Origin of the sequence: Streptomyces sp. NPDC053474, assembly GCF_044544845.1 — a bacterium.
Taxonomy (GTDB): domain Bacteria; phylum Actinomycetota; class Actinomycetes; order Streptomycetales; family Streptomycetaceae; genus Streptomyces.
The window spans coordinates 246,914-303,481 of sequence record NZ_JBITXV010000008.1 but is presented as its reverse complement, the minus strand read 5'-3'; the positions used below and the strand labels follow the sequence as shown (position 1 = coordinate 303,481).

49 protein-coding genes (1 of these 49 running past the window's edge) are annotated in these 56,568 nt (G+C 73.4%); 21 read left to right on the top strand and 28 right to left on the bottom strand.

All coding sequences use genetic code 11. From position 1 onward, the window contains the following. Positions 1–1,580 carry the 5' portion of a malto-oligosyltrehalose trehalohydrolase gene (treZ, locus tag ACIG3E_RS21060; protein WP_399618465.1) on the bottom strand. The gene continues 175 nt to the left of window position 1, outside the view, so only the first 1,580 of its 1,755 coding nucleotides appear in the window; its start codon is at positions 1,578–1,580; its stop codon lies beyond the left edge, outside the window. Between the two features lie 225 nt (positions 1,581–1,805). On the opposite strand from treZ, the gene ACIG3E_RS21055 reads away from it, so the two are divergent. Both ACIG3E_RS21055 and ACIG3E_RS21050 read left to right on the top strand, forming a co-directional pair. Next, positions 1,806–4,778, top strand: a complete 2,973-nt coding sequence (locus tag ACIG3E_RS21055; RefSeq protein ID WP_399618463.1) for a SpaA isopeptide-forming pilin-related protein — start codon at positions 1,806–1,808, stop codon at positions 4,776–4,778. A 234-nt stretch (positions 4,779–5,012) separates the two neighbouring features. After that, positions 5,013–5,573 carry an FHA domain-containing protein gene (locus tag ACIG3E_RS21050; protein ID WP_399618460.1) on the top strand — a complete coding sequence of 187 codons (561 nt, stop codon included), beginning with the start codon at positions 5,013–5,015 and terminating at the stop codon, positions 5,571–5,573. 42 nt (positions 5,574–5,615) lie between these two features. On the opposite strand, the gene ACIG3E_RS21045 is transcribed toward ACIG3E_RS21050, so the two are convergent. The 3 genes from ACIG3E_RS21045 to glgX form a co-directional block, all read right to left on the bottom strand. Beyond that, entirely contained in the window at positions 5,616–6,866 is a 1,251-nt protein-coding gene (locus ACIG3E_RS21045; RefSeq protein WP_399618458.1) for a M14 family zinc carboxypeptidase, read from the bottom strand. A gap of 179 nt (positions 6,867–7,045) precedes the next feature. Then, positions 7,046–9,460: a malto-oligosyltrehalose synthase gene (gene treY, locus ACIG3E_RS21040; RefSeq protein WP_399618455.1), complete on the bottom strand. Its 2,415-nt coding sequence runs from the start codon at positions 9,458–9,460 to the stop codon at positions 7,046–7,048. A gap of 116 nt (positions 9,461–9,576) precedes the next feature. Then, positions 9,577–11,685 carry a glycogen debranching protein GlgX gene (gene glgX, locus ACIG3E_RS21035; protein WP_399618453.1) on the bottom strand — a complete coding sequence of 703 codons (2,109 nt, stop codon included), beginning with the start codon at positions 11,683–11,685 and terminating at the stop codon, positions 9,577–9,579. A gap of 160 nt (positions 11,686–11,845) precedes the next feature. Between glgX and ACIG3E_RS21030 the strand changes: the two genes are divergently transcribed. The 4 genes from ACIG3E_RS21030 to ACIG3E_RS21015 all read left to right on the top strand — a co-directional run bounded on the left by ACIG3E_RS21030 (position 11,846) and on the right by ACIG3E_RS21015 (position 16,186). Further along, entirely contained in the window at positions 11,846–12,640 is a 795-nt protein-coding gene (locus ACIG3E_RS21030; protein WP_399618450.1) for a Tat pathway signal sequence domain protein, read from the top strand. 56 nt (positions 12,641–12,696) lie between these two features. After that, on the top strand, positions 12,697–14,013 hold the full coding sequence (locus ACIG3E_RS21025) for a copper amine oxidase (protein WP_399618448.1): 1,317 nt from the start codon (positions 12,697–12,699) through the stop codon (positions 14,011–14,013). A gap of 109 nt (positions 14,014–14,122) precedes the next feature. Next, entirely contained in the window at positions 14,123–15,364 is a 1,242-nt protein-coding gene (locus ACIG3E_RS21020) for an SAV2148 family HEPN domain-containing protein (RefSeq protein WP_399618446.1), read from the top strand. A gap of 102 nt (positions 15,365–15,466) precedes the next feature. Then, positions 15,467–16,186 carry a 3'-5' exonuclease gene (locus ACIG3E_RS21015; RefSeq protein ID WP_399618443.1) on the top strand — a complete coding sequence of 240 codons (720 nt, stop codon included), beginning with the start codon at positions 15,467–15,469 and terminating at the stop codon, positions 16,184–16,186. Between the two features lie 147 nt (positions 16,187–16,333). On the opposite strand, the gene ACIG3E_RS21010 is transcribed toward ACIG3E_RS21015, so the two are convergent. Next, complete coding sequence (locus ACIG3E_RS21010; RefSeq protein ID WP_399618440.1) at positions 16,334–17,200, bottom strand: phosphotransferase enzyme family protein; 867 nt, start codon at positions 17,198–17,200, stop codon at positions 16,334–16,336. A 202-nt stretch (positions 17,201–17,402) separates the two neighbouring features. Between ACIG3E_RS21010 and ACIG3E_RS21005 the strand changes: the two genes are divergently transcribed. From ACIG3E_RS21005 to ACIG3E_RS20995, 3 genes are read left to right on the top strand one after another with little or no spacing between them, the layout of a single operon-like run. Then, positions 17,403–18,335 (top strand): carbohydrate ABC transporter permease, encoded by a 933-nt coding sequence (locus ACIG3E_RS21005; RefSeq protein WP_399618437.1) that lies wholly within the window; start codon positions 17,403–17,405, stop codon positions 18,333–18,335. After that, on the top strand, positions 18,332–19,171 hold the full coding sequence (locus tag ACIG3E_RS21000) for a carbohydrate ABC transporter permease (protein WP_399618434.1): 840 nt from the start codon (positions 18,332–18,334) through the stop codon (positions 19,169–19,171). The genes ACIG3E_RS21005 and ACIG3E_RS21000 overlap by 4 nt, the downstream gene beginning before the upstream one ends. Further along, on the top strand, positions 19,171–20,457 hold the full coding sequence (locus tag ACIG3E_RS20995; protein WP_399618431.1) for an ABC transporter substrate-binding protein: 1,287 nt from the start codon (positions 19,171–19,173) through the stop codon (positions 20,455–20,457). The genes ACIG3E_RS21000 and ACIG3E_RS20995 overlap by 1 nt, the downstream gene beginning before the upstream one ends. 38 nt (positions 20,458–20,495) lie before the next feature. Here the strand turns inward: ACIG3E_RS20995 and ACIG3E_RS20990 are convergent, their stop codons facing one another. Further along, a complete protein-coding gene (locus ACIG3E_RS20990; RefSeq protein WP_399618429.1) occupies positions 20,496–21,545 on the bottom strand; it encodes a hypothetical protein in 1,050 nt (349 codons plus the stop codon). A 181-nt stretch (positions 21,546–21,726) separates the two neighbouring features. Here ACIG3E_RS20990 and ACIG3E_RS20985 point away from each other — a divergent pair, with 181 nt between their 5' ends. The 6 genes from ACIG3E_RS20985 (at position 21,727) to ACIG3E_RS20960 (ending at position 27,432) form a co-directional block, all read left to right on the top strand. Beyond that, positions 21,727–22,188: a MarR family winged helix-turn-helix transcriptional regulator gene (locus tag ACIG3E_RS20985; RefSeq protein ID WP_399618427.1), complete on the top strand. Its 462-nt coding sequence runs from the start codon at positions 21,727–21,729 to the stop codon at positions 22,186–22,188. 89 nt (positions 22,189–22,277) lie between these two features. Then, on the top strand, positions 22,278–23,519 hold the full coding sequence (gene mgt / locus ACIG3E_RS20980; protein ID WP_399618423.1) for a macrolide-inactivating glycosyltransferase: 1,242 nt from the start codon (positions 22,278–22,280) through the stop codon (positions 23,517–23,519). A 277-nt stretch (positions 23,520–23,796) separates the two neighbouring features. After that, positions 23,797–24,861 carry a CDP-alcohol phosphatidyltransferase family protein gene (locus tag ACIG3E_RS20975; RefSeq protein ID WP_399618421.1) on the top strand — a complete coding sequence of 355 codons (1,065 nt, stop codon included), beginning with the start codon at positions 23,797–23,799 and terminating at the stop codon, positions 24,859–24,861. Positions 24,862–25,164: 303 nt separating this feature from the next. After that, a complete protein-coding gene (locus ACIG3E_RS20970) occupies positions 25,165–26,373 on the top strand; it encodes a S8 family serine peptidase (protein WP_399618419.1) in 1,209 nt (402 codons plus the stop codon). A 109-nt stretch (positions 26,374–26,482) separates the two neighbouring features. Beyond that, on the top strand, positions 26,483–27,049 hold the full coding sequence (locus ACIG3E_RS20965; RefSeq protein WP_399618417.1) for a DUF1697 domain-containing protein: 567 nt from the start codon (positions 26,483–26,485) through the stop codon (positions 27,047–27,049). Beyond that, a complete protein-coding gene (locus tag ACIG3E_RS20960; protein WP_399618415.1) occupies positions 27,046–27,432 on the top strand; it encodes a DUF4440 domain-containing protein in 387 nt (128 codons plus the stop codon). Before ACIG3E_RS20965 ends, ACIG3E_RS20960 begins: the two co-directional genes overlap by 4 nt. A 12-nt stretch (positions 27,433–27,444) precedes the next feature. On the opposite strand, the gene ACIG3E_RS20955 is transcribed toward ACIG3E_RS20960, so the two are convergent. After that, the gene (locus tag ACIG3E_RS20955; RefSeq protein ID WP_399618412.1) at positions 27,445–28,350 is read right to left on the bottom strand and encodes a transglutaminase family protein; all 906 of its coding nucleotides are present in this window, start codon (positions 28,348–28,350) and stop codon (positions 27,445–27,447) included. Between the two features lie 260 nt (positions 28,351–28,610). On the opposite strand from ACIG3E_RS20955, the gene ACIG3E_RS20950 reads away from it, so the two are divergent. Then, positions 28,611–29,264, top strand: coding sequence for a DsbA family protein (locus ACIG3E_RS20950; protein ID WP_399618409.1), 654 nt, complete (start codon positions 28,611–28,613; stop codon positions 29,262–29,264). Between the two features lie 7 nt (positions 29,265–29,271). Here ACIG3E_RS20950 and ACIG3E_RS20945 read toward each other — a convergent pair whose 3' ends face one another. From ACIG3E_RS20945 to ACIG3E_RS20880, 14 genes are all read right to left on the bottom strand, one after another. Continuing rightward, positions 29,272–30,066 carry a sirohydrochlorin chelatase gene (locus ACIG3E_RS20945; protein ID WP_399618407.1) on the bottom strand — a complete coding sequence of 265 codons (795 nt, stop codon included), beginning with the start codon at positions 30,064–30,066 and terminating at the stop codon, positions 29,272–29,274. 5 nt (positions 30,067–30,071) lie between these two features. Then, positions 30,072–30,980 (bottom strand): ABC transporter permease, encoded by a 909-nt coding sequence (locus tag ACIG3E_RS20940; protein ID WP_399618404.1) that lies wholly within the window; start codon positions 30,978–30,980, stop codon positions 30,072–30,074. Further along, positions 30,967–31,776, bottom strand: a complete 810-nt coding sequence (locus ACIG3E_RS20935) for an ABC transporter ATP-binding protein (RefSeq protein WP_399618401.1) — start codon at positions 31,774–31,776, stop codon at positions 30,967–30,969. The genes ACIG3E_RS20940 and ACIG3E_RS20935 overlap by 14 nt, the downstream gene beginning before the upstream one ends. A gap of 42 nt (positions 31,777–31,818) precedes the next feature. Next, positions 31,819–32,961, bottom strand: a complete 1,143-nt coding sequence (locus ACIG3E_RS20930) for an aliphatic sulfonate ABC transporter substrate-binding protein (RefSeq protein ID WP_399618399.1) — start codon at positions 32,959–32,961, stop codon at positions 31,819–31,821. Between the two features lie 234 nt (positions 32,962–33,195). Then, positions 33,196–34,542 (bottom strand): sulfate adenylyltransferase subunit 1, encoded by a 1,347-nt coding sequence (locus ACIG3E_RS20925; protein ID WP_399618396.1) that lies wholly within the window; start codon positions 34,540–34,542, stop codon positions 33,196–33,198. A 2-nt stretch (positions 34,543–34,544) separates the two neighbouring features. Next, positions 34,545–35,516: a sulfate adenylyltransferase subunit CysD gene (cysD, locus tag ACIG3E_RS20920; RefSeq protein ID WP_399618393.1), complete on the bottom strand. Its 972-nt coding sequence runs from the start codon at positions 35,514–35,516 to the stop codon at positions 34,545–34,547. 88 nt (positions 35,517–35,604) lie between these two features. Next, on the bottom strand, positions 35,605–36,171 hold the full coding sequence (gene cysC / locus ACIG3E_RS20915) for an adenylyl-sulfate kinase (RefSeq protein WP_399618390.1): 567 nt from the start codon (positions 36,169–36,171) through the stop codon (positions 35,605–35,607). Then, entirely contained in the window at positions 36,168–36,887 is a 720-nt protein-coding gene (locus ACIG3E_RS20910) for a phosphoadenylyl-sulfate reductase (protein ID WP_399618387.1), read from the bottom strand. Before ACIG3E_RS20910 ends, cysC begins: the two co-directional genes overlap by 4 nt. Beyond that, positions 36,884–37,063: a hypothetical protein gene (locus ACIG3E_RS20905; protein ID WP_242725305.1), complete on the bottom strand. Its 180-nt coding sequence runs from the start codon at positions 37,061–37,063 to the stop codon at positions 36,884–36,886. The genes ACIG3E_RS20910 and ACIG3E_RS20905 overlap by 4 nt, the downstream gene beginning before the upstream one ends. 28 nt (positions 37,064–37,091) lie before the next feature. Beyond that, entirely contained in the window at positions 37,092–38,789 is a 1,698-nt protein-coding gene (locus ACIG3E_RS20900; protein WP_399618383.1) for a nitrite/sulfite reductase, read from the bottom strand. 112 nt (positions 38,790–38,901) lie between these two features. Continuing rightward, a complete protein-coding gene (locus ACIG3E_RS20895) occupies positions 38,902–38,985 on the bottom strand; it encodes a putative leader peptide (RefSeq protein WP_318783855.1) in 84 nt (27 codons plus the stop codon). Between the two features lie 182 nt (positions 38,986–39,167). Beyond that, complete coding sequence (locus ACIG3E_RS20890) at positions 39,168–39,734, bottom strand: GNAT family N-acetyltransferase (RefSeq protein ID WP_399618380.1); 567 nt, start codon at positions 39,732–39,734, stop codon at positions 39,168–39,170. Positions 39,735–39,843: 109 nt separating this feature from the next. Beyond that, positions 39,844–41,145, bottom strand: coding sequence for a GAF domain-containing protein (locus ACIG3E_RS20885; RefSeq protein WP_399618377.1), 1,302 nt, complete (start codon positions 41,143–41,145; stop codon positions 39,844–39,846). A 279-nt stretch (positions 41,146–41,424) separates the two neighbouring features. After that, positions 41,425–43,059, bottom strand: coding sequence for an acyl-CoA dehydrogenase family protein (locus ACIG3E_RS20880; RefSeq protein WP_399618374.1), 1,635 nt, complete (start codon positions 43,057–43,059; stop codon positions 41,425–41,427). 17 nt (positions 43,060–43,076) lie between these two features. Here ACIG3E_RS20880 and ACIG3E_RS20875 point away from each other — a divergent pair, with 17 nt between their 5' ends. After that, complete coding sequence (locus ACIG3E_RS20875; RefSeq protein WP_399618371.1) at positions 43,077–44,207, top strand: YihY/virulence factor BrkB family protein; 1,131 nt, start codon at positions 43,077–43,079, stop codon at positions 44,205–44,207. A 21-nt stretch (positions 44,208–44,228) separates the two neighbouring features. On the opposite strand, the gene ACIG3E_RS20870 is transcribed toward ACIG3E_RS20875, so the two are convergent. After that, complete coding sequence (locus ACIG3E_RS20870; protein WP_399618368.1) at positions 44,229–45,101, bottom strand: NmrA family NAD(P)-binding protein; 873 nt, start codon at positions 45,099–45,101, stop codon at positions 44,229–44,231. An 80-nt stretch (positions 45,102–45,181) separates the two neighbouring features. Here ACIG3E_RS20870 and ACIG3E_RS20865 point away from each other — a divergent pair, with 80 nt between their 5' ends. After that, positions 45,182–46,147, top strand: a complete 966-nt coding sequence (locus ACIG3E_RS20865) for an AraC family transcriptional regulator (protein ID WP_399618365.1) — start codon at positions 45,182–45,184, stop codon at positions 46,145–46,147. 10 nt (positions 46,148–46,157) lie between these two features. Beyond that, complete coding sequence (locus ACIG3E_RS20860) at positions 46,158–46,967, top strand: DUF6597 domain-containing transcriptional factor (protein ID WP_399618362.1); 810 nt, start codon at positions 46,158–46,160, stop codon at positions 46,965–46,967. Here the strand turns inward: ACIG3E_RS20860 and ACIG3E_RS20855 are convergent. Beyond that, a complete protein-coding gene (locus tag ACIG3E_RS20855) occupies positions 46,910–47,323 on the bottom strand; it encodes a VOC family protein (protein WP_399618359.1) in 414 nt (137 codons plus the stop codon). The two genes, ACIG3E_RS20860 and ACIG3E_RS20855, sit on opposite strands and share 58 nt — an antisense overlap. Before the next feature lie 69 nt (positions 47,324–47,392). Beyond that, a complete protein-coding gene (locus ACIG3E_RS20850; protein WP_399618356.1) occupies positions 47,393–50,281 on the bottom strand; it encodes a glycoside hydrolase family 2 TIM barrel-domain containing protein in 2,889 nt (962 codons plus the stop codon). Positions 50,282–50,668: 387 nt separating this feature from the next. On the opposite strand from ACIG3E_RS20850, the gene rsgA reads away from it, so the two are divergent. Beyond that, positions 50,669–51,799, top strand: coding sequence for a ribosome small subunit-dependent GTPase A (rsgA, locus tag ACIG3E_RS20845; RefSeq protein ID WP_399618353.1), 1,131 nt, complete (start codon positions 50,669–50,671; stop codon positions 51,797–51,799). Positions 51,800–51,892: 93 nt separating this feature from the next. Continuing rightward, a complete protein-coding gene (locus ACIG3E_RS20840) occupies positions 51,893–53,311 on the top strand; it encodes a bifunctional transcriptional activator/DNA repair enzyme AdaA (RefSeq protein ID WP_399618350.1) in 1,419 nt (472 codons plus the stop codon). Between the two features lie 150 nt (positions 53,312–53,461). On the opposite strand, the gene ACIG3E_RS20835 is transcribed toward ACIG3E_RS20840, so the two are convergent. The 4 genes from ACIG3E_RS20835 to ACIG3E_RS20820 form a co-directional block, all read right to left on the bottom strand. After that, positions 53,462–53,839, bottom strand: a complete 378-nt coding sequence (locus ACIG3E_RS20835; RefSeq protein WP_399618347.1) for a PPOX class F420-dependent oxidoreductase — start codon at positions 53,837–53,839, stop codon at positions 53,462–53,464. An 83-nt stretch (positions 53,840–53,922) separates the two neighbouring features. Further along, on the bottom strand, positions 53,923–54,405 hold the full coding sequence (locus ACIG3E_RS20830; protein ID WP_399618344.1) for a DUF456 domain-containing protein: 483 nt from the start codon (positions 54,403–54,405) through the stop codon (positions 53,923–53,925). A gap of 75 nt (positions 54,406–54,480) precedes the next feature. Then, positions 54,481–55,488, bottom strand: coding sequence for a helix-turn-helix domain-containing protein (locus tag ACIG3E_RS20825; protein WP_399618341.1), 1,008 nt, complete (start codon positions 55,486–55,488; stop codon positions 54,481–54,483). A 294-nt stretch (positions 55,489–55,782) separates the two neighbouring features. Then, the gene (locus tag ACIG3E_RS20820) at positions 55,783–56,091 is read right to left on the bottom strand and encodes a hypothetical protein (RefSeq protein ID WP_399618338.1); all 309 of its coding nucleotides are present in this window, start codon (positions 56,089–56,091) and stop codon (positions 55,783–55,785) included. Positions 56,092–56,568 lie beyond the last annotated feature (477 nt).

The window sequence follows — 56,568 nt, the reverse complement described above, 5'->3', positions numbered from 1 at the left end:
GCGAACCAGCGCGCCTCCGTGTCATGGGCGACGCGCACCGCGGCCAGATCGGCGTCGGTGAGGTCGCCCCGCTCCCGGCGCAGCGCGATCAGCTCGCGGTACCAGCCGAGCACGCGCGCGTGGTGGCCCTTCTCCCGCTCGGCCCAGTCGAGACAGGAGCGCTCCCGCGTCGCCGGGTCCTGCGGATCGGGAATCTCCTCCTCCGCCCACCCGTGCGCGGCGAACTCCCGCCGCCTGCCCTGCCGTACGGCCCGCGCGAGCTCGGGGTCGGTGTGGTCGGTGAAGAACTGCCACGGCGTCGAGGCCGCCCACTCCTCGCCCATGAACAGCATCGGCGTGAAGGGAGCCGTGAGCGTCAGCGCGGCCGCGCACGCCAGCAGCCCGGGGGAGAGCGTCGCGGAGAGCCGGTCGCCCTGCGCGCGGTTGCCGACCTGGTCGTGCGTCTGCGCGTAGCCGACCAGCCGGTACGCGGGCGTGCGCACGCGGTCGAGCGGGCGCCCGTGCGCCCGGCCCCGGAAGCTGGAGTACGTACCGTCGTGGAAGTAGCCGTGCGTCAGCGTCTTCTCCAGGGCCGCGAACGGGGCCGCGGCGAAGTCCGCGTAGTAGCCGTGGGACTCGCCGGTCAGCGCGGTGTGCAGCGCGTGGTGGAAGTCGTCGCTCCACTGGGCGTCGAGGCCCAGGCCGCCGCCCGCGCGCGGGGTGATGAGCCGCGGGTCGTTCAGGTCCGACTCCGCGATGAGCCCGAGCGGTCGGCCGAGCTCGTCGGCGAGCGCGTCGACGGCCGTCGCCAGCTCCTCCAGGAAGGGCCGCGCCCGGGTGTCGCGCAGCGCGTGCACGGCGTCCAGGCGCAGCGCGTCCACGCCGTAGTCCCGCAGCCAGGCGAGCGCGCTGCCGACGAGGTAGGCCCGCACCTCGTCCGAGCCGGGCGCGTCCAGGTTCACGGCGGCGCCCCACGGGGTGTGGTGCGTGTCCGTGAAGTACGGCCCGAAGGCGGGCAGATGGTTCCCCGAAGGACCCAGGTGGTTGTGCACCACGTCCAGGACCACGCCGAGGCCCGCGGCGTGGGCCGCGTCGACGAACCGCTTCAGCGCGTCGGGCCCGCCGTACGGCTCGTGCACGGCCCACAGCGACACCCCCTCGTAGCCCCACCCGTGCCGCCCCGGGAAGGGGCACACCGGCATCAGCTCGACGTGCGTGACGCCCAGGTCCACGAGGTGGCTGAGGCGCTCCGCCGCCGCGTCCAGGGTGCCCTCGCGCGTGTACGTGCCCACGTGCAGCTCGTACAGGACCGCCTCCCGCAGGCCGCGTCCCGCCCACGGCGCGCGCCACGCGAACCGCGCGTGGTCGACGACGGCGCTCAGGCCGTCGGGCCCGTCCGGCTGCCGGGCCGACCGGGGGTCGGGCAGCGCGGGGCCGCCGTCGAGCGCGAAGCCGTACCGGGTGCCGTCCTCGGCCGCCGCCTGACCGGTCCACCACCCGGGGCGCTCCGGATCGCGCGCCATCGCGCGCCGGGCGCCCGCTTCGCCCGCCAGGACCAGCTCCACGCGCTCCGCGCGCGGTGCCCACACCTCGAACCTCACCGGCAGCCCCCTCGTCGGCCCGCGTGTCCCCGCCCCTCCATGGTGCGCCAGAAGAGATCGCCGCGAAGGCGTTCGCCGCATTCCGGCGGGCCACTCGCCGGAAGGGGAAGCACCGGGCGCTTCGTCGCCCGCCGCTTCATCCCAATGGACCGATTTGATCCTATTTTCCGTCCATATGTATAGGACTGGGGTGGCTTCGCCACACGAGTACGAGATGAGGAAGACATGGCCGTAGGAATGGCAGCCCCCGGCGGCGCGCCGGGGCGCAGGAGACGGGCGGCCGCGCTGCTGCTCGGCCTGTGCGTGGCCGGATCACCGATCGCGTCGGCGTCCGCCCTGGCCCCGGGCGCCGCGGCCCGGCCCGCGGGTCCCGGCGACGGCACGGTGACCGTACGGGTCGTCACCGAGGTGGACGCCGACGGCGCGTACGACAGCGTCCTGGAGCCGGGCATGCCCGGCGTGAAGGTCACGCTCACCGACGACGCCGGGCACGTCATCACGGCGACGACGGGCGACGACGGCACCGCCGTGTTCACCCCCGCCTCCTCCGAGCTGACCGGAGGCAAGTACCGGGTCGACGTCTCCAACCCCGACCCGGGCACCTACTCGCCCGCCGTCGCCGGGCTCGGCGGCGGCGCGGACGTCATCCGCAGCAACACCGGCTTCGTGACCGCAGGCGGCGGCACGGACGTCACGTACACGACCGGCTTCTGGCAGCCGGACCTGTACTGCCAGGAGAACCCCACTCTCGTCACCTGCGCCCTGTCCAAGGGCGACGCGACCGGACGCAAGGGCCTGGTGTCGTTCGAGGGCAACATCTCCACCACCCCTCCCGGCGGCACCGTCACGGACCTGACCGGCAACACCGAGCAGCAGGCGGTCTTCGGCCTCGGCACCGACCGCACCGGAAACGTCTACATGGGCACCATGGTCAAGCGGCACACCGCGTACGGCCCGGCGGGCCCGGTCAACGCGATCTACCGCTACAACCGCACCAGCGACCAGGTGACCACCTTCGCCACCCTGCCCGGCACCCTCACCGCCCACGACACCGGCAACAACCTGCTGAACGACGACCCCGTCTACAGCAAGGTCGGCCGCGAGGGCATCGGCGACGTGGACGTCTCCGGCGACGGCAGGACGATGTACGCGGTCAACCTCAACGACTCCAAGCTGTACACCCTGCCCATCCAGGGCAGCGGCGACGCCGTCACCGCCGGTACGCAGACCTCGTACGACATCCCCAAGCCCGCCGACTGCGTCGGCGAGTGGCACCCGTACGGCCTCGGCGTACGCGGCAAGCGGGTGCTCGTCGGCGGCGTGTGCGGCGCCGAGCCGACCGTGACGACCGCCGCTCCCTGGGGCGACCCGGCCCAGCTCAGCGCGCACGTCTACGAGTTCAAGGGGGGCGCCTTCACCGAGGCGTTCACGCACAAGCTCGACTACCCGCGTGGCTGCGCCTACCGCTTCACCGGCGCGCCCGCCACGAACTACCGCTGCACCGACGCCACCACCGTCGGCCAGCGGATGAGCGCCCAGTGGGAGGCGTGGAACGAGCGGGTGCCCACCAGCGAGGAGCACCAGTTCGTCACCGCCCCGCAGCCGATCCTGTCCAACATCGAGATCGCCGACAACGGCGACCTGATCCTCGGCTACCGCGACCGCTTCGCCGACATGCAGGGCAACGGCACCAACGCCTACGGCAACGGCCCGATCGTCAACGCCGTCGCCGCGGGCGACGTGCTGCGCGCCTGCGCCTCCGGGACGACGTACACGCTGGAGTCCAACGGCACCTGCGGCTCGCTCACCGGCAGCCTGCCGGACAACAAGCTCGGCCCCGGCGGCGGCGAGTTCTACAACGACCTCACCGTCCTGGGCGACGCCCAGCACGACCAGGTCGGCGAGGGCGGCCTGGTGCTCCAGCCCTACCGCAAGAAGCTGTGGAGCACCGTCTTCGACCCGTTCACCAACCAGGCGTACGAACAGGGCGTGCGCCGCTGGGACTCCGAGAGCGGGGCCATCACCGGCAACCTCACCATCCAGTCGACCTGGGCCGCGCCGTCCGACCTCTTCGGCAAGGGCAACGGCCTCGCCGAACTGGAGATCATCTGCGACCAGGCGCCCGTCCAGATCGGCAACCGCGTCTGGTTCGACGCCGACAAGGACGGCGTCCAGGACCCGTCCGAGCCGCCGATCCCGGGCGTGAAGGTGACGCTGACCCCGAAGGGCGGCGGCGACCCGATCACCGTCGTCACCGACGAGAACGGCGAGTACTACGTCGGCACGCCCCAGGGCCTCAAGCCCGACACCGCGTACGACACCACCTTCGACTACAGCGGCATCGACCCCTCCAAGCTGCCCGGCTCGCCCACCCTGGACGAACTGCGGTGGACCACGAAGGAGGCCGGAGACGACCGGCTGATCGACTCGAACGTCGACCCGGAGGGCAGGACCGAGGTGACCGTCGGCCCGCCCGGCTACGTCAACCACGGCATCGACGCGGGCCTCCACGTCCCGCCGCGCGCCCTCCTCACGGTCGTCAAGAAGGACAAGGCGACCGGTGCTCCGCTCGCCGGCGCGGTCTTCGAGGCGTGGCGCGAGACCAACGGCACCGAGGGGCTCCAGACGTCGGGTTCCGATCCCGACACGAAGGCCGGTGACGCCTGCACGACGGGCGCGGACGGCCGCTGCGTCTTCCGGGAGCTGCCGCTCGGCACGTACTACCTGCGCGAGACGGCCGTGCCCGACGGATACGTGCTGCCCCGCGACCCGGTGTCAGGCCCCCACGTCCTCACCGCCGGAGGCGACGGCAAGGTCGTCACCCTCACGAACAAGCCGGACCTGCGGCTCACCCTCGTCAAGAAGGACGCCAAGACGGGCAGGCCGCTCGCCGGAGCGGTGTTCCAGCTGTGGCGCGAGTCCAACGGCAAGGCAGGCCTCCAGACTTCGGGAGCCGGACGCGACACCCTCCAGGACGCCGGATGCGTCACCGACCGCAAGGGCCGCTGCGCCTTCCGGGAGCTGCCGCCCGGCACGTACTACCTGCGCGAGACGGCGGTGCCCGAAGGCTATGTCCTGCCGCCGAAGACGGTGTCGGGCCCGTACGTCCTCACCGTGCCCGGCGCGAGCGAGGGCGACGGACTGACCGTGACGCGCACCAACGAGCGAGGGGAGCCGTGCAAGGGCAAGAAGTGCTGACGGCCTGACGGCCCCGTGAGCGCCGCGCACCCGGCAGGGTGACGCGGAGCGGGCCGCGCACCGGTATCGGCCGGGTGCGCGGCCCGCGCGCATGGCGGCACGTCACGCCGGGGGCGCGGACCTGGGCGCGCGCTTCCCGGGCCGGACTCCGGCGCGGCCGCCCCGCTCCCCCTCACCCGCTCCGGACTTGGCGTTTTCTGGACACCCGGGCTGAGCTGGCCGACAATCGTCGACGTGACCCTTTCTTCCGCGGCTTCCCCCGAGTACGACACGCAGGCGGGGCGGGTGAGCGACGCCGAGCGGGAGCGGGCCCTGGAGGTGCTCAGGGAGGGCGCGGCGCTCGGCCGCCTCTCGCACGACACGTTCGTCCGCCGCATGGAGCTGGCGCTCGCCGCCCGCAAGCGCCAGGAACTGGCTGTGCTCACCGCCGATCTGCGCACGGAGCACCGCTGGACGCGGCTCGCGCTGGCCACCGTCGGCGCGGTCTCCGGCTTCGGCGTGAAGCTGCGCCGGGCCTGGCAGGCGGAGAAGCTGCCCAAGCTGCTGCTCCCGGCGCCGGGCGCGTATCCGCTGCGCATCGGCAGGGACCCGGCGAACGGCCTGCGGCTGAGCCACGACACCGTCTCGCGCGTCCACGCCGAGCTGATCCACCAGGGCGGTCTGTGGGTCCTGCGCGACCTCGGCTCCACGAACGGCACGTCCGTCAACGGCCGCCGGGTGATCGGTGCCGCCGTCGTGCGGGACGGGGACCAGGTCTCCTTCGGCCACATGTCGTTCTGCCTCGCGGCGGCCTGAGACCCGCGCGCCGGGAGGGCCCGGTCCCTTTCCGGAGGCCCGTCACACGTCCCGTACGCGCGCGTGCCGGGCCGCCTCCACCGCCGTCCGCGCCTGGTGCTCGACCTGGCGCTCCAGCGGCACCCAGCGGGCCTTGAACCGGTCGGCGAACTCCTCGCTCCACCGCGTCACCAGCCGGTCGAGCCGGGGCGCCGCCCGGTCGTCGGCCTCCCGCAGGACGCGCAGGAGCATCGCGGCCGCCCGCAGCGGAAGGCGCCGCCCGAAGGCGTCCACGCTGCCGATGTACGCCATCGACGTCCCGGCGGGCGGCAGCCGGCCCCAGTCGTCGGCGAGCCCCGGCACCAGGTCGAGCGCCCACCGGGCCGCCCGCAGCAGCGGCCCGTCCGCGCCCGGGAGCCGGGGCAGCGCGTCGCCGAGGACGTCCTCCACCAGGCCCGCGTCGTGCCGCAGGCGCCGGGCGAAGCCGCGCAGGGCCGCCCGGGGCGCCGGGTGCACGGCCATGTCGTCCACCATGTCGCTCGCCCACATCGGCACCTCCACGATGGCTGTCACGCCGCCGTAGCGGTGCGCGTGGTGCCAGGTGGTGTGCCGGGCGTCCTCCGGCAGGCTCGGATAGGCGGCCGCCGAGCCGGGCCCGGGCAGCACGTGGACGCCGGGCCCCGACACCGGCCAGCCCGCCGCGTCCGACGCGCCCGTCTCCACCGGGATGCCGAGGCGCGCCGCCGACGCGGCGAACGGCGCGGCGAGCCCGGGGATGTCCCGGGTCAGCTGCACCCAGCTGCCGCCGAGGTCGGTGCAGTGCAGCGACACCTGCAAGTAGGGCCGCAGTTCGTCGATGACGCCCTTCAGGGCGAGGGTCTCGGGCGGCAGCCGGTCCGGTGGAAGCACGGACGGCGACCACTCGGGCTGCTCGGGGCCCGCCGGGCGGAAGAAGTGCCGGTGGTAGTCGAGGAGGGTGCGCGGCGCCGGGGTGCGGTGCAGGTCGGCGCCGTCCGGGTCGGCGCACAGCAGGAAGTTCCAGGACGTGTCGGCCCGCAGCGCGGCGTCGCGCACCGTCCACTCGGCGAGGGCGACGAGGGTCGAGCCGCCCGTGGGTTCGTTGGCGTGCGCGCCCGCCACCACGAGCACCGCGCGCGGCCCGTGCCCGACGGACAGCAGGTGCAGGGGGCGGCCCGCACGGGAGGAGCCGACCTGGCGCAGCGTGCACAGATCAGGACGGTGAGCCGCCAGCTCCCGCGCGGACACGACGAGTTCGGGAACACTGGGATAGCGGTTCGCCGCCAGTTGACTCACCCCCGACTGGTCCGCTGACGCAATCCGCAGTACGCCACGCGGCGGAACGCGTGTCAAGCACCCTGAAGGCGGGCTCCACGTCGCCCACGCCTGGTACACACGGCTCCGCTCGCTCCTTCCGCCCCATCCACGGGCCGGTATGCCCCGCTCCGTGCGGAGCGCGCCCCCGGCGCCCGCCGTCAGACGCGCTCCAAAAGAGCCACTGGAAGCGGCGCGAGCAGCTCGTCCACGCGCGTCCACCCAGTGAACTCGCGCCCCGGAGTGAGCAGATCGCTCCACGCCCCCCGCGGCAGCGGCAGGGCCGTGTCCCGCCAGCCGCCCGCGTCCGCGAGGCGCAGCGAAAGACGCGTCACGGCCACCACCACGCCCCCGGAGCGGCAGTAGGCCAGACAGTGCCCCGCGCAGGGCCCGGACGCCGTCAGCGGCTCGTACGTGCCCCCGCCGCCGAACAGGCCGGGCCGCCGGGCCCGCAGCCGCAGCGCCGCCGCGGTGACCGCCAGCTTCTCGTCCGACAGGTCCCAGGAGTCCCGGCGCGCGCCGAGCCCCTCCAGCAGGCCCGCGTCGAAGGTCGTGGGGCGCCGGTTGTCGGGGTCGACCAGGGCGTGGAAGGCGCGCTCCGTGCCCTGGTACAGATCCGGCACGCCCGGCATCGTCAGGTGCAGCAGGGCGCCGCTGAGGACGTTCACGCGCGCGTGCGGGGCGAGTTCGGCCGCGAAATCGGCCACCGCCGCCAGCGGAGGGCCGCACGGACCCGCCGCCAGGAACGCCGTCACGGCCCCTTCGTAGCCCTCGTCGCGCTCCGTCCAGCTCGTGTGCAGGCCCGCCTCCCGCACGTGCTTCAGCAGGGCCTCCCGAAGCCGCCCGCCGTAGTCGTCGGACCCGGAGCGCGCGGCGGGGGCGAAGCCCACCGCCGTCTGCCAGGCGGCCCAGGCCAGTTGGGGGTCGGGCGCCCGCGGGGACTGCCGCGTCACCTCGGTGAGCAGCGCGTCCCACCGCTCGGGGGCCTGCGTGAGCACGCTGATGCCCGCCCGCACCTCGGCGCTGCGCTTGGTGTCGTGGGTCGTCAGGGCCGTGCCCGAGTACGGCCAGTCCCGCCGCACGCGCGCGCAGTACGCGTGGAACTCCGCCACGTCGAGCGCGGGCCGCCCCGGCTCGCCGCCCACCTCGGCCGCCGACAGGAGCGGCACGTACCGGTAGAACGCGGTGTCCTCCACGGACTTGGCCCGCAGCGCGGCCGCCGTCTGCGCGAACCGCGCCCGGAACGCCGCGCACCGCTCGTCGTCGCCCCGCCTGCCGAGCGCCAGGTCCCGCACCGCGTCGACCGCTGCGGCCTCCTCGGGCACCGTGAACGCCCGCCTGGCCTCGGCGGCCGCGCCCGCCGTCAGGACCGTCGCGGGGTCGGCGCCCCCGCGCGCGTACGGGCGGTAGACCTCCAGGCGCACGAGCAGCTCCCGCAGCGCCGTCCGCAGTGCCCACGGGGCGTGGTCCCTCAGGCCGGGGTCCGTCGCGCACAGCGCGTCCGCCTCGCGCGTCAGCCGCTCCACCTCGGCGGCCAGCTCCCGCGTGACGACCTTGTAGGCGGCGCGCCGCACGGTCGCCCGCCAGTCGCCGCCCCGGTCGGCGGGCGGCGCGGCGAACCGGCGGTAGCGGCCCCGGAGTTCGCGGGCGCCCGCCTCGTCCGTGAGCACCCCGTCGACGTGCCGCAGCGCGTCGTAGCCGGTGGTGCCCGCCACCGGCCAGGCCGCGGGCAGGCGCTCGCCGTCGGCCAGGATCTTCTCGACGACCGTCCAGCGCCCGCCCGTCGCCTCGTGCAGCCGCCCGAGGTACGCCCCCGGGTCCACGAGCCCGTCCGGGTGGTCGACGCGCAGGCCGTCGACGACGCCCTCGCCGAGCAGCCCGAGGATCGTGGCGTGCGTCGCCTCGAACACCTCCGGGTCCTCCACCCGTACGGCGATCAGGTCCGAGATGGTGAAGAAGCGCCGGTAGTTGAGCTCGGTGCGGGCGAGCCGCCACCAGCCGAGCCGGTACCACTGCGCGTCGAGCAGCCGCGGCAGCGGCAGCCGCTCGGTGCCCGGGCGCAGCGGGAAGACCCGGTCGTGGTAGCGCAGCACCTCGCCGTCGACGCGCAGGTGCGCGAGGTCCGCGCCGAGCCGGTGGCCGAGCACGGGCAGCAGCAGCCTGCCGCCGCCCGCCGCCCAGTCCACGTCGAACCAGCGCGCGTACGGCGACGCGGGCCCGTCGCGCAGCACCTCCCACAGCGCGCGGTTGTGCAGCGGGTCGGCCGCCATGTGGTTCGGCACGATGTCCACGACCAGGCCGAGCCCGGCCGCCCGCGCCGCGCGCGCGAGCGCCCGCAGGCCCGCCTCGCCGCCCAGCTCGCCCCGCACGCGCGCGTGGTCCACGACGTCGTAGCCGTGCGCGGAGCCGGGCACCGCCTCCAGGACCGGCGACAGATGCAGGTGCGAAACCCCGAGCGCGGCCAGATAGGGCACCGCGGCCTCGGCCGCCGCGAAGGGGAACTCCGGACACAGCTGCAGCCGGTACGTGGCGGTCGGCGGCCGCGGGACATCGGGCGCGGGGCGCGGAGACGTCATGCGAACGTACGTACCCGCCCGGGCGGCTTTTGTGCCTGCGGCGCACGCGCGGGTTCCAGGGAGCGCCCCGAAGGGGCGCGGCCCAGCCACCGACGGCCCGGCCGACCCGGACGCGCCTACGCCGGGCGCTGGAGCACCGTGAGGCTCCGGTCGGCCAGCGTCACGCGCTCGCCCGCCCGCACCTTGGCCCCGGTCCCCGGCGGCACCCCGTCCTCCCGCGCGGTGTCGACCACCACCTGCCACTGCTGGCCCTGGTTGACCGGCACCACGAACTCCAGCGGGTCCGGGGAGGCGTTGAACATCAGCAGGAACGAGTCGTCGGTGATCCGCTCGCCGCGCGGCCCCGGCTCGGAGATCGCGTTGCCGTTGAGGAACACCGTCAGGGCGCGCGCCTGGGCCGCGTCCCAGTCCTCCTGGGTCATCTCCTCGCCCTCCGGCGTGAACCAGGAGATGTCCGACAGCTCGTCGTGGGTGCCCTCGACCGGACGGCCGTGGAAGAACCGGCGCCTGCGGAACACCGGGTGGTCGCGCCTGAGCCACGCCATCGCGCGCGTGAACTCCAGGAGGGTGCTCTCGCCGTCCGGCCAGCGCACCCAGGCGACCTCGTTGTCCTGGCAGTAGGCGTTGTTGTTGCCGCCCTGGGTGCGGGCGAACTCGTCGCCGTGGCTGAGCATCGGCACGCCCTGGGACAGCATCAGGGTGGCGAGGAAGTTCCGCAGCTGCCGGGCGCGCAGCGCGAGGACCTCGGGGTCGTCCGTGGCGCCCTCGACGCCGCAGTTCCAGGAGCGGTTGTGGCTCTCCCCGTCCTGGTTGTCCTCGCCGTTGGCCTCGTTGTGCTTCTCGTTGTACGCCACCAGGTCGTGCAGGGTGAAGCCGTCGTGGCAGGTCACGAAGTTGATCGAGGCGAGCGGGCGGCGGCCGTCGCCCTGGTACAGGTCCGAGGAGCCGGTGAGCCGCGAGGCGAACTCCGCGAGGGTGCGCGGCTCGCCGCGCCACAGGTCCCGCACGGTGTCGCGGTACTTGCCGTTCCACTCCGTCCACAGTGGCGGGAAGTTGCCCACCTGATAGCCGCCCTCGCCGACGTCCCAGGGCTCGGCGATCAGCTTGACCTGGCTCACCACCGGGTCCTGCTGCACCAGGTCGAAGAACGAGGAGAGCCGGTCCACCTCGTGGAACTGCCGGGCGAGGGTCGCCGCGAGGTCGAAGCGGAAGCCGTCCACGTGCATCTCGGTGACCCAGTACCGCAGCGAGTCCATGATCAGCTGGAGCACGTGCGGATGGCGCATCAGCAGCGAGTTGCCCGTGCCGGTGGTGTCCATGTAGTACTGCGGGTCGTCCGCCAGGCGGTAGTACGAGGCGTTGTCCAGGCCCCGGAACGACAGCGTCGGGCCGAGGTGGTTGCCCTCCGCCGTGTGGTTGTAGACGACGTCCAGGATGACCTCGATGCCCGCCTCGTGCAGGGCGCGCACCGCCGACTTGAACTCCAGGACCTGCTGGCCGCGGTCGCCCCAGGAGGCGTACGCGTTGTGCGGGGCGAAGAAGCCGATCGTGTTGTAGCCCCAGTAGTTGTTCAGGCCCATGTCGACGAGCCGGTGGTCGTTCACGAACTGGTGGACCGGCATCAGCTCCAGGGCGGTCACGCCGAGCCGCGTCAGATGCTCGATGACCGCCGGGTGGGCGAGGGCCGCGTAGGTGCCGCGCAGGTCGTCCGGCAGCTCCGGGTGCAGCATCGTCAGGCCCTTCACATGGGCCTCGTAGATCACGGTCTCGTTGTACGGCGTGCGCGGCGGGCGGTCGTCGCCCCAGTCGAAGTACGGGTTGACCACCACCGAGGTCATCATGTGGGGCGCGGAGTCCATGTCGTTGCGCTCGTCCTGGGCGTCGAAGCGGTAGCCGTACACCTCCTCGCCCCAGTCCACCGCGCCGCTCACCGCGTGCGCGTACGGGTCAAGGAGCAGCTTCGCCGAATTGCAGCGCTGCCCGCGCGCGGGCTTGTACGGGCCGTGCACGCGGAAGCCGTACCGCTGGCCCGGCATGACGCCGGGCAGGTACGCGTGCCGTACGAAGCCGTCGGACTCGCGGAGCTCCACCGCGGTCTCCGAGCCGTCGTCGTGCAGCAAGCACAGTTCGACTCGATCCGCGGCCTCGGAGAAGACCGCGAAGTTCGTACCGGCGCCGTCGTACGCGGCGCCGAGGGGATACGCCTGCCCAGGCCAGACCTGCATGTCCACGACTCTTCCACGCTCGTCGCCCCCGTGGGGGCCGCCTTGGCCAGAGTGTGCTCGAAAGTGGGGCAACCACAAAGGAGTTGAGTCCGTCTAACCGACTGACCACATACTCGACATGCCCATGAATTGGGCCCATCAGGGGAGAATGGGGGAGGATGTGCGCAAGCTAGTCAGACGCCACCTCGGGAAGGTCGTGGCGGGGGGTGCCCTCGCCGTGGCGGCCAGCGCGGCCCTTGTGGCGGTCTCGCTGCCCGACCGGGCGGGGGCGGGGGAGCCCGACCGCAGCACGGCCGCGGGTGCCTCGCGCCAGGACGCCGTAGCACCCGACGGCACCGTGGAGGCCGCGCCCGACGAGGGCTCCGAGGGGGTCGGCAGCGACCCGCTGACCGACGCCGAGACCGCGCGGGCCCAGAAGATAGCCCTGGACAGCAACGGCCTGCGCTCAAGCGCGCGGGACGTGGAGGGCGACCGGGGACCGGAGCGCCTTTCCACGAACCTCGCGGAGAACGAGCCGGGGGCGACCGGGGACGACGCGGCGCGCCGCGCGGAGATCGTCTACTACGACTACAAGAAGGACGCCGTCGTCTCCAAGACGGTGAACCTGAAGACCGGCGAGGTCGAGTCGACCAACACGGCCCAGAACGTCCAGCCGCCGCCCAGCGAGGAGGAGCTGACCGAGGCCGCGCGGCTGCTGATCGCCGACGAGCACGGCAAGGGCCTGCGGGCCGACTTCGAGAAGGCCACGGGGAAGAAGCTGGAAGGCCCCTCCGACCTGGACCTGAGCGGCTTCGTGTTCCGCAAGGAGACCCTCGACAGCGTCCCCGGCGACCTCCAGGACTGCGGCAAGCACCGCTGCCTCCAGGTCGTGGCCAAGGTCAAGAACGGGCCGTGGATCGACACCCGGGCCTTCATCGTCGACCTCAGCGACCGCCACGTCGGCCGCGTCCGCTGACCGCCCGCTCAGGGCATCCACACGTCTGCCCTCCTGACCGAAGGAGCCTCCTTCGCATGCACGTTTTGCACGGCAACAGACTCCCGCGCGCCCGTAAGGCGGCCGGTACGGCCCTTGCGGTCTCCGCGCTCCTGGGAGCCGCGATAACCACCGCGGGCCCGGCCACCGCGGCCCCCCAAGCCGCACCGCGGGCGCCCGCGGCCGGCTGCAGCGCCGACTACCGCATCGAGCAGACCCTCGACGGCGGCACGACCTGGCGCATGTGCTGGCACTACAACTCGTACTCCGGGCTCATCCTCGACAACATCAGCTACCAGCCCAAGGGCGAGCCCAAGCCCATCCCGGTGCTGACCAGCGCCCGTCTCGCCCAGATCCACGTGCCCTACGACGACGGCGACGCCGAGTTCGACGACGTCACGGGCACTGACTTCGGCCGGAAGCTGCAGAAGCTCAAGACGAGCGAATGCCCCGGCGGCACCATCAAGACGGTGAAGGTCCCGGACGGGGGGAACGTCCCGGGCCTGTGCACCACCACCCGCGCGCGGGGGCACGCCTACCGTCTCAACAACGACGCGAGCACCGGCGGCAGCGGCAAGGTCTACGCATCCCAGGGCAAGGACCTGCTGGTCTACACCGTCAACAAGGCCTCCTGGTACGAGTACATCACCGAGTGGCGCTTCTCGTCGGACGGCACCATCCACTCCAACGTGGGCGCCACCGGCAGCCTGTCGCCGTACGACTTCGACGGCGGCGACGACCGCGGCTGGCCCATCGGCAAGGGCGACCAGGCCAAGGCCGAGAGCCACTCGCACAACGTCTTCTGGCGGCTCAACTTCGGCCTGGACGGCTCGCCCAAGTCCAAGGTCGAGCAGTACGACTCCAAGGTCACCCCGCCCAGCGGCCAGGGCAGCCCCACCACGAAGACGACCCGCACGCCCGTCGCCAAGGAGCTCGCGGGCGACCGCCAGGACATGCGCTGGTGGCGCGTGGTCAGCACGGCGGGCAAGAACAAGGACGGCCACCCCCGCAGCTACGAGTTCGTGCCCGGGGCCAGCCAGAAGCACGCGGGCCGCCCGTTCACGCGGCACGACGTGTTCTTCACCGACTACAAGAAGTGCGAGCAGTTCGCGAGCAACAACATCGGGTGCCCCAACGGCTATCCGGCCAGCGTCGACAAGTGGGCGAACGGCGAGACCCTGAAGCACCCCATCAGCTGGGTCAACATCGGCTTCCACCACATCGCGCGCGACGAGGACCAGCAGCCCATGCCGGTCCACTGGCAGGGCTTCTCGCTGGCCCCGCGCGACGTGACGGCCATGAACCCGCTCACTCCGCAGGACCTCTCGGGCGTGAACGGACGGCCGCGAACCTGAAGTCGCCGTACGACCCTGCCCATCCGGCTGCACCGCGCGCCGGTCCCGGAGTACTCTTCCTTGATCGTTGACCGGGGGAGAGTCCGGGGGAGCGGAAGGCGGTGCACGGGTGAGCTCGGAGGGGCGCGAGCTGCCCCCTGGTGACGAGGGTCACGAGGGGAACTCCGCGGACGTCCCGTCCTCGGCGGTGTCCTTGGCACGGCCGATGGAACCGGTGTCCCAGATCGGACCCGAACTGGACTGGGACGCCGACGCCTGGCGCGAGGTGCGCACGCGCGCCCAGCGGGCCGGGCGGGCCTACATCTGGCTGAACCTCGTGGAACAGCGGCTGCGCGCGGTCGTGGCCGCTGTTCTGCGTCCCGTCTACGAACCCGTCCACGCGGACGACTGGGTGGTCGCCGCCGCGGGCCCCGCCGGGCAGGAGTGGGTGCAGCGGGCCGTCGCCGTGCGCGAGGTGAGCCGCCGCAAGGGCTACCTCCTCGACCCGGCCGACGACAACGTCCTGAGCTTCCTGACCCTGCCCCAGTTGCGCGAGCTGGTCGTCCAGCACTGGCCGTGCTTCGAGCCCTACCTCGACGACCGGCGCGAGGTCGAACTGGCCCTGGACGAGCTGGAGGTCACGCGCAACGTGGTCTCGCGCAACCGCGCCCTGTCCCCGACGGTCCTCGCCCAGGCCGAGCGCGCCTCCGCCCGCCTCCTGGAGATCCTCGGCGCGGGCTCGGACGCGCCCTCCGCGCGGCGCCTGCCGGTCGACGCGGTGGAGCAGCTCGTCGGCGACCGGTACGCGGACGTCGTGGGCGTGCACGCGGACCGGGTGCGGCTCCTGCGGCAGTTCCCCGCGGAGGACCTCTTCGGGGGCGCCCGGCGCGTCGACGCGATCGGCATAGGCCTGAACCTGCTGGTGCAGAACTTCTCCGGCCGCCGTCTCGTCCGGCTCGCCGAGTCCGGCTGCCGGGTCCGGCTGCTCTTCCTGAACCCCGCCAGCAGCGCGGTCAAGCGCCGGGAGCGCGAACTGGGCCTCAAGCGGGGCGAGCTGAGCCGGGCCGTCGAGTCGAACATCCTCCACATGCGGCGCGTGCGCTCCCGCCTGCGCGACCCCGGCGCCTTCGAGATCCAGGTCTCCGACGAGACCCCGCGCTTCACGGCCTATCTGGTCGACGGCGACGGCTCGGACGGCATCGCGGTCGTCCAGTCCTATCTGCGGCGCACCCGCGGCATGGAGGCGCCGGTCCTGGTGCTGCGCGGCGGCGGCCGCGTGGTCAAGGCGGACGACCTCGGCGAGCAGGGCCTCTTCGCGACGTACCGGGAGGAGTTCGAGACGGCCTGGGCGGACTCGCGCCCGGTGTCGTAGGACGGCCTCCGGGGCGGTAGCGGAATCCGGCCATCTGATTGTCAGTGGCGCATGGGATCGTGGAGGTCACTGGGGGAACGCACCACGATGAAGGGGGCGGCCATGGGCTGGCACCGAGAGCTGCTGATCGGCTTCGACCTGGAGACGACGGGCACGGATCCGTACGAGGCGCGGATCGTCACGGGGGCGGTGGTCGAGGTCAGGGCCGGACAGGAGCTGGGCCGCCGCGAGTGGCTCGCCGATCCGGGCGTGCCGATCCCGCCGGACGCGGTGGCCGTGCACGGCATCACCGACGAGCGGGCCGCCGCCGAGGGGCGGCCCGGCGCGGAGGTCGCCGACGCGATCGCCGACGTCCTCGCGTCCGCCTGGCAGTCGGGCGTCCCGGTCGTCGCGTACAACGCGGCGTTCGATCTGACCCTCCTGGCCGCCGAGCTGCGTCGGCACGGCCTCGCGCCGCTGCGCGACCGGCTCGGCGGGGCCGACCCCGCGCCCGTGATCGACCCGTACACCATCGACCGCTCAGTGGACCGCTACCGCCGCGGCAAGCGCAACCTCGAAGCGGTCTGCCGGGAGTACGGCGTGGTCCTGGAGTCCGCCCACGACGCCTGCGCCGACGCCCTCGCCGCGGCGCGGCTCGCCCGCGCGATAGCCGACCGCCACGCCAAGGTCGCCGACCTCGGCCCGGCGGAGCTGCACCGGCGCCAGGTGGAGTGGTACGCGCAGTGGGCCGCGGACTTCCAGTCCTTCCTCCGCCGCAAGGGCGATGCCGCCGCGGTGGTCGACGGCACGTGGCCCCTCCGGGAACCGGTGAGCGTGCCCTAGCGGGCAGTTCCGCCGTAATCGGCGCTCCGCGCCTCGTCCTCAAACGCCGGACGGGCTGAAACTGTCGCCGGTTGCGGCACCATCCAGCCTCTCCGGCGCTTGAGGAGCGGGGGTCTGGGGGCGGAGCCCCCAGGAAGCGGGAAGGGATTAGAAGGGGCGCCAGCGGACCGTCGTGTCGCCCTCGCGCAGCGAGGCCACGCGGCGGCGGAATTCGGCCAGCGCCCCGGCGTTGGCGGGCGCGTGCTGGGCCACCCAGGCACAGCTCGCGGTCTCCCGCGCCCCGCGCAGCACCCCGCACCCCTCCCACTCCCGCACGTCCCACCCGTAGACCCGGGTGAACTCGTCGTACGCGTCGTCCCCGAGCCCGTACCGGTCACGGGACAGCGCCATGACGACCAGGTCGTGCTCGCGCAGGTCCGAGGAGAAGGTCTCCAGGTCCACCAGGACGGGCCCCTCGGGCCCCACCAGGACGTTGCGCGGCAGCGCGTCCCCGTGGACGGGCCCGGGCGCGAGCCGGGGCACGAGCGCGGCGGCGGCCGCCGCGAACCCGTCCCGGCGCTCGCGGAGGTAGTCCGCGTCGGCGGGGTCGATCGCGTCCCCGGCGAGCCGCAGCCACCGCTCCACACCCCCGAGCAGCTCCCGGCGCGGCAGCTCGAACGGCGGCGCGGGCAGGGCGTGCACGAGCCGCAGGAGCGCGGCCAGATCGCCGGGGCGCGCGGGCCGCACGGCCGCGGGCAGCCGGTGCCAGACCGTCACGGGGTGCCCCTCGACGAGCCGCGGCCCGTCCTCGGCGGGCCGCACCGCGGGCACCCCGGCGTCCCGCAGCCACGCGCCGACGGCGAGTTCGCGCCGCGCCCGGTCGAGCAGTTCCGGCGCGGCACGGCCGACCTTGACCACCAGGCCGCCCACGGCGAACACCGCGTTCTCCCCGAGGGCCAGGAGCTCGGCGCCCACGCCGGGGCCCGCCGTGAGCCCCGCGGCGTCCAGGACCTTCCGTGCCCGTGCCTCGTCCATCCGTTGCCTCCCGCAGCCTGTGCCTCACCGTGCTCCGCGGCGCGCCGCCACCGGGCCCGCCGCCGCGCAAGTGTCGCATTCGTACAGGCCAGCCGGTCTTCTCGCGTGCGCGGTCGCTTGACGTATCCCGGCCGCGTCAGCACGATGACGGAGGCCGCCGGGTCGGCCAAACCGTCATCATCCGCCCGAAGGAGCCGATTCCGTGACGTTGGCGACCGCGCGGGCGCGGGACGGCAAGGGCTCCCGAGGTCCCCGCCCCGGCAGGGCCGTGGACCACGGGGCCTGGTTCCTGGTCCTGCCCGCGCTGCTCCCGATCCTGGTGCTGAGCGTCGGCCCGCTGCTCTACGGCATCGCGCTCGCCTTCACCGACTCCCAGTCGGGCCGCACCGAGCCCACGGAGTGGATCGGGCTCCTCAACTTCCAGGACCTGCGGCACGACACGCTGTTCTGGGACTCGTTCCGCATCGGCCTGCTCTGGGCGGTCGGGGTGACGGTGCCGCAGTTCCTGCTCGCGCTCGGCCTCGCGCTCCTGCTCGACCAGAACCTGCGCTTCCGCTGGCTGGCCCGCTCGCTCGCGATCGTCCCGTGGGCGATGCCCGAGGTCGTCGTCGGCATCATGTGGCGGCTCGTCTACCACCCGGACGCGGGCATCCTCAACGAGACGCTGCGCGACCTCGGCCTCGGCGACGGCCGGGACTGGCTGACCGGCATCGGCACCGCGCTGCCCGCCGTCATCGTCGTCGGCGTCTGGGCGGGCATGCCGCAGACCACGGTGGCGCTGCTCGCCGGGCTGCAGAACGTGCCCCGCGAGCTGCACGAGGCGGCCGCGATGGACGGCGCGGGCGCCTGGCGCCGCTTCACCACCGTCACCTGGCCCGCCCTCAGACCCATCGCGCTCTCCATCACCGCGCTCAATTTCATCTGGAACTTCAACTCCTTCGCCCTGGTCTACGTGCTCACCAACGGCGGCCCCGGCGGACGCACCCGGCTGCCGATGCTGTTCGCGTACGAGGAGGCGTTCCGCTACGGCCAGTTCGGCTACGCGGCGGCGATGGGCTGTGTCATGGTCGCGGTGATCTCGGTGCTGCTCGCCGTGTACCTGGTGGGCCGCCTGAGGGGAGCCGACGAGCGATGACCGCCCGTACGAAGGGGGCCGCGCGGGCCGGACAGTACCTCGCGCTCCTCGCCTACCTCGTCTTCCTCGTGTTCCCGTTCCTGTGGCTGCTCTCCACGTCCTTCAAACCGGCGCGCGAGCTGGCCAGCCTGCACCCCACCTGGATCCCGAAGGACCCGACCCTCGCCAACTACCGCCAGGCCTTCGACGAGCAGCCGCTCCTCGAAGCCGCGGGCAACTCGCTGATCGCCGCCCTCAGCGCCGCCGCGATCGCCGTCGTCATCGCCACCCCGATGGCGTACGTGATGGCGCGCCACCGCACGCTGCTCGCCCGGGCGGCGACCGGCTGGGTCGTGGTCAGCCAGGCCTTCCCGTTCGTCCTGGTGATCATCCCGCTGTTCCTCGTCCTGAAGAACCTGCGCCTGATCAACTCGCTGCCGGGCCTGATCATGGTCTATGTGGTGTGGGCCCTGCCGTTCGCGCTGTGGATGCTCGTCGGGTACGTCCGTGCCGTGCCGGTGGAGCTCGAGGAGGCCGCGGCGGTCGACGGGGCCGGGCGCCTGCGCACGCTGGTGTCGGTGACCGCGCCGCTGCTCGCGCCGGGCATCGGGGCGACGGCCCTGTTCGCCTTCATCACGGCGTGGAACGAGTTCTTCTTCGCGCTCGTCCTGCTCAAGACCCCGGAGAAACAGACGTTGCCGGTCGTCCTCACGCACTTCATCGGCGCGGAGGGCGTGGCCGACCTCGGCCCGCTCGCCGCCGCCGCGTTCCTCGCGACGCTGCCCTCGCTCGTCGTCTTCGCGCTCATCCAGAAGCGGATCACGGGCGGCATGCTCGCCGGGGCGGTGAAGAGCTGATGCGGCGCGCACGCGCCCTCGCCGCCGCGCTCGTCCTGCTGCTCGCCGGATGCTCCGGCGACGGCGACGGCGGGAACTCCGGCGGCCGGATCACCCTGCGTTTCCAGTCGCTCGCCTGGCAGCAGGAGTCCGTGGCGGCGAACAGGGAACTGGTGGCGGAGTGGAACGCGCGCCACCCCGACGTCAGGGTCGAGTACGTCCAGGGCAGTTGGACGAGCGTCCACGACCAGCTCCTTACCTCCTTCGAGGGAGGCGAGGCCCCCGACGTCATCCACGACGCGTCCGACGACCTCGCGGACTTCGCGTACGGCGGCTACCTCGCCGACCTCGGGAAGCTGCTGCCGCGCCGACTGCGGGACGACATCCCCCGGGCGAGCTGGGACACGACGACCTTCGGCGGCACGGTGTACGGCGTGCCGTTCCTCCAGGAGCCGCGCGTGCTCGTCGCCAACGCGCGGTGGCTGAAGGAGTCCGGCGTCCGGATCCCGACCCCGGACAAGCCGTGGAGCTGGCCGGAGTTCCGCTCGGTCACGCGGGAGCTCGGCGCGGGGAAGGGAAAGTACGGGGTGGCCTGGCCGCTGAAGGAGCCGGTGTCGGCCACGCTCAACCTGTCGCTCTCGGCGGGCGGCGAGCTGTTCCACCGGCGCCCGGACGGAAAGGCCGAGATCCGCTTCGAGGACGCCGACGCCGTGGTGCCGCGCACGGTCCACGACCAGGTCAACGTGGACGGCAGCGCGTCCGGCGCCACTCTCGGCATGGGCGGCTCGGACACGCTGCCCGGCTTCTTCGGCGGCAAGTACGCGATGGTGCCGCTCGGCTTCTCCTACCGCCAGCAGATCGTCCAGCAGGCGCCGAAGGGCTTCGCGTGGCAGGTCCTGCCCGCGCCCGCGGGGGCGGACGGGCTCGCGCAGGGCGTGAGCCCGCAGACCCTGTCGGTCGCCGAGGACAGCCCGTACAAGAAGGAGGCGGCCGCGTTCATCGACTTCTTCCTGCGCCCCGCCAACATGGTGCGGCTCGCGCGCGGCGACTGGATGCTGCCCACCGGCGAGGAGGCCCTCAAGGACCCGGCGCTGCGCACGCGGAAGAACGACTGGGCGACGGGCACCGCCCTGGCCCGGCACCTGCGCCCCGCCCCCGCGCAGTCGGTGCGCGGCTACCCCGAGTGGTCGGACAAGGTCGCCACGCCCGCGCTCCAGGAGTACTACAGCGGCGCGATCGGCCTGGACGAGCTGAAGAAGCGCCTGGTCGAGGACGGGAACCTGGTCCTGCGCCGCTATCAGCGCTGAGCCCGCGAGGCCACCGGCCCCCGGAGTCCCACCGTGCCTCACACGCCGACCGACTCCTCCATCTCCTCCTCCTGCTCCTCCTGGTCGGCGGCCGCAGCGGGCGCCGGGGCGGCGGCCACCGCGGCCCGCCGCCGCTCGACGAGCCCCGCCACCGCCGTGAGCAGCGCGCCCACGGCGAGCCAGGCCACCAGCGTGCCCACGTGTCCGCCGAGGCCGTGACCGCCGAAGTACAGGTGGGAGCGGACGCCTTCGACGAAGCCCGCGCCGTTCCAGAAGGCGTGCAGGGAGCCGAAGAAGCCGTTCTGCAGCTCGGGCCGGAAGAGCCCGCCGGAGCTGGTGAAGTTGAGCATCACGAAGAGGACCATCATCGCGAGCGTCGTCCAGCGCTTGAGGAACGTGTGCAGGCCCACGCCGATCAGCAGGATGCCCGCCGAGTAGAGCCAGGACATGGCCCACACGCCCCACAGGCCGTGGTGCGCGAGGTGGAACACGGGCCCGGCCAGCGCCGTGCCGATCAGGCTCACGGCGAGGGCGACGCCGACGGCGAGGCCCGCGCGCGCCCGCATCCGCAGACCGCCGCCGGCGGCACCGAGCGCGGCGACGGACGCGTACGAGCCGATGCTCACCGCGACGAGCAGGAAGAACAGGCCCTGGCCCGTGGGGTCGTCGGGGACCGGCGGCGCCACGTTGGTGACCTTCAGGGGAGCGCCCTGGGCGGCGGCGACCGGGGTGAAGACCTTCTCGGTGGCCAGCGCGCTCATGTCGGATCCGGCGGAGGCGACGAGCAGCTCGGGCGTCCTGGCGTCCGGGACGTAGGCGCCGGATATGTCGAGGGACTTCAGCGCGTCGACGGCCTGGGCGCGCGAGGCCAGCGTCCGCACGTCGAGGGCGTCGCCCGCCTCGGCCTCGACGGACCGGGCGACGGCATGGGCGCGGGCGTCCGTACCGACGACGGCGACGGGCATGTCGTGCGGTTCGGGCGTGACGAACGCGCTCATATAGGCCAGGCCCATGCCCAGACACATCAGCAGCGGGGTCAGGAGATGGACGAGGACGTGGCGCAGGGGGCCACGGGCAGGCGCCTGCATGCGGATCGCTCCAGAAGGTCGGCGGACAGAGTCGGCAGAGATAGTTGGCGGAGATGGTTGGCATATACAACTCTTACGTCATGTTGTACTGTACAACCATTGGCGCCGGGGCGGAAGCGCGGCACGTGACGCGGGGTGCGACCGGGTCCCGGCGCGGTGGACGCGAGGAGGCGGAGGGGCCGTGGCCGACCGGGACGACGCGATCGAGACGATCCAGCGGGAGATGACCGCGTTCGCGCGGCGAGCGCGCGCCACCGCCGCGCGGATGCACCCCGAACTCTCGCTCGTCTCCTTCACCCTCCTGAGTCATCTGGAGTACCAGCAGGGCTGCCGCGCCACGGACCTGGCCGCGCACTACACGCTGGACAAGTCGACCATCAGCAGGCAGGTGGCGGCCCTGGAGAAGGCGGGCCTGGTGGAGCGCCGCCAGGACCCGGCCGACCACCGCGTGCACGTGCTGCATCTGACCGAGCGCGGGGAGGGGGTGCTCGCGCAGGTCACGGACAGCCGCCGGATCGCCTTCCGCGAGCGGCTCGCGGACTGGAGCGGGCCGGATCTGGAGCGGTTCGCGGAGTATCTGCTGCGGTACAACGCGGGCGCGGAGGGCGGCCCGGGTGCGGGGCCCGGGGGGCTCGCCGAGTAGCGCCCGGCCCGCAGGGCCTGGAGCGGGTGCTCGCGCGGGGTGCCTGAAATTGATTGCACGATACGTATCGTCTCGTTTATGGTCGGCTCATGACCACACGCCAGCGTGCCCACATCGCCATGTTCTCCATCGCCGCCCACGGGCACGTGAACCCGAGCCTGGAAGTGATCCGGGAGCTTGTGGCCCGCGGCCACCGCGTCACGTACGCGATCCCGCACGCCTTCGAGGAGAAGGTCGCCGAGACCGGCGCCGAGCCCGTGCTCTACCGCACCACCCTGCCCGGCCCGGACGACGACCCGGAGGCCTGGGGCGACACCCTGCTCGACAACGTGGAGCCGTTCCTGGCCGACGCCATGCAGGCCCTGCCGCAGCTGGCGGCGGCGTACGAGGGCGACGAGCCTGACCTCGTCCTGCACGACATCGCCTCCTACCCGGCCCGGGTCCTCGCCCGCCGCTGGGGCGTGCCCGAGGTCTCGCTCTCGCCGAACCTGGTGGCCTGGGAGGGGTACGAGGAGGAGGTCGCCGAGCCCCTGTGGGCAGAGCCCCGGCGGACCGAGCGCGGCCGGGCGTACTACGAGCGCTTCGAGAACTGGCTGACGCAGAACGGGGTCACCCAGCACCCCGACCCCTTCGTCGGCCGCCCGCCCCGCTCGCTCGTCCTGATCCCCAAGGCGCTCCAGCCGCACGCCGACCGGGTCGACGAGAGCGTGCACACCTTCGTCGGCGCCTGTCAGGGCGACCGCGCCGCGCAGGGCGACTGGGAGCCCCCGGCGCACGCGGAGAAGGTGCTCCTCGTCTCCCTCGGCTCGTCCTTCACCAAGCAGCCGGGCTTCTACCGCGAGTGCGTCGAGGCCTTCGGGGACCTGCCGGGATGGCATGTAGTGCTCCAGATAGGCAATCACGTCGACGTGGCCGAACTCGGCGACGTACCGGCCAACATCGAGGTGCGCCACTGGGTGCCGCAGCTCGCGGTCCTGCGGAAGGCGGACGCCTTCATCACGCACGCGGGCGCGGGCGGCAGCCAGGAGGGCCTCGCGACCGGGACGCCGATGGTCGCCGTGCCGCAGGCCGTCGACCAGTTCGGCAACGCCGACATGCTCCAGGGCCTCGGCGTCGCCCGCCATGTGCCGATGGAGGAAGCCGACGCGCGGACGCTGCGCGAGGCGGTGCTCGCGCTCGTCGACGACCCGGAGGTGGCGCGCAGGCTGAGCGAGGTGCGCTCGGAGATGGCGGGGGAGGGCGGCACGCGGCGGGCGGCCGACCTCATCGAGGAGGAGATCGTGCGCGGTCGGCGTGACGGCGGCGTGAAGAGGGGAGGTGTCGGCGCGTGACCGTTTGGTGGCGCTTCAGACCTGGTTGGCCGGGATTGGCGCTTGGTGCGGCATGGCCCGACACGGCATGACATAACGCTCTGTCAGGTCATTCGGTAACGGCCGGGTCATTCGATAACGCTCGGGTAACGCGCGTGTGCGCTGGCACATCCATGGACCCGACCCACTGGTTCGACCCTTACCCCCCGTCAAAGGTTGCATGGGTCGCTCCTTGTTCCTTGGGGCAACGGCTTCCTAGCGTGAGGTGAACTTCATTCGAACGCCAGGAAGTTGACCCATGTCACAACAGTCCCCGCGGCGCGACACGGCCGAGCGACGGGAGGCGCGGGAGATACCGCCCCTCGCCGAGGTGCGCCGCATCACCGAGAAGAAGCGCGACGCCTGGTGGACCGTGTTGCTCGTCGACCCCGTCGCCACGCCGCTCGTCCGCCAGACCGCGCTGCGCACCCGGATCACACCGAACCAGATCACCTGGGGCGCGTTCCTGCTCGGCCTCGGCTCCGCGGCGTGCTTCGCCCTCGGTGACTGGCGGTGGCTGTGTCTCGGCGCCGTGATCTACCACCTGAGCTTCATCCTGGACTGCATGGACGGCAAGGTCGCGCGGCTCACCGGCCAGGGCTCGGTCTTCGGGGCGTGGCTCGACTTCGTCTTCGACCGCATCCGCGTGATGGTGTGCGGGGTCGCCCTGATGGCCGGGCAGTACGAGCGCACCGGGGACGTGACCTACGTCTGGCTCGCGCTCGCCGTGGTCGGGCTCGACACGCTGCGGTACATCAACTCCCTGGAGATCTTCAAGGTCCGCTACACCATGCGCAAGCAGATCAAGGCACGGGTGCGGGCCGCGCGGCGGGCGGAGAACCAGGCCGAGCTCGCGTTCATGGAGGACCTGCTGCGGGAGAACCCCGAGGCGGACGTGGAGCGCGACCAGGCCGTCGGGGCGGGCGTGCCCGGGGAGCCGGAGGCGCTCGCGGGCCGGGCGGCCGTGCCGGTGGGGGCCGGGCCGTCCCCGGAGGGCGACGCGCCCGCGCCCGCCCCCGCCCGGCCCGCCAAGCAAGTCATCGACCTCCACCAGGAGTTCCGGCACCGCTTCCCCGCCTATCTGCGGGCGCGGTCCTTCCTGCTGCGGCACCGCATCCGCACGCACCTCGTGAGCGGGGTCGAGTTCCAGATGGGCGTCTTCATCCTCGGTCCGCTCTTCGACGCGGTGATCCCGGCGACCATCGTCTCGGGCGCGCTGCTGCTCGTCTTCGAACTCGCCATCATCTACAAGCTGCTCCTGTCGACCCGCGACTTCACGCGGACGATCGACTCCTTCGAGCAGCCGGTCTCCGCTGTGGCCTAGCCGTCACTCGCCGAGGGTCTTCTGCGCCCTGCCCGCTCGGGGGAGGGGCAGGGCGCAGAGGGGGCCGGGAGGGGCGGGGTGCCCGAAGTGTCATGGGTGGGTTGATTTGTTATTACAGAACCTTGTTGAACAAGTCACAGCCGCATGAAGGTATTGATCTGCGCGCGTCATTCAGACAGGGTTTCGTCCCAACGCCCGGAGATCTTCAGTTCTTTCGGAGCGAACCGGGCGTCGCAGTGAAAGCTTGACAACCCCACAAAGCACCACATCCCCCCACAACACCCCACGAGGAGACGCCTCTTCATGGCAGCTCACAAGCGCGCTCGCACGATGAAGCTCACCGCAGGGATAGCCACCGCCGCCACCGCGATCGGCGTGACCGTCTTCGCCGGTTCGTTCGCCGGTGCCTCGACCCCCACCGAGGGCAAGGTGTACGGCACCGACGCCAAGGGCGCCGTGGCCGGAAGCTACATCGTGCTGCTCGACGAGAAGGCCAGCAAGGACGCCAAGGCCGACCTCGCCGAGGAGTACGGCGGCGACCTCAACCGCACCTACTCCTCGGCCGTCAACGGCTTCTCGGCCACGGGCCTGAGCGAGACCGAGGCCAAGCGCCTCGCCGCCGACCCGGCCGTCGGCAAGGTCGTGCAGAACAAGAAGTTCTCCATCAAGGCCACCCAGGACAACCCGCCGTCGTGGGGCCTGGACCGGGTCGACCAGGCCGACACGGCGGGCGACAAGAAGTACACGTACCCCGACCAGGCCGGTGAGGGCGCGACCGCGTACGTCATCGACACCGGCGTGCGCGTCAGCCACAAGGACTTCGGCGGCCGCGCGGTCTCCGGGTTCGACGCGGTCGACAACGACGACAACGCGGACGACGGCAACGGCCACGGCACCCACGTCGCGGGCACCATCGCGGGCTCGGCGCACGGCATCGCCAAGAAGGCGAAGATCGTCGCGGTGCGCGTCCTGGACGACCAGGGCTCCGGCACCACCGAGCAGGTCGTCGCGGGCATCGACTGGGTCACCAAGAACCACAAGGGCCCCTCCGTCGCCAACATGAGCCTCGGCGGCGGCGCCGACGAGGCCCTGGACGAGGCCGTCCGCAAGTCCATCGCCTCCGGCGTCACCTTCGCGGTGGCCGCGGGCAACGAGTCGAGCGACGCCAGCCAGGGCTCCCCGGCGCGCGTCAAGGAGGCCATCACGGTCGCCTCCTCCACGAAGGACGACCAGCAGTCGGACTTCTCCAACTTCGGCTCCGCCGTGGACATCTACGCCCCGGGCTCGGACATCACCTCCGACTGGAATACCGGTGACGACGCCACCAAGACGATCTCCGGTACGTCCATGGCGACCCCGCACGTCGTCGGCGCCGCCGCCCTGTACGTGGCCGCGCACCCCGACGCCACGCCCGCGGACGTCGCCAAGGCGCTGACCGACGGCGCGACGCCGGGCAAGATCTCCAACCCGAGCGAGGGCACGCCCAACAAGCTCCTGAAGGTCGTCGAGTAGTTCTCGGCCGGGCCGCCGCCCCGCCGCACGGCGGGGCGGCGGCCCTCTTCGGACCGGCGGCCGTCGTGCCCACCCCCACGGGGCGCGACGGCCGCCTTATCGTGTGCGCATGGCGACGAAGATCTACGCGGCGCTCCTGCGCGGCGTGAACGTGGGCGGCAGCAGGAAAGTGCCGATGGCCCGGCTGCGCGCGCTCCTCGAAGGGCTCGGGCTCACCGGCGTACGGACGTACCTGCAGAGCGGGAACGCGGTGTTCGCGGCGGACCACGGCGACGAGGACGTCCTCGCGGCCGAGCTCGCGGCGGCCCTGGAGCAGGAGTTCGGCTTCGGCGTGGACCTGCTGGTGCGCGACCACGCGTATCTGCGGGCGGTGGTCGACGCCTGCCCCTTCCCCGCCGCCGACCTCGAAGGCAGGCAGCTGCACGTCACGTACTTCTCCGGGCCCGTGGACGCCGCCCGCTTCGCCGCGCTCGACCAAGCGGGCTTCCTGCCGGAGGAGTTCCGCCTCGGCGAGCGCGCCCTGTATCTGTACGCGCCCGAAGGGCTTGGCCGGTCCCGGCTCGGCGTGGCTCTGGGGCGCCCCGCCCTCACCAAGGGGCTCGTCGCCACCACCCGCAACTGGAACACCGTCACCAAGCTCGCGGAGCTGACCGAGACCCCGGGAGCCGGACGATGACCGACCGCTCGCCCGCCGTGGAGGCGGCCATCGAGAACGAGCTGCGCCTGCTCGACCCCGAGGTGCGGGCCTCGCCCGAGCTGTTCGGCGATCTGCTGCACCCCGAGTTCACCGAGTTCGGCGCCTCGGGCGCGCGCTGGGACCGGGCGTCGATCGTCCGGGTCCTCACCGCGAGCCCCGAGCCCGGCGCCCGGCCGGTCACGACCTCCCGCATGCGGGGCGTGCAGCTCGCCGACGACGTGGTGCACCTGACGTTCGACACCGACACCAACGGCCGCCTGGTGCACCGCAGTTCGCTGTGGCGGCGCACGGGCGACGGCTGGCTGCTCTGGTTCCACCAGGGCACGCCGTTCACGCGCTCCGAGGCGGGCGGCGACGGCTGACGGGGCGGGCGCTCACGCCGTGCGCGGCAGCGTGACGGTGCGGTCGCCGCGGTAGGTCGTGTGCGAGACGATCTCGGCGGGCACCGCGAGCCGCGGGTCGGCGAGCAGCCGCCGCACGGCGTCGGGCCGCCCCGGGTCCGGGGCGTGCCCGGCCGCCGAGGTGACGGCGGCGACGGCGTCGAGCAGCGCGAGGTCCTCCGCCGTGACCTCCGCCTCGTCCTTCTCCATCAGCCCCCAGCCGTCCCACGGCAGCGGCTCCACGCCGCCGAGCGCGGCGAGGTCGGCCACCACGTCGGCGCGCACGAGCCCGAGGCCCTTGATCTCGGGCAGGGTGAACACGCCGAAGGTCTCCGGGTCCGCGCGCCCCTCCCGGCACGCCCGCCAGGCGTCCCCGGCGACCAGGAACGCGTCGCGCGGCACGTCCAGCGGGTCGAACGGGGTGTCGTGCAGGTCGCCGTACACCTGCGGGTCGGCGAGGACCCAGCCGCGCCCCTCGCACCAGTACTCCGTCACCCAGTGGTTGTCGTGGAACCCCGCCTGGAAGTACGTGCCGTAGCCGCCCCTGAGCCGCGCCGGAGTGCCGGTCTCGCGCAGGAGCGCGCACAGCAGCAGCGCGAAGTCCCGGCAGGTGGCGACGAACCGCGCCGCGGGCCCGCGCTCCTCGGTGAGCGGGGTGTCGCCGCGCTCGCGCAGGACGCGCAGGATCTCCGTGGCGTACCGGGACTCGGCGTCCCCGTGCAGCCGCTCGTCGGGCACCGCCCAGCCGCAGCTCTCCCGCTCCTCGCGGTGCATCAGCACACCCCGCACCAGGGCGGCCAGCGCCTCGGGGGAGCGGGGCAGCGGTTCCGGGCCGAGCAGGGCGTCCAGGTGCGGGCCGGGGATGCTGTACGGGCTGTGCTTCAGGTAGTCACTGTCCATGCCGGACAGGCTGAGGTCTGCCCTTGGGGCAAGGTCCAGAGAGCGCGCCCCAAAGGGGCGCGGGGCTGTGCCGATATGCGGCTCCGCCGCGCGGGCGCGACCAGCCACGACGGTCCCGCAGGCGATCAACGGCCCATCGCGGCAATTCCAGCGAAGCGCTTAGCGGGCCGCCGGGCCGCTGTGCCCGGTCGTGATTGGCCCAGGAAAAGCCACGGAAAGTGGACCATTCCGCTGCGCCACCCCTGGCTAGTGTTACGGCCATGACCACCACAGCGCCCCGCCCGACACCCACCGCCGACGCCGCCACGACGGCGACCCGCGTCGACTTCTACTTCGACCCGGCCTGCCCCTTCGCGTGGATCACCTCCCGCTGGCTCCTGGAGGTCGAGCGCCACCGCGACCTGGACCTGCGCTTCCACGTGATGAGCCTGTACCTGCACAACGCGGGCAACGACCTGCCCGACTGGTACCGGGAGCTCGTCGACAAGTCGCTCGGTGTCGTCCGCGTCGTGGCGGCCGCCGCCGAAGCGCATGGCGAGGAGGTGCTGCGTGACCTGTACACGGCCCTCGGCACCCGCATCCACGAGCGGCGGAACGAGGACTTCCGCGCGGTCGTGCGCGAGGCCCTCGCCGAGGTCGGCCTCCCGGCGGAGCTCGGCGAGGCCGCGTCCCGCACGGAGCACGACGAGGCACTGCGGCGCAGCCACGACGCGGGCAAGGAGCCGGAGTCCGGCGCCTACGTCGGCACGCCCACGGTCCACGTCGACGGCACGGTCTGGTTCGGCCCGGTGCTGCGGGCGATACCGCGTGGCGAGGAGGCGGCCCGCCTCTTCGACAGCTTCCGCGTCCTGGCGGGCCACCCGGACCTGTTCGAACTGAAGCGGACGCGGACGGGCGGGCTCGACTTCAGCTGAGGGGCGGTCAGCCGACGGCGGGCAGGTCCAGCAGCCCTGCTGCGAAGAGTTCCGACGGGTGGGCGAAGTCCGCCGCGAAGCGACGGCACGCGTCGAACCGCTCGAGCAGCACCCGGGCGACGAACGGCGAATCCCCCAGCACACCCCCGAGCACGTCGGCCTCGGCGGCCCCCCGGGCGATCCGGTCGGGCAGGAACCCGGGAGCCAGTACATAGGGAGCGACGGCCACCCGCCGCACCCCGGGCACGCCCCGCAGGAGGTGGACGGCCCGCCCGGTCGGGGGCAGCGCCGCGGAGGCGAACGCAGGCCGCACGGCGCACCAACCGGTACGCCGCCACTCCCGCGCGATGTCAGCGATCACTGCGATCGCCTCCGGGTCCGTGGAGCCCGCCGAGGCGAGGACCACCCCGGTCGTGGCCTTGTCGGCGGGGTCGAGCCCCGCCTCGTACAGCCGCTGTTCGAGCGCGGCGAGCAGCAGCGGCGAGGGGCCGAGCACCCCCGCCTGCCGCACCCGCATCCCGGCCGGGGCCGCGCGGAGCACGGCGGGGATGTCGGCCTTCGCGTGGAAGGCGCGGGTCAGCAGGAGCGGCTGGGCGACGACGTCCCGCACGCCGGCGGCGGCCAGGGACGCGAGGACGTCCGGCACGGCGGGCGCGTCGAAGTCGAGGAAGCCGACCTCCACCCGCAGCCCCGGGCGCAGCGCCCGCACGCGGCGCACCAGCGCGCGCACCGTCGCGGCGTGCCGCGGGTCGCGGCTGCCGTGGGCGATGACCAGGAGTGCGGGGGAGGCGGCGGTGCGCATCGTGATCACTTCACCAACAGGCCGCGGCTGCGCAGGACCCACCGCTCCAGCGGGCTGAAGATCAGCAGGTCGATGGCGACGCCGACGACCAGGATCAGCAGGATGGCGAGGAAGACCTGCGACATGCTGCTGTTGGTGCGGCCCGCCTCCAGGAGCTGGCCGAGCCCCATCCCGAGGTCCGGCGACTGCGCGATGATCTCGGCGGCCATCAGCGACCGCCAGGAGAACGCCCAGCCCTGCTTCAGGCCCGCCAGATACCCGGGCAGCGCCGCGGGCATGACGATGTGCCAGGTCCCGCGGAGCCCGGTGGCGCCGAGCGTGCGGCCCGCCCGCAGGAACAGCGGCGGCACCTGGTCCACGCCCGCGACCAGGCCGTTGGCGATCGACGGCACGGCGCCGAGCAGGATCACCGCGTACATCATCTTGTCGTTGAGGCCGAGCCAGATCACCGCCGGGGGCACCCACGCCACGGACGGCAGCGACTGGAGCCCCGACAGGACGGGCCCGATGGCCGCCCGGACGAAGCGGACGCGCGCCACGAGCAGGCCGAGCGGCGTGCCGATGGCCAGGGCCATGAGGAAGCCGAGCATGCCGCGCGAGACGGACGTCCAGATGTAGTCGATGAGGGTGCCCTGCCGCCAGGCGAGTTCGACCTCCTGCCACACCGCGTCCGGCGAGGGCAGCTTGTAGCTGTCGGTCACCTCCGCCCAGACGAGGATCTGCCAGACCACCAGGACCAGCAGGACCGCCGTGACCGGCGGCAGGACCTTCTGCACCAGCGTCTCGCGCAGCGGGGCGCGCCGCGTCTGGACGGTGTCCAGGGCGTCGAGGCCCGCCTCCAGGCCCGCCAGGTCGTGGGTGTCGTGCCCGTCGCCCTGGGGTGGCGCGGGGGTCGTCGTGTCAGTGCTGCCCATGGCGGCGGATCTCCCCACGCAGTTCTTCGGTGATCTCGACGGACAGCTCGGCCACGGCCGTGTCCTCGATGCGGCGCGGCTGCTCGATGCCGACGGTCCACTCGCGCGCCACCCGGCCGGGCCGCGAGGACAGCAGGACCACGCGCTGGGCGAGCCGTACCGCCTCGCGGACGTTGTGCGTGACGAACAGGACCGAGACGCCGGTCTCGCGCCAGATCCGGGTCAGCTCGTCGTGCAGCACGTCCCGGGTGATGGCGTCGAGCGCCGCGAACGGCTCGTCCATGAGGAGCAGCTTGCTGTCCTGGGCGAGCGCGCGGGCCAGCGCGACCCGCTGGCGCATGCCGCCGGACAGCTCGTGCACGCGCTTGCCGTACGCGCCCTCCAGGCGGACGAGCGCCAGCAACTCCTCGGCCCTGGGACGGCGTTCGGCCTTGGCCAGGCCGCTCAGCTTCAGGGCGAGCTCGATGTTCTTGCCCGCGGTCAGCCACGGGAACAGGGCGTGCTCCTGGAACATCAGGGCCGGGCGTCCGTCGGTGCTGATGCTGCCCGCGCTCGGCCGGTCGAGCCCGGCCACGAGGTTGAGCAGCGTCGACTTCCCGCAGCCCGAGGCCCCCAGGAGGGTGACGAACTCCCCCTGGCCGACGTCCAGCGTGATGTCGTCCAGGACGAGCTGCCGCCCCGCCGGTGTGGCGAAGGACTTCGAGACGTGCTCGATGCGCGCGGCGACCCCGCCCGCGTCCGTGGTGTGCGCGGCCCGTGCGGCGCCCCGCGGTGCCTTGGCCAGCGTCGTGCCCATGGTCGTCACCTCCTGAGAACCTGAACTGTGGGCGATGGCGGGTTACTTGACGCCGAGGCCGGCGTCGTCGACCGCGGGCTCGCCCGCCGCCTTCAGGACCTTGTTGAGCGGGCCCAGGTCGTAGATGCCCTTGAGGTCGGGGCGCTCCAGGAGGCCCGCCTTCACGGCGTGCTCGGCCTCGGTGTCGAGCGTCGCCGCCAGCGGGTCGTTGGTGAACTGGATGGACTTCCAGGCCGGGTCGAGGACCTCCGCGGGCAGGGCCTTGCCGGAGTGCTGCTTCAGGACGGCGTTGGCGGCGGCCTTGGCCTTGGCCGGGTTGTCCTCGATGAACTGGTTCGCCTTCACCGCGCCCCGCAGCACGGCCTCGACGACCTTCGGGTGGTCCTTGAGGAACTGCTGGCGCACGATGACGTTCGTGATCACGAACTTCTTGCCGGGCCACAGGTCGGCCTCGTCGAGGAGCACCTTCGCGCCCTCGGCCACCAGCTTGGACGCGGTCGGCTCCGGCACCCAGGCGCCGTCGATCGAGCCGGACTTGTAGGCGTCCGGGGTGATCTTGTTGTCGGTGCGGACCACGGAGACGTCGCCCTTGCCGCTCTGGGCGTCGACCTTCCAGCCCTTCTCCTTGATCCAGTTGAGGAAGGCCACGTCCTGGGTGTTGCCGAGCTGCGGGGTGGCGATCTTCTTGCCCTTGACGTCGTCCAGGGACTTGATCTTCTTGGGGTTCACCACGAGCTTCACGCCGCCGGACGCCGAACCGCCGATGATGCGCAGGTTCTCGCCGTCGGACTTGGTGTAGCCGTTGATGGCGGGCGACGGGCCGATCCAGCCGATGTCGATGGACTTGGAGTTGAGCGCCTCGATCTCCGAGGGACCCGCGTTGAACTGCGCGTACGACGCCTTGGTGGCGCCCAGCTCCTTCTGGAACAGGCCCTCGTGGTCGCCGACGAGCGCCGTGCCGTGGGTGAGGTTCGGGAAGTAGCCGATCTTCACCTCGTCCAGACCCTCGATCTTCTTCGCGTCGGCGGCGATCTTCGCCTTGCCGCCGTCGTCCTTGTCGGAGTCCGAGCCGTATCCGCAGGCCGAGAGCGTGAGCGCGAGCAGGGGGAGGGCGGCGACGGCGGCCAGACGGCCGGCGCGGCGCGCACGGGGAGCAAGGGGACCGAAGGTGCGGATGGCTGGCACGGGAGGGGTTCCTCTCGTTGGCCCGGCGGGAGCACGGTTCAGGGTGCGGCCGGGTGGATGTCGGCGGATCTTCGTCTGCGTGCGAAGGGACGGCGGGGGGTGAGGGCGCGCGAGCGGTGCGCGTACGTCATCGCACACATCGCGTGACGCCGCCGGACCCCGCGCCGAGGGCGCCGCTGCCCACGCGGCCGCCCTCCTTCGCGAAGGTCGAGAAGACATCGGGAGAGGACACGGTCAGAAGTCCCACCCTTCTTCGTCGTCCGCGGCCGACGCGGGCGCCTCGGCCTTGGCGAAGGCCTCGCCCGCCATCCCGGCGGCGAGCGTCGTGCCGTCCGCCGGGTCGATCAGGAGGAAGGAGCCGGTGCGGCGCGAGTCGGCGTACGCGTCGAGCGCGAGCGGCTCGGCGGTGCGCACCAGGACGCGGCCGATGTCGTTGGCGGCGAGGAGCCCCGGGTTCGGGTGCTGCGACAGGTCGTCCAGGGTGAGCCGCGACGGGATCTGCTTCACGATCGCCTTGACCGTGCGGGTGGTGTGCTTGAGCAGCACCCGCTGGCCCACGCGCAGGGGCGCGTCGGCGACGTGGCAGACGGTGGCGGCGATGTCCTGGGTGGCCGTCGGCGTATCACTGCTCGGGACGATCATGTCACCACGTGAGACGTCGAGGTCGTCCTCCAGGAGCACGGTCACGGACTGCGGCGTCCACGCCACGTCCACCGCCCTGCCCAGGAGGTCGATGCCCGCGACCTTCGTGGTGCGCCCCGACGGCAGCACCGTCACCTCGTCGCCGACGCGGAAGGTGCCCGCGGCGATCTGCCCCGCGTAGCCGCGGTAGTCGGGGTGCTCGGCGGTCTGCGGCCGGATCACGTACTGCACCGGCAGGCGCGCGTGGCAGCCCGTCAGGTCGTGGCTGACCGGCACGGTCTCCAGGTGCTCCAGGACGGTCGGGCCGCCGTACCAGTCCATGTTCGAGGACGGCTCCACCACGTTGTCCCCGGCGAGCGCCGAGATCGGGATCGCGGTGACCTCCGGGACGCCCAGCTCCGTGGCGTACGCGGTGAACTCCTCGGCGATCTTCGCGAAGACCGGCTCCGCGTACGCGACGAGGTCCATCTTGTTCACCGCGAGCACCACGTGCGGCACGCGCAGGAGGGCGGCCACCGCGGCGTGGCGGCGGGTCTGCTCGATCACGCCGTTGCGCGCGTCGACCAGGACCACGGCGAGGTCGGCGGTGGAGGCGCCGGTGACCATGTTCCGGGTGTACTGCACGTGGCCCGGCGTGTCGGCCAGGATGAACCGGCGGCGCGGGGTCGCGAAGTAGCGGTACGCCACGTCGATGGTGATGCCCTGCTCGCGCTCGGCCCGCAGGCCGTCGGTGAGCAGCGCCAGGTCGGGCCCCTCGGCGCCGCGGCTGCGCGAGGCGTGCTCGACGGCCTCCAGCTGGTCGGCGAGGACCGACTTGGAGTCGTGCAGGAGGCGGCCGACCAGGGTGGACTTGCCGTCGTCGACGGAGCCCGCGGTGGCGAAGCGCAGCAGGGTGGTGGCGAAGGGCCCGGCGAGCTGGCCCGCGGTGGTGCTGGTCATGGTTAGAAGTACCCTTCGCGCTTGCGGTCTTCCATCGCGGCCTCGGAGAGCTTGTCGTCGGCCCGGGTCGCGCCGCGCTCGGTGAGCCGGGACGCCGCGATCTCCGCGATGACGGCCTCCAGCGTGCTCGCGTCGGAGTCGACCGCCCCGGTGCAGGACATGTCGCCGACGGTGCGGTAGCGGACCCGGCGGGTCTCGACGTCCTCGCCGTCCTTGGGGCCGCCCCAGTCCCCGGCGGTCAGCCACATGCCGCCGCGCAGGAAGACCGGGCGCTCGTGGGCGAAGTAGATCTCGGGCAGCTCGATCCCCTCGCGGGCGATGTACTGCCACACGTCCAGCTCGGTCCAGTTGGACAGCGGGAAGACGCGCACGTGCTCGCCCGGGGCGTGCCGGCCGTTGTAGAGCTGCCACAGCTCGGGCCGCTGGCGGCGCGGGTCCCACTGCGAGAACTCGTCCCGCAGCGAGAACACCCGCTCCTTGGCGCGGGCCTTCTCCTCGTCGCGGCGGCCGCCGCCGAAGACCGCGTCGAAGCGCTCGGCGGCGATCTTCTCCGTGAGCGGCAGCGTCTGGAGCGGGTTGCGGGTGCCGTCGGGGCGCTCCTTGAGCACGCCGCGGTCGATGTAGTCCTGCACGGACGCCACGTGAAGGCGCAGCCGGTGCGCGGCGACCACGCGGTCGCGGTACTCGATGACCTCGGGGAAGTTGTGCCCGGTGTCGACGTGGAGCAGCGAGAAGGGCACCGCGGCCGGGGCGAAGGCCTTCAGCGCCAGGCGCAGCATGACGATGGAGTCCTTGCCGCCGGAGAACAGGATCACCGGCCGCTCGAACTCGCCCGCCACCTCACGGAAGATGTGGACGGCCTCGGACTCCAGGGCGTCCAGGTGGCTGAGCGCGTAGGGCCCCTCGGCCTCCTGGGCGGCCGGGGTCCGCTCGGGCTGCGACGCGTCCTCGGTCGCGGCGGCGGCGGTCGTCATGCGGTGACCCTCTCGTTGGCTTCTGCGCCCGCGCGGCGCACGGGTGCGGGCATCGTCGGCAGCGGCCGGGCGGCCGTCGTCGGCGCGCTCATACGACACCCCTCTCCGTCAGCAGCGCCAGGACGGCCGCGGCGGACTCCCGCACCGTCTGGTCCTGGGACGCCAGGCGCAGGTCGGGCGACTCGGGCTCCTCGTACGGGTCGTCGACGCCGGTGAGTCCGGACAGCTCGCCCGCGGCCTGCTTGGCGTACAGGCCCTTCACGTCGCGTACGGAGCACACCTCCACCGGCGTGGCGACGTGCACCTCCAAGTAGGCGGTGCCGCCCGCCTGGTGGCGCTTGCGCACCGCCTCGCGGCTGTCCGCGAACGGGGCGATCACGGGGACGAGCGCGAGCACGCCGTTGCGGGCGAGGAGCTCGGCGACGAAGCCGATGCGCTGCACGTTGGTGTCGCGGTCCGCGCGGTCGAAGCCGAGGCCCGCCGAGAGGAACGCGCGGATCTCGTCGCCGTCGAGCACCTCGACCGCGCGGCCCCGCTCGCGCAGGGTGCGCGCCAGTTCGTACGCGATGGTGGTCTTGCCCGCGCTCGGCAGGCCGGTGAGCCAGACGGTGGCTCCGGTCACGTCGGTCTCCTGGACGGGTCGGGGGGCGGTCATCCGTGCAGCCCGCATTCGGTCTTGGTCCGCCCGGCCCAGCGGCCCGCGCGCGCGTCCTCGCCGTCGAGGAGGCGCCGGGTGCACGGGGCGCAGCCCACGGAGCCGTAGCCGTCCATGAGCAGCGGGTTGGTGAGCACGCCGTGCTCGGTGACGTAGGCGTCCACGTCGGCTTGTGTCCAGCGGGCGATGGGGGAGACCTTCACCTTGCGGCGCCGGTCGTCCCAGCCGACGACGGGCGTGTGCGCGCGGGTCGGCGACTCGTCGCGGCGCAGCCCCGTGGCCCACGCCAGATAGGGCGCGAGGCCGTCCTCCAGGGGCTTGACCTTGCGCAGCGCGCAGCACAGGTCGGGGTCGCGGTCGTGCAGCCGCGGGCCGTACTCGGCGTCCTGCTCGGCCACGGTCTGGACCGGCGTCAGGGTGAGGACGTTGACGTCCATCACGGCCTCGACGGCGTCGCGGGTGCCGATGGTCTCCGGGAAGTGGTAGCCGGTGTCGAGGAACACCACGTCCACGCCGGGGCGCGCGCGGGAGGCGAGGTGGGCGACCACCGCGTCCTCCATCGACGAGGTCACGCAGAGGCGGGCGCCGAAGGTGTCGGCCGCCCAGGTGAGGATCTCCAGCGCGGAGGCGTCCTCCAGGTCGCGCCCGGCCTGCTCGGCGAGCGCCCGCAACGCGTCGGCGGGGGTGTCGCCCCGCACCTGCTGAATGGTCGTCATATCGCTGCCTCTCCGCCGTCGTTCCGCCGAAGTCCACGGGTGAGCAACCCGAGGAACTTCAGTTGGAAGGCACGGTTGCACGCCGCGCATTCCCATGCGCCATGGCCCTGTTCACTCGGACGCAGGTCCTCGTCGCCGCAGTAGGGGCAGTAGAAGGGGGCGGCCCGCTCGCTCATGGTGTGGTCCTCGTCTCGCTCGCGGCGCTCACGACAGGGCGTCCTCGTCGGCCCGCGCGGCCCAGGCGGCGAACCGCTCGCCGTCCGCGCGCTCCGCCTGGAAGCGCTTGAGCACGCGCTCGATGTAGTCCGGCAGGGCGGCGGAGGTCACCTTCAGGCCGCGCACCTTGCGGCCGAACCCGGCCTCCAGGCCGAGCGCGCCGCCCAGGTGCACCTGGAAGCCCTCGACCTGGTCGCCGTTCTCGTCCAGGACGAGCTGGCCCTTGAGGCCGATGTCGGCGACCTGGATGCGGGCGCAGGCGTTCGGGCAGCCGTTGATGTTGATGGTGATCGGCTCGTCGAAGTCCGGGACGCGGCGCTCCAGTTCGTCGATGAGCGAGGCGCCGCGCGCCTTCGTCTCGACGATGGCGAGCTTGCAGAACTCGATGCCCGTGCAGGCCATGGTGCCGCGCCGGAAGGGGGAGGGCCGTACCGTGAGGTCGAGCGACTCCAGGCCCGCCACCAGGGACGCGACCTGGTCCTCGGCCACGTCGAGGACGATCATCTTCTGCTCGGCGGTGGTGCGGAGGCGGCCCGAGCCGTGCCCGGCGGCGAGGTCGGCGATCTTCGTCAGGGTGGTGCCGTCGACGCGGCCGACGCGCGGGGCGAAGCCCACGTAGTAGTTGCCGTCCCGCTGCCGGTGCACGCCCACGTGGTCGCGCCAGCGCTGCAGGGGCTGCTCGGGCGCGGGCCCGTCGACGAGCTTGCGCAGCAGGTACTCGTCCTCCAGGACCCGGCGGAACTTCTCGACGCCCCAGTCGGCGAGGAGGAACTTGAGCCGGGCGCGGGTGCGCAGCCTGCGGTAGCCGTAGTCACGGAAGATCGAGATGACGCCCTCGAAGACGTCCGCCACCTCGTCGAGGGGCACCCAGGCGCCAAGGCGCTGGCCGATCTTGGGGTTGGTGGACAGGCCGCCGCCGACCCACAGGTCGAAGCCGGGCCCGCGCTCGGGGTGGCGCACGCCCACGAACGCGATGTCGTTGATCTCGTGCGCCACGTCGAGCAGCGGCGAGCCGGAGATCGCCGACTTGAACTTGCGCGGCAGGTTCGAGAAGGCCGGGTTGCCCACGATGCGGCGGTGGATCTCGTCGATCGCGGGCGTGCCGTCGATGATCTCGTCCTCGGCGATCCCCGCGACGGGCGAGCCCAGGATGACGCGCGGGGTGTCGCCGCAGGCCTCCGTCGTGGACAGGCCCACGCCCTCCAGACGACGCCAGATCTCCGGCATGTCCTCGATGCGGATCCAGTGGTACTGGATGTTCTGCCGGTCGGTGATGTCGGCGGTGCCGCGCGCGAACTCCTGCGAGATCTCGCCGATCACGCGCAGCTGCTCGGTGGTGAGCCGCCCGCCGTCGATCCGGACCCGCAGCATGAAGTGCTCGTCGTCCAGCTCCTCGGGCTCCAGGATCGCGGTCTTGCCGCCGTCGATCCCGGGCTTGCGCTGGGTGTAGAGGCCCCACCAGCGCATCCGGCCGCGCAGGTCGTTGGGGTCGATGGAGTCGAAGCCGCGCTTGGAGTAGATCGTCTCAATGCGTGTCCGCACATTGAGACCGTCGTCGTCCTTCTTGAACTGCTCGTTGCCGTTCAGCGGCGTGAAGTGACCGGCGGCCCACTGGCCCTCGCCGCGGTGGCGGCCCGCCTTGCGACGGGGTGCGGCAGGCGTGGATCGGTCCGGGGCGGTGGCCATGGGTACGTCCTTCACAGCAGACTGAGAGCGGCTCTGACCTGCGCACTCGCGCGAAGGCGCGGTGGTGCGCGGGGAGGGGGTCAGTACAGGGAAAGCGGCGGTGCTGGGTCTCTCAGCTCGCCGGACACATGGCGCTGGACACGCGGACGAGGTCGACGTGACGTCGACTCACCAAGGCGATTCCAGCTCGAGACATGGCGAAAGCGTGGCACGCGCCTTTCCGGACCGTCCACCACTGTCTGCATTCTGGACGAAGTTGTCTCGTATAGTGGACGGCGAGGGGCTGAAATGCAGCCGCAAGCGGCACCATCCAGCCCGTCCGGCGTTTTTTGAGGACGAGGCGCGGAGCGCCGAAAAGGCGGGGCAAGCCAGGCGCGGCTACGCGTACGCCCCCGGCCACGGCCCCGGCGTGGGCTGCTCCGGCTGCTCCGCCGTCTCCGTGCGGAAGAGCTTGAACCCGCGCCGCGTGTAGTTGTCCATGGCGTGCTCACCGTCGAGGCTGCACGTGTGCAGCCACACCCGCTTCGTGGGCACCCGCTCCGGCCACCGCTCGGCCAGGTCCCAGGCCCGCGCCGTGCCGTACGCCAGGAGGTGGCCGCCGATGCGCCGCCCCCGGAAGGCCGGGAGGAGGCCGAAGTAGACGATCTCCACCACCCCGTCGTCCTGCGGGTCGAGCTCGACGTACCCCGCCGGTGTGCCCTTCTCGTACGCCACCCACGTCTCCACGCCCGGCCGCGTCAGATGCTCTTGCCACTGCTCGTAGCTGAGCGAGAGGCGGTCGATCCACTGGATGTCGCCGCCGACGGCGCAGTACAGGAACCGGCTGAACTCGGGCGAGGGCACCTCGGCCCGCACGATCCGTACGTCGCCCTCCGGTGCGGCGGCGGGCAGCAGATCGGTGGGAGCGGTCTGCTCCAGGGACCAGGTGGTGACAGTGATGCTCATGGCGGCCAGGGAATCACGGGGCCGCCCGGGACCGCCACGAGGGGCCGGGGCACGCCGAATGACTCGTGTCACCCCGGCGGGGGTGCGGCTGCGGGCGCGCCCGGCGCCGTCAGGGCTCCGCGCCCGCCCGGGCCCGGATCACCGCCGGGGCCGTGGAGTGCGGAAGCAGCCGCGTCACGTCGTCGGGGAGTACGAGATCGACGTCCGCCTCCTCGTGGAAGCGGTAGGGGCGGTGCGCGACGAGGCCGCCCAGATAGCGCCGGACGCGGGACAGCTCGGCGCGCACGGTCACCGTGCGGCCGGGGTCGCCGAACAGGTCGGCGGCCAGGCCCGCCGCGCTGCGCCCCGCCCGCTGCGTGGCGAGCAGATAGAGCAACTCGGCGTGGCGCGGCGACAGTTCGTGGGTCCAGCAGCCCGCGCTGCTGGTGACGGTGACCGTCCAGCGGTGCGCCCCGCTGACGTCCACCACCACCCGGGTGGTGGCCGAGGTGGCGGCCGCGGCGGCCTCGTCGTCCTCCACGCGCAGCAGCCAGCCGCCGGGCAGCGGCGCCACCGCGCAGCGGCCGAGCGAGGGCAGCCACGCCCGGCCGTCCGTGAGGGACTTGGGCAGGGTGACCCGGTCCACCGGCGGCATCCCGGTGACCGCCGCGGTCCAGCCGTGCGCGTCCACCGCCACCGCGCGCCCGTCGAGGCGGGCGAGGAGCGGCGCCGCCACCGAGCGCAGCCGGTCCAGGGCGGTCAGATGCCCCTCGCGCAGCCGGGCCTCGGCGAGCTTGGCGACCGAGCAGACCAGGGCGAGCGTCGCCGGGTGCATGGTGTCCAGCGGGCCGCTGATGTCGACGACGCCGAGCAGCCGCCCGTCGCGCGGGTCGGTGATGGGCGCGCCCGTGCACGTCCACGGGTGGTGCGAGCGCACGAAGTGCTCGGCGGCGAAGACCTGGACGGGGCGCCGGGTGACGATCGAGGTGCCCACGCCGTTGGTGCCGACCACGGTCTCGCGCCAGTCGGCGCCGACGTCGAAGCCGTGCCCGTCGGCCATCCTGAGCACGGACCTGTTGCCCTCGCGCCACAGCAGCCGCCCGTCGGCGTCCGCGATCACCATGATGTGCTGCGCCACGTCCGCGACGGACAGCAGCCCCTCGCGCAGCACCGGCAGGACGGTTCTGAGGGGCGAGGCCTGCCGCCGCCGCTCCACCTCGTCCGTGCTGAGGACGCCCGAGCGGAAGTCCCGCTCGGGGTCGACGCCGGTCGCCAGCATCCGGTCCCAGGACGCGCCGATGACGGGCCGGGGCCCGAACCTGGCGCGCTGCCCCGTGATCCGGGCGTCCCGCATCTCCAGGATCGCCCGCGTGGCCTGGGCGGTGTTCGCGGCGGCGAGCCGCTCCAGGTCGAAGGTGGCGTGCGCGTTCATCACCGGTTTCCTCCCGCTCTTTGAGCAGGCCCACACAGAGGGGACACGTACTCATCGTGCCCGTAGGGGCAGGCCTAAGGACATGCCTCGGCCGTGTTGTCGAAGACCGGAGTTGCAACCCCCTGCAACTCTGGCGAACAGTCGTGCGGTGTCCAAAACTTGGCAGCACGCCGCCTCGCGCGGCGCCCGTCCCGACGGGGACCTGAAGACCGGGGGTGGTGCCGTGTCGGCGCAGCACCACCCCCGTGACAGGGCCGCTCAGCGGCCCGCGGCCGCCCGTCAGAGGTGCACGGCCGCCCGCTCCACGACCGCCCCCAGGTCCAGGCTGTGCGGCAGCGTGCCGAACGCCGCGCCCCAGTCCCCGCCGAGCCGCGAGGCACAGAACGCGTCCGCCACGGCGGGCGGCGCGTACCGCACGAGCAGCGAGCCCTGGAGCACGAGCGCCATCCGCTCGACGAGCCGCCGCGCCCGCCCCTCGATGCCCTCCAGGTCGGCGAGCTCGGTCAGCAGGTTCTTGATCGCCGCGTCCAGGCGGTGGTCGGCGCCGCGGGCCGCGCCCACCTCCTCCAGGAACGCGTTCAGGGCCAGCGGCTCCCGCTGGAGCGCGCGCAGCACGTCCAGGGCCTGGACGTTGCCCGAGCCCTCCCAGATCGAGTTCAGCGGCGACTCGCGCAGCAGCCTCGGCAGGCCCGAGTCCTCCACGTAGCCGTTGCCGCCCAGGCACTCCAGGGCCTCCGCGGCCAGCGGCGTGCACCGCTTGGTCACCCAGTACTTGGCGGCGGGCACCGCGAGCCGCAGGAAGGCCTGCTCGCGCTCGCTGTCGTCGTCGTACGCGGCCGCGAGGCGCAGCGCGAGCGTCGTCGCCGCCTCCGACTCCAGGGCCAGGTCCGCGAGCACGTTGCGCATGAGCGGCTTGTCGACGAGCTTGCCGCCGAACGCCTCCCGGTACGTTGCGTGGTGCACGGCCTGCGCCACGGCCTGGCGCATCAGCGCCGCCGAGCCGATCACGCAGTCGAGCCGGGTCGCCGCCACCATCTCGATGATGGTGCGCACCCCGCGCCCCTCCTCCCCGACCCGCCGCGCCCAGGTCCCGTCGAACTCGACCTCGCTGGAGGCGTTGGAGCGGTTTCCGAGTTTGTTCTTCAACCGCTGAAGGGCGAACGCGTTCCGCGAACCGTCGCCCAGAACTCGGGGCACGAGAAAACAGGTGAGGCCGGATTCCGCTTGGGCGAGCACCAGGAATCCGTCGGACATGGGAGCGGAACAGAACCACTTGTGCCCGACGAGTTCGTACGTGCCCTCCTCGGAAAGCGCGGTCGCGCGCGTCGTATTCGCGCGGACGTCGCTTCCGCCCTGCTTCTCCGTCATTCCCATGCCGAAGAGCGCGCCCGCCTTCTGTGCGGCGGGCCGCAGCCCGTCGTCGTACACGGTGGACGTCAGGAGCGGCTCCCACTCGGCGGCAAGCGCCGGGTCGGTGCGCAGGGCCGGGACCGCCGCGTGCGTCATCGACACCGGGCACCCGTGCCCGGCCTCGGCCTGCGTCCACACCAGGAACCCGGCCGCGCGCCGCACGTGCCCGCCCGGTCTGTTCCAGGCGGAGGTGAGGCCCGCCGCCACGGCCTTGCCGAGCAGCCGGTGCCACGCCGGGTGAAAGGCGACTTCGTCGACACGGTTCCCATAACGGTCGTGCGTGTGCAGAACGGGCGGGTTCTCGTTGGCGAGCGTCCCCCACTCCTGCGCCTGCGCGGACCCCGCGGTACGCCCGAGCAACGAGAGCTCCGCGCGGGCGCCGTCGAGGAGCGCCGGGTCGAGATGACGTTCGACCCCCTCGGCCAGAGCCCGGTCGCACGTGAAGACGTCATATCCCACCAGGGGCGGAGCCTGGTTGGTCACTGTGTGGGTGGTGGCTGCCATGCCGCTACGGTAAGGAGGTGCACCAGGCAAAAGAAACACCCGGGCGCCCACCGGGCCGCTGGAACCGGGCCCGCGCTCTTTACCGCAACGTCTCCAAGCGCAGGACCGCCTGGCTGCTTCTGAAGGACACCGTCAACTCCTGCATCGAGTACCGCATCCTGGGCCTCGCGGCGGAGGCGGCGTTCTTCACCCTGCTGTCCGTGCCGCCGCTGCTGCTCAGCCTCATCGGGCTGCTCGCGTACGTGGACCGGTGGACCGGCGCCCACACCATCGACAGCGTCGAGAACAACATCCTGGAGGCGTCCCGCACGATCCTGTCCGAGAAGGGCGTGCGCGAGATCGCCCAGCCGATCCTCGAGGACGTCATGAAGGTCGGCCGCCCGGACGTCGTCTCGATAGGGTTCCTCTTCGCCCTGTGGTCGGGATCCCGCGCCGTCAACGTCTTCATCGACACCATCACCGTCATGTACGGACTCGACGGCGCCCGCGGCATCGTCAAGACCCGGCTGCTCGCCTTCGGGCTCTTCCTCGTGGCGCTCGTCATCGGCTCGGTGGCGCTGCCGCTGATGGTGGCGGGTCCGGACGCGGTGGTGAAGCTGGTCCCGGGCTCCACGACGATCGTCCAGATCCTGTACTGGCCCGTGGTGATCCTGCTCTCCGTGGTCTTCCTGACCACGCTCTACCACGTGTCCGTCCCGGTGCGCTCGCCCTGGGTGGAGGACATGCCGGGCGCGCTCATCGCGCTCGGCATGTGGGTGCTCGGCAGCTTCCTGCTGCGCATCTATCTGACGAGCACGGTGGAGGGGCCCACCATCTACGGCTCCCTCGCGGCGCCCGTCGCCGTCCTCCTGTGGATCGGCGTGTCCGCCTTCGCCGTCCTCGTCGGCGCCGCCGTCAACGCGGCGATCGACCGGGTCTGGCCGTCGCTCCAGACGGCGGCGGCCCGGGCCGCGCAGGACCGGGTCAAGGAGGCCAAGGCGGCCGAGCTCATCGCCCGGGCCGCCGCCGCGCGGGCCGAGGAGGACCCCGACGACCCCGACATGCCCTCGGAGTTCCCCGAGCGCTGGTCCCGCTTCCTGCCCCCGGACGACGTCTCGGGCCGCCTGCGGGCGCACCACGCCAAACGGGACGACTCACCCGAGCCCTAGGAGGCCGTCGCGGGGGCCGCGTCACGCCTTCCAGGCCCCCGCGTCCGCCGCCTCGCGCACGAACGCGGTGAATTCCCTCGGCTCCCGCCCGAGCACGTCCCGCACCCCATCGGAAACGTGCGCGTTGCGCCCGTCCAGATTCGTCTCGAAAAGCTCGATCAGGAATTCCGCTTCCTCCTCCGGAATGCCGAAGTCCGTGAGCGCCGCGCCATATTCGCGCGCCCCCACCGGCACATAGACGAGCGGCCTTCCGATCGTCGCGGATATCTCCGCCACCGCGTCCCGGAAGGAGAGCAGCCGCGCCCCGCTCACCTCGACGATCCGCCCGGCGTACCGCTCACCGGCGGCGAGCACCGCGACCACCACGTCCGCGATGTCCCGTACGTCGACGAACGGTTCGAGGACCTCCCCGGCGGGGAAGACGAGCTCCCCGGCCCGCAGGCCGTCGACGAGCGGGCCCTCGCTGAAGTTCTGCGCGAACCAACTGGCGCGTACGACCGTCCAGCGGGCCACCCCGGAGTCCGCGAGCGCGCGCTCCGTGGCGTGGGCCTGGTCCTCGCCGCGCGCGGAGAGCAGGACGAGGTGGACCACGCCGAGCTCCGCGGCCCGCCGGGCGAGCGCGCCCACGGCGTCCGGGGCGCCGGGCGCGCCGACGTCCGGGAGGTAGGCGAGGTAGGCCGCGTCGGCGCCGCGCAACGCGTCGTCCCAAGTAGAGCGTTCGTTCCAGTCGAAGCGGACCTCACCGGAGCGGGACGCGGCCCGCACGGTGTGCCCCGCCGCGCGGGCCGCCTGTGCGACCCGGCTTCCGGTGCGTCCGGTGGCCCCGGTCACGAGGACCGTCAGAGCGGCGTCGGTGGTCGGGTCGTCCGTCGTGTGCTGCGAGTTCGTCGTCATGCCCGCAGTCAACCGCCGCCCGCGCCCCGCGGCCATCCGTCAGGAACTCACCCGCATGCGCGTGCGTCTACGCTGCCCCCATGGACGTACTCGCAGGCTTGCTGGAGGGCCCGCGCGCACGGGGGGCCTTCATGATCAGGGCGTGCTTCGAGCCGCCGTGGGCCGTGCGCATCGCGGACGAGGCGCCGGTCTCGGTCATGATCATGGTCAAGGGCGACGCCTGGATCGTCCCCGAGGGCCCCGCCACGGAGGCGGGCCGGGGCGCCGCCCCGGCCGCCCCCCAGCTGATCCGCCCCGGCGACGTGGCCATCGCGCGCGGCCCCGACCACTACCGCGTCGCGGGCGAGCGGGACACCGCGCCCCTCGCGGAGATCGGGCCCGGCCAGGCCTGCGCCCCCCTGAACGGCGCGCCGGACGGCCACTACGCGGCCTTCGGCCTGCGCGAGTGGGGCCAGCCCGACGGCCCCGTCCAGATGCTGATCGGGACGTACCAGATGCAGGGCGAGATCACCGCGCGGCTCCTGGACGCGCTGCCGCCGCTGCTCGTGCTGCCCACCGAGGTGTGGGACTGCCCGCTCACGCCGTTCCTCGCCGAGGAGATCGGCAAGGACGAGCCCGGCCAGGACGTGGTCCTCGACCGCCTGCTCGACCTGCTGCTCATCGCGGCGCTGCGCGCGTGGTTCTCCCGCCCGGAGGCGGCGGCCCCCGCCTGGTACCGGGCCCTCGCCGACCCGGTGGTCGGCCCCGTCCTGCGGCGGCTCCAGGACGATCCCGCGCACGCCTGGACGGTGGCCTCGCTCGCCGCGGAGGCGGGCGTGTCACGGGCCGCGCTGGCCCGCCGGTTCACCGAGCTCGTGGGCGAGCCCCCGATGACGTATCTGACCGGCTGGCGGCTCGCGCTCGCCGCCGACCTGCTGCGCGACAGCGAGCAGACCATCGCCGCGATCGCCCGCAAGGTCGGCTACGGCAGCGCGTTCGCCCTGTCCAGCGCCTTCAAGCGGGTGTACGGAGTCAGCCCGCAGGAGCACCGCACGGGCGCGGCGTAGCGTGGGAACCATGGCCGCACAGGAGCGGGGCGAGGACGCCGCCGGGTACGCCGAGCGGGGCTCGACGCTGCTGCCCGGCGCCGTCGTGTGGACCAAGACATCCGGCGGCTCCGCCGTGCTGCCCGACGGGTGCATGGACCTGCTGTGGACCGAGGGCAGGCTGTTCGTCGCGGGCCCCGACACCCGCGCCTACGCGCCCGACGCCACGGCCCCCGTCCGGTACGTGGGCGTCCGCTTCGCCCCCGGCACGGCCCCCGCGCTCCTCGGCGTCCCCGCGCACGAGCTGCGGGACCGGCGCGTGGACCTCGCCGACCTGTGGAGCGGCGCCGAGGTCCGGCGGCTGACCGCGCGCGTGGACGCCGCCGCCGACCCGGCGGCCGCCCTGGAGCGACTCGCCCATGAGCGCGCGGACCGCGCCCCGGCGCCCGACCCGCTGCTCACCCGCGTGGTCGCGCGGCTGAACGCGGGCCGCGGCGTCGCCGAGACGGCCGCCGCCGTGGGGCTCGGCGCCCGGCAGCTGCACCGCCGCGCGCTGCCCGCCTTCGGCTACGGCCCCAAGACGCTGGCGCGCGTGCTGCGCCTCCAGCGGGCGCTCGCGCTGGCCCGCGGCGGCCTCGGCCAGGCCGAGACCGCCGCCGTCGCGGGCTTCGCCGACCAGGCCCATCTGGCGCGCGACGTCAAGGAGTTGACGGGCCTGTCCCTGGGGGCGCTGCTGCGCGGCAGTACTCCCAGGGGCGCGGTCAGCCACGACGAACCCGCAGGTCAAGCGAACAGATCAACCCCATTGCCGTCCGGGTCGAGCACCACCGCGTACCGCTGACCCCACGGCGCGTCGAACGGCTTGAGCTCCGAGCGGTACCCCGCGGCCACCAGCTCCTCGTACACCGCGTCCACGCCCCCGGACGTACCGCAGTGGAAGGCGAGCCCGAGCCGCCCGGCCCCGGCGGGCGGCTGCCAGCCCGGGTGGAAGGACCGGACGGTGTCCTCCGTGTCGAAGGCCACCCGCAGACCGCCCGGCAGGGTGGTCTCCACGTGCGGCGCCTCCTCGGAGCCGGGCGCGAAGACGAGGCCGAGGCGGCGGTAGAAGGCGAGCGAGGCCGCCATGTCGGAGGTGACGACGCCGATCAGGTCGAGCCGGGGCGTGACGCGGGGTGTGCTGCTGTTGTCGCTGTTCATACCGGGAGCGTAGGAGGGGCGCCCGCGCCCGGTCTTGAAGGAAACGGACACCCCCGGGAAGGGCCTCTCTCACCGGCCCGGCCCGGCCACCGAGAAGGTGAGGGCGAACTCCGCGAAGGCCGGGCGCAGTTCGTACTGCGGCAGCACGCCGGGGCCGCACGACTGGGTGCCGATGCCGCGCTGGCCGTGGTCCAGATGGACCCACACCGTGTCGCCGGGCACGAGGTCGGTGCGGTGCGCGGCGGCGTCGAGCTCCTCGGTGCTCCACGGGCGCGCCGTGAACCAGAACGCCGGGTCGCCCACGATCCGCACCCCCGGCCCGTCGAAGTCCGTGCGCAGCTCCGCCCAGCGCACGTCCGCGCGGGCCCCGTTCTCCTGCGGCCGCAGATACGGCGTCTGCATCCGCTCCACCCACGAGGCCCACCAGCCGAGGCGGGAGGCCGCCCGGGTGTCCGGGTACGCCTCGCCGTCGCCGCCGAACCAGCGGGCTCTGCCGTACCCGGAGGGGAGCCCGAGCCGCACGCCGAGCCGGGGCAGCGGCACCTCCCAGTCGCCCTCCGGCGTCACCGAGACGGCCAGGCGCAGGGCGGAGCCGTCGGAGGTCCAGCGGTAGACGGTCCGCAGCGCGAGGCCACGGGCGGCGGGCGCCACGCGGGTGCGCACGGTCAGCGCGTCCTCGGCCACGTCGAGGCCGTCGAGCCGGTGGTGCATGCGGTGCAGGCCGAGCGCGCGCCAGAGCGGGCCGTAGCGGGTGTCGGGCTGCCACGGCGCGCCGTCGTCGTTGTCGGTGGGCGCCCGCCACACGTCCAGGCGGGGCGCGGACATCAGCGTGACGTCGCCGATGCCGCGCAGCTCGCCGGTGCGCACGTCGAAGCGGCCGGGCCCGAGGGTGAGGTCGTAGCCGCGGCGGCGCGGCCGCTCACCCGTGGCGACCGGCACGGGCGGGCGCGCGGTGACGGGGAAGTCGGCGCACGCCACCGCGTGGTCGAGGGCCGTCCAGTTGGTCTCCTCGCAGACGAGGGCCGACAGGTGCAGCCAGGTCTCGGCGTTCCGCGCGGCGGCGGGCGGCTCGGGCAGCTTCAGCTCGACGCTCTCGCCGGGTCCGAGGTCCGGCGGCACGTCCAGGGGCCCGGAGACCGAACGGACGTCGTCGTCCGCGCCGTCGCAGTGGTACGTCCACTCGAAGGACAGCTCCGCCAGATCCGCGAAGTCGTACAGATTGGTCACCCGGACCGTGCCGGTGTCCGCGTCGTAGGCGAACCGCACCGGCTGGATCACCCGCTTGTACTCGGTGAGGCCCGGCGAGGGCCTGCGGTCGGGGAAGCACAGGCCGTCGCAGACGAAGTTCCCGTCGTGCAGCTCCTCGCCGAAGTCACCGCCGTAGGCGTAGCCGAAGACGGGGTGCTTCAGGCCGTGGTCGACCCACTCCCACACGAACCCGCCCTGCAGCCGCTCGTACGTCTCGAAGAGACGCTGGTAGTCGCTCAGCCCGCCGGGGCCGTTGCCCATCGCGTGCGCGTACTCGCACAGGATGAAGGGGAGTTCGCGGCGCGCCGCCGGGCCGCCGTCCTCGCGCCGGCCGATCCGCTCGACCTCGGCGTGGTCGGCGTACATGCGCGAGTACATGTCGGTGTCCGCGCACGACGGGTCGCCCTCGTAGTGCAGCAGGCGCCCCGGGTCGCGGGCGCGGATCCACTCGGCCATGGCGGTCAGGCCGCGCCCGGTGCCGCACTCGTTGCCGAGCGACCAGATGACGACCGACGGGTGGTTCTTGTCGCGCTCCACGGTGCGGGCCGCGCGGTCCAGGAGCGCCGGGGTCCAGCGCTCGTCGTCGACCGGGTTGCCGCGCCACTGCCGCATCGTGAAGCCGTGCGTCTCCAGGTCGCACTCGTCGATGACCCACAGGCCGAGCTCGTCGCACAGGTCGAGGAAGGCGGGGTGGGGCGGGTAGTGGGCGGTGCGGACGGCGTTGATGTTGTGCTGCTTCATCAGCCGGACGTCGGTGCGCATCGTGTCGAGGTCGACGGCGCGGCCGGTCTCCGGGTGGAACTCGTGCCGGTTCACGCCGCGGAACAGGATCGGCCGGCCGTTGACCGTGATCAGCCCGTCCTGGAGGGCGACCGTACGGAACCCGATGCGCAGCGGCACCCGCTCGCCCGGCGTGGCGAGGACCCCGTCGTACAGGCGCGGCCGCTCCGCCGACCACGGCTCCACGGCCACGGTCACGCTCTCGCCGGTGGCGACGTCGACGCCGAGCTCCGGCACGGTCACGCGCCCCGCCACGTCCGACTCCACGCGGAGCGTGCCCGTCCCGTCGCGGTGGTCGTACGACGCGTGCGTGAAGTGGTCGCGCACGGCGCCCTCGGGCCGGTGCAGCAGTGTCACGTCCCGGAAGACGCCCGGCAGCCACCACTGGTCCTGGTCCTCCAGATACGACCCCGACGACCACTGGTGCACCCGCACGGCGAGCACGTTGTCGCGGGGTCGGAGGAGCGCGCCCACCGCGAACTCGTGCGGCAGGCGCGAGCCCTTGAACTCGCCCAGGAGCGAGCCGTTGAGCCACACCCGCGCACAGGAGTCGACCCCGTCGAACCGCAGCGTCGCCTCGCCGTCGGCGGGCCAGTCCGCGGGCAGGTCGAAGCCGCGCAGGTGGTCACCCGTCGGATTCTCGGTCGGCACCCGCGGCGGGTCCACGGGAAACGGATACATCTGATTGGTGTAGATCGGCGCGCCGTGGCCCTGCAGCACCCAGTGCCCGGGCACCACGACCTCGTCCCAGGCCGCCGCGTCGAACCCGTCGGCGGCGAACGACTCGTCCTGGTCCGCGGCCCCGGGCGAGAGCCGGAACCGCCAGCTTCCGTTCAGCGAGAGCACGGCGGCGTCCGACCCCGCGTACCACGCACGGGGCGGCAGACCGCCGGTACCGGGGGACACGTCCTCGTGGTAAGGGAGCTCCATACCCCCCATCAGAACGCGCCGAGCCGGGCCCGCTCAATCATTTCCCCCCGAGGGTTGTTGGATTTCTGCCGGGGCGCTTGGACGGGTGCCGCCGCGGTGGCGGGCGGGTGGCCGCCGGGTGGCCCGCGGGCGGTCCGCGGAAAAACAGGTGGCGTGCTGTCCGGGGACGGGCCTAGAGTCCTGTCCGTTCCCCGGTGGCGTCTCCCGCCACCGTAGGTCGAGTCGTGAGTGGAGGTGTGGTCAATGGCTGTCGTTGCGATGGGTGCTGCCCGTGTTCGGACGTTCGTCATCACATCCACCTCTGTGGTCTCCGGCTGACCCGATCTCTTCGCGCCGTCGTGCGCGGGCCGGGGCCGCCCTTGTGAAGGGTTCTCCCCCTTGTCTTCCATGTCTTCGTCTTCTTCCTTCTCCTCCGCTTCCTCCTTCCCGGCCGCCGGTGGCCACGCGCTCGCCGCGTACGGCTGGGACGAGGACTGGGAGGCCGCCTTCGCGCCGTACGCGGAGCGCGGGCTGCTGCCCGGCCGGGTGATCCGGGTCGACCGGGGCAGCTGCGACCTGGTCGTCACCGAGGAAGGTGTCGTCCGGGCCGACACCACGTACGTCACGCCGCACGACCCGCTGCGGGTCATCTGCACCGGTGACTGGGCGGCCGTGGACGCGCCCGGCGGCGACCCGCGGTACGTGCGCGACTACCTGCCGCGGCGCACCTCGTTCGTGCGGTCCACCTCGTCCAAGCGGTCCGAGGGGCAGATCCTCGCCGCCAACGTCGACCACGCGGTCATCGCCGTGTCCCTGGCCGCGGAGCTCGACCTCGGGCGCGTCGAGCGGTTCCTCGCGCTCGGCTGGGAGTCCGGCGCGCAGCCCGTCGTCGTGCTCACCAAGGCCGACCTCGTGCCCGACGCCGCCTCCCTCGCCCACCTCGTGCAGGACGTGGAGACCGCCGCGCCCGGCGTGCCGGTCATCGCCGTCAGCGCGGCGCACGGGGACGGCGTCGACGTGCTCGCCGCCGTCGTCTCCGGCGGCACCTCCGTCCTGCTCGGGCAGTCCGGCGCGGGCAAGTCGACCCTCGCCAACGCCCTCGTGGGCGCGGACGTCATGGACGTACAGGCCGTCCGCGACGTCGACGGCAAGGGGCGGCACACCACCACCACCCGCAACCTCATCCCGCTGCCCGGCGGCGGCGTGCTCATCGACACGCCGGGGCTGCGCGGCGTCGGCCTGTGGGACGCGGGCAGCGGCGTCGGGCAGGTCTTCTCCGAGATCGAGGAGCTGGCCGAGGACTGCCGCTTCCAGGACTGCGCGCACGTCGCGGAGCCCGGCTGCGCGGTGCTCGCCGCCCTGGAGGACGGGGCGCTGCACCAGCGGCGGCTCGACAGCTACCGGAAGCTGCTGCGCGAGAACCAGCGGATCGTCGCGAAGACGGACGCGCGCGTTCGGGCGGAGATGCGGCGGGAGTGGCGGCGGCGGGGGGCCGAGGGCAAGGCCGCGATGGAGGCCAAGCGGGGGCGGTTGCGCTAGCGCTCCCGCTGAGACCCGGCCCCCCCCCCGGGCCGGAGCTTCGTGTCCGATTTCCGCTAGCCGGCGCTCGGCACCCCGCTCACACTGGGTCGTGTGAACGATCTCGACACCAGGTACGAAGCCGTCCGCAGCCGCGATGCCCGGTTCGACGGGGAGTTCTTCTTCGCCGTGTCCACGACGGGGATCTACTGCAGGCCGAGCTGTCCCGCCGTGACGCCCAAGCGGCAGAACGTGAAGTTCTATCCGACGGCGGCCGCCGCGCAGAGCCAGGGTTTCCGGGCCTGTCGGCGGTGCCGTCCGGACGCCGTGCCGGGGTCCGCGGAGTGGAACGTGCGCGCGGACGTCGTGGGCCGCGCCATGCGGATGATCGGCGACGGCGTCGTGGACCGCGAGGGCGTCGGCGGGCTCGCGGTGCGGCTCGGGTACAGCGCCCGGCAGGTGCAGCGCCAGCTGACCGCCGAGGTGGGCGCGGGCCCCGTCGCGCTCGCCCGGGCGCAGCGCGCGCACACCGCGCGGGTGCTGCTGCAGACCACCGACCTGCCGGTCACGGAGATCGCGTTCGCGGCGGGCTTCGCCAGCGTGCGGCAGTTCAACGACACCATCCGCGCCGTGTACGAGCTGACGCCCACCGCGCTGCGCGCCGCCGCGCCCAAGCGGGGCGGCGGCCGGGCCACGCCCGCCGCGGGCATCCCGCTGCGGCTCGCCTACCGCGGGCCCTACCAGGCCGTCGCCGCCTTCGACCTGCTCGCCGACGAGGCGCTGCCCGGCGTCGAGGACGTACGCGGCGAGCGCGGCACCCGCACCTACCGGCGCACGCTGCGCCTCCCGCACGCCTCGGGCATCGTGGCCGTCGAGGAGCGCGACCCCCGCAGGCGCGGCGACGCCGGGCAGAGCGGCTGGCTGGAGGCCCGGCTGCACCTCACGGACCTGCGGGACCTGACCACGGCCGTCCAGCGCCTGCGCGGCCTGTTCGACCTGGACGCCGATCCGTACGCCGTCGACGACCGCCTCGGCACGCACCCCCGCCTCGCGCCGCTCGTGCGCGCCCGGCCCGGTCTGCGCTCGCCGGGCGCCGCGGACCCCGAGGAGTTCGCGATCCGCGCGGCCGTGGGCCGGGAGGCCGCCGCGCGGCTCGTGACGGAGTACGGCACGCCGCTGCCGTCCCCGTGCGGCGGCCTCACCCACGTCTTCCCCGAGCCCGCGGCCCTGGCCGACCGGCTGCCGCTGGCGGCCGCGCTCGCCGAGGGCGTCGTACGCCTGGACGCGGGCACCGACCGCGACGACGCCGAGCGGCGGCTGCGCGCCGTGGACGGCGTGGACGCGACGGCGGCGGCCGTCATCCGCATGCGGGCCCTGGGCGACCCGGACGTGGCCCTGCCCGGCGAGCGGGTGGACGACGCGTGGCGGCCCTGGCGGTCTTACGCGGTGCGGCACTTGCGTGCGCAGGCGCGGAGGGAGTCGGCAGGGCCGTCGGAGCCGCCTGAGCCGCTGGGGCCTTCGGTCACCGGCTGAGGCGGGTCCGCCCGGCGCGGCGCCGCGCGTGGCTGCCGCCGGTGGGGGACGGGGTGTCGGACCCGCCGCCTCCGGAGCTCCCCCGTGGGCCCGGGGCCGGAGCCGGGGATAGTCCCAACTTCGCCGCCCTGCCCGCCTCCTGACCCACCGTCACCCCGCCTCCTCCTCAAGGCCCCAGCTGTGGATGCGCTTCGGGTGGATGCGGATCAGCTCCTCGCTCAGCCGCGGCCCCAGCTCGTGCGGGCCGGTGAGCAGCTCCGCCTCGCCGCGCACCTCCACGCCGCGGACCCGCCACGGGTGTTCGCTGACGATGTCGTCCACGACCAGCGCCACCTTCGGATTGGCCTGGAGGTTGCGCCACTTCTTCGTGGTGCCCATCGCGTAGCCGCCGATGAGGATCGTGCCGTCGTCCTGCGGGAAGAAGCCGACGGGGTTGGCCTGCGGCTGCCCGTGCGGGTCGACGGTGGCGAGCCTGCCCAGACGCTGGGACTTCAGGTACGCGCGCTCGGCCGCGCTGAATTCGGTCATGGGGTGAGGCTGGCACGCGGATCCGGCGCGCGCACCGGCGCGTCGGCCCACGTCGCGGGGCCCGGGAGCCCGCGCGGTCCCCGTCACCCCCTGGCCAGCACCGCGCCCACCCAAGCCCCCACGATCAGCAGACACGCGTACAGCTCCACGAACACGTTCCAGCCACCCGCCCGCAGGGCCGTGCGCACCGCCGTCACGGCCTCGCCGCGCCCGCCGAGCCGCAGCCGCTCCGCCAGATACATCCCGCCCACGAACCCGGGCGCGGCGCCGAGCACGGGCAGCAGACAGAAGCCGAGCAGCGCCCCGGCCCCCGCGTACGCGGTCAGGCGGCCCGCCCCGGGCGCGCGCGGGCGCCGGGGCGGCAGCTGCCAGCGCACCGCCCGGGACAGCAGGAGCACCAGGGTCGCGCCCACCAGGACGCCCCAGGCCAGGCCGTGCGGGTCCTGGAGCGCCCACCACAGCACCCCGGCCCACACCAGCCACGAGCCGGGCACGCCGGGCACGAGCACGCCGCACAGGCCGAGCAGCATCACCACGCCGACCAGCGTGAGCTCCCACGCTCCCATCTGCCCAGGGTGCAGGAACGGCCGCGAAACCGCAGGTCGCGTTAGTCCCGGCGCCCGTGCCGCCGGGCCCGGCCGCTACGCGCGCTCCGGTCGCGGGGCGCCCGCCTCGCGGGCCACCCAGCCCCGTTCGTAGGCGTGCCAGCCGAGCTGGAGCCGGGTCGTCACGCCCGTCAGCTCCATCAGCCGCTTGACCCGGCGCTGCACGGTACGCAGGCCGAGGTCCAGCTGCTTCGCCACGCTCGCGTCCGTCATCCCGGCGAGCAGCAGCGACAGGACCTCCAGATCCGTGCCGTCGGGCCCGTCCGCGGCCTCGCGCACCGTGCCGCCCTCGCCGAGCCGCAGCGGCAGCGCGCTCCGCCACACCGCCTCGAACAGGCCCGTGAGGGACTCCAGGAGCCCGCTGGCGTGCACCACGAGGGCCGCGGGCTCCGCCGTCCGCGTGGTCAGCGGCACCATCGCGAGCGACCCGTCCGCGATCACCAGCTTCGTCGGTACGCGGTCCACGACCCGCACCCGCTCGGCCCGCCCGATCGCCTCGGCGATCTCGGTCAGGCCCGTCGGCGCGGCGAGGACCGCGCGCTCCACCACCACGCGGTAGGCGACGCCCCGGCTCGCCGCCTGTTCCTCCGCGTCGTTCTCCAGGCCGGTCACCGCGACCGGTCGGCCCGTCACCAGGGCGCACACCTCGCGGCTCGCGCCGAGCTGGAGCTGGAGGAAGCGCTGCGAGACGGCGGCCGCGCCCGTCACCACCTCGACCAGGTCGTGCACGGTGGGCTCGGCCGCCCTGCCCCGGTACTCCTCGGTGAGCAGCGTCGCCGCGAGCTCCGCCTGCTCCAGCTCGTGCCGCCGCTGGGTGAGCAGCGCGCCCAGGGCCACGCCGGGCGGCGCCGCCACCCAGCGCCCGGCCCGGCCCGACGCCTGCGCGGCGAGCCCGTGCCGTTCGAGCCGGCGCAGCGCCCGCTCCGTGTCCGGCTCGGCGAGCGTGAGGCGGCGCGCCAGGTCCGGCACGTCGGCCGCCCCGACCGACACGAGGGCGCGGTACGCCGCCTCGTGCGTCTCGTCCAGACCAATAGCGGCCAGCATGCGGCGGCTCCCTCCCCGATCGTTCCGGCGCGCTCCTGCCGTTCTGCCCGTGGCTGGCGGAAACCGGCCACGGCGTGAACCCGCCGCGAACATCATCACCGCACCACCCGCCGCTCTGCCAGGGTGGCCTCCTCGCCGGGCGGTCCTCCCGTGGGGGGTGGGCCCGCCCGGCACCCCGCGCCACCGCCCGCCGCCCGGCGTCCGGGCTGGTGGGAATTTCCGGATGCACCGTTTTCGTACGGCCTGTGCTGTGGACAATAGGGGCATGAGCCAGCAGGGGGAGAGGCCCACCGGTCAGGAGGTCGACTGGTGGGCGCAGTTGTACGACGAGGCGAAGGACGACACGGGGCCTGCGGCCGCGGGCGATTCCCTGGACGACCGGTTCGCCTCGGCGGCGGGCACGGTGGGCGAGGGTCCGCCCGCCGCGCCCGACCACCGCGCGGGGCCCGGGGCCCCGCCCCCCAGGGGCACGTTCGCGGCGAAGCCCGCGGTCGGTTCCCGGGGCGGCCCCTCCGCCCCGGCGGGGGAACTGCCGCCGAGGGACCCCACCGCGTACGCCGCGGGCAGCGCGCCCCGGGTGGGCCCCGCCGACGACGCCCCCACGCCACCGCCCGCCCCCGCGAGGCCGCCCGACGTTCCGGGGCAACGGGGGGTTCCCTGGGGGGAGTCGCGGGGTGAGCCGCGAGCGGAGTCGCGGGACGAGCTGCGACGGGAGTCGCGGGGGGAATCGGGAGGGGATCCGCGTGGGGAGTTGCGCGGGGAATCGCGCCCGAAACCCCAGGCGCCAAGCCCGGGACCCCCGCCTCCCACACCTGCCACCGAGCCCGGCGCACCCGTCACCGAGCCCGGCGGGCCCGCCCCCGAGTCCGGCTCACCCGTCCCCGAGCCCAGCGCACCCGTCCCCGAGTCCGGCTCACCCGTCCCCGAGCCCAGCGCACCCGTCCCCGAGCTCGGCGGACCCGTCCCCGAGCCCAGCGCACCCGTCCCCGAGTCCGGCTCACCCGTCCCCGAGCCCAGCGCACCCGTCCCCGAGTCCGGCTCACCCGTCCCCGAGCCCAGCGCACCCGTCCCCGAGCTCGG

Bases quoted from the DNA above. Each gene is read 5' to 3' on its own strand.
- ACIG3E_RS21055 (WP_399618463.1), top strand. From the start codon at position 1,806: ATGGCCGTAGGAATGGCAGCCCCCGGCGGCGCGCCGGGGCGCAGGAGA.
- treY (WP_399618455.1), bottom strand. From the start codon at position 9,460: ATGACGTCTCCGCGCCCCGCGCCCGATGTCCCGCGGCCGCCGACCGCC.
- glgX (WP_399618453.1), bottom strand. From the start codon at position 11,685: ATGCAGGTCTGGCCTGGGCAGGCGTATCCCCTCGGCGCCGCGTACGAC.
- ACIG3E_RS21025 (WP_399618448.1), top strand. From the start codon at position 12,697: ATGCACGTTTTGCACGGCAACAGACTCCCGCGCGCCCGTAAGGCGGCC.
- ACIG3E_RS21015 (WP_399618443.1), top strand. From the start codon at position 15,467: ATGGGCTGGCACCGAGAGCTGCTGATCGGCTTCGACCTGGAGACGACG.
- ACIG3E_RS21010 (WP_399618440.1), bottom strand. From the start codon at position 17,200: ATGGACGAGGCACGGGCACGGAAGGTCCTGGACGCCGCGGGGCTCACG.
- ACIG3E_RS21000 (WP_399618434.1), top strand. From the start codon at position 18,332: ATGACCGCCCGTACGAAGGGGGCCGCGCGGGCCGGACAGTACCTCGCG.
- ACIG3E_RS20995 (WP_399618431.1), top strand. From the start codon at position 19,171: ATGCGGCGCGCACGCGCCCTCGCCGCCGCGCTCGTCCTGCTGCTCGCC.
- ACIG3E_RS20990 (WP_399618429.1), bottom strand. From the start codon at position 21,545: ATGCAGGCGCCTGCCCGTGGCCCCCTGCGCCACGTCCTCGTCCATCTC.
- mgt (WP_399618423.1), top strand. From the start codon at position 22,278: ATGACCACACGCCAGCGTGCCCACATCGCCATGTTCTCCATCGCCGCC.
- ACIG3E_RS20975 (WP_399618421.1), top strand. From the start codon at position 23,797: ATGTCACAACAGTCCCCGCGGCGCGACACGGCCGAGCGACGGGAGGCG.
- ACIG3E_RS20970 (WP_399618419.1), top strand. From the start codon at position 25,165: ATGGCAGCTCACAAGCGCGCTCGCACGATGAAGCTCACCGCAGGGATA.
- ACIG3E_RS20965 (WP_399618417.1), top strand. From the start codon at position 26,483: ATGGCGACGAAGATCTACGCGGCGCTCCTGCGCGGCGTGAACGTGGGC.
- ACIG3E_RS20960 (WP_399618415.1), top strand. From the start codon at position 27,046: ATGACCGACCGCTCGCCCGCCGTGGAGGCGGCCATCGAGAACGAGCTG.
- ACIG3E_RS20955 (WP_399618412.1), bottom strand. From the start codon at position 28,350: ATGGACAGTGACTACCTGAAGCACAGCCCGTACAGCATCCCCGGCCCG.
- ACIG3E_RS20950 (WP_399618409.1), top strand. From the start codon at position 28,611: ATGACCACCACAGCGCCCCGCCCGACACCCACCGCCGACGCCGCCACG.
- ACIG3E_RS20945 (WP_399618407.1), bottom strand. From the start codon at position 30,066: ATGCGCACCGCCGCCTCCCCCGCACTCCTGGTCATCGCCCACGGCAGC.
- ACIG3E_RS20940 (WP_399618404.1), bottom strand. From the start codon at position 30,980: ATGGGCAGCACTGACACGACGACCCCCGCGCCACCCCAGGGCGACGGG.
- ACIG3E_RS20935 (WP_399618401.1), bottom strand. From the start codon at position 31,776: ATGGGCACGACGCTGGCCAAGGCACCGCGGGGCGCCGCACGGGCCGCG.
- ACIG3E_RS20925 (WP_399618396.1), bottom strand. From the start codon at position 34,542: ATGACCAGCACCACCGCGGGCCAGCTCGCCGGGCCCTTCGCCACCACC.
- cysD (WP_399618393.1), bottom strand. From the start codon at position 35,516: ATGACGACCGCCGCCGCCGCGACCGAGGACGCGTCGCAGCCCGAGCGG.
- cysC (WP_399618390.1), bottom strand. From the start codon at position 36,171: ATGACCGCCCCCCGACCCGTCCAGGAGACCGACGTGACCGGAGCCACC.
- ACIG3E_RS20910 (WP_399618387.1), bottom strand. From the start codon at position 36,887: ATGACGACCATTCAGCAGGTGCGGGGCGACACCCCCGCCGACGCGTTG.
- ACIG3E_RS20905 (WP_242725305.1), bottom strand. From the start codon at position 37,063: ATGAGCGAGCGGGCCGCCCCCTTCTACTGCCCCTACTGCGGCGACGAG.
- ACIG3E_RS20900 (WP_399618383.1), bottom strand. From the start codon at position 38,789: ATGGCCACCGCCCCGGACCGATCCACGCCTGCCGCACCCCGTCGCAAG.
- ACIG3E_RS20895 (WP_318783855.1), bottom strand. From the start codon at position 38,985: ATGTCTCGAGCTGGAATCGCCTTGGTGAGTCGACGTCACGTCGACCTC.
- ACIG3E_RS20890 (WP_399618380.1), bottom strand. From the start codon at position 39,734: ATGAGCATCACTGTCACCACCTGGTCCCTGGAGCAGACCGCTCCCACC.
- ACIG3E_RS20885 (WP_399618377.1), bottom strand. From the start codon at position 41,145: ATGAACGCGCACGCCACCTTCGACCTGGAGCGGCTCGCCGCCGCGAAC.
- ACIG3E_RS20880 (WP_399618374.1), bottom strand. From the start codon at position 43,059: ATGGCAGCCACCACCCACACAGTGACCAACCAGGCTCCGCCCCTGGTG.
- ACIG3E_RS20870 (WP_399618368.1), bottom strand. From the start codon at position 45,101: ATGACGACGAACTCGCAGCACACGACGGACGACCCGACCACCGACGCC.
- ACIG3E_RS20865 (WP_399618365.1), top strand. From the start codon at position 45,182: ATGGACGTACTCGCAGGCTTGCTGGAGGGCCCGCGCGCACGGGGGGCC.
- ACIG3E_RS20860 (WP_399618362.1), top strand. From the start codon at position 46,158: ATGGCCGCACAGGAGCGGGGCGAGGACGCCGCCGGGTACGCCGAGCGG.
- ACIG3E_RS20855 (WP_399618359.1), bottom strand. From the start codon at position 47,323: ATGAACAGCGACAACAGCAGCACACCCCGCGTCACGCCCCGGCTCGAC.
- ACIG3E_RS20850 (WP_399618356.1), bottom strand. From the start codon at position 50,281: ATGGAGCTCCCTTACCACGAGGACGTGTCCCCCGGTACCGGCGGTCTG.
- rsgA (WP_399618353.1), top strand. From the start codon at position 50,669: ATGTCTTCGTCTTCTTCCTTCTCCTCCGCTTCCTCCTTCCCGGCCGCC.
- ACIG3E_RS20835 (WP_399618347.1), bottom strand. From the start codon at position 53,839: ATGACCGAATTCAGCGCGGCCGAGCGCGCGTACCTGAAGTCCCAGCGT.
- ACIG3E_RS20830 (WP_399618344.1), bottom strand. From the start codon at position 54,405: ATGGGAGCGTGGGAGCTCACGCTGGTCGGCGTGGTGATGCTGCTCGGC.
- ACIG3E_RS20825 (WP_399618341.1), bottom strand. From the start codon at position 55,488: ATGCTGGCCGCTATTGGTCTGGACGAGACGCACGAGGCGGCGTACCGC.